42 protein-coding genes (1 of these 42 running past the window's edge) are annotated in these 57,671 nt (G+C 58.8%); 21 read left to right on the top strand and 21 right to left on the bottom strand.

What is annotated here, in order from left to right; genetic code table 11:
- On the top strand, window positions 1-2,044 hold the 3' portion of the coding sequence (locus D8U69_RS22615) for an EAL domain-containing protein (protein ID WP_130908162.1). 827 nt of this gene lie to the left of the window's left edge; 2,044 of the gene's 2,871 nt are visible here — the last part of the coding sequence; its start codon lies beyond the left edge, outside the window; it ends in the stop codon at window positions 2,042-2,044.
- Between the two features lie 69 nt (window positions 2,045-2,113).
- Here the strand turns inward: D8U69_RS22615 and D8U69_RS22610 are convergent, their stop codons facing one another.
- Window positions 2,114-2,428, bottom strand: a complete 315-nt coding sequence (locus D8U69_RS22610) for a hypothetical protein (RefSeq protein ID WP_130908161.1) — start codon at window positions 2,426-2,428, stop codon at window positions 2,114-2,116.
- 339 nt (window positions 2,429-2,767) lie between these two features.
- On the opposite strand from D8U69_RS22610, the gene hexR reads away from it, so the two are divergent.
- Both hexR and D8U69_RS22600 read left to right on the top strand, forming a co-directional pair.
- The gene (gene hexR / locus D8U69_RS22605) at window positions 2,768-3,634 is read left to right on the top strand and encodes a transcriptional regulator HexR (RefSeq protein ID WP_007954250.1); all 867 of its coding nucleotides are present in this window, start codon (window positions 2,768-2,770) and stop codon (window positions 3,632-3,634) included.
- Between the two features lie 215 nt (window positions 3,635-3,849).
- Window positions 3,850-4,062 carry a hypothetical protein gene (locus tag D8U69_RS22600; protein WP_130903495.1) on the top strand — a complete coding sequence of 71 codons (213 nt, stop codon included), beginning with the start codon at window positions 3,850-3,852 and terminating at the stop codon, window positions 4,060-4,062.
- On the opposite strand, the gene D8U69_RS22595 is transcribed toward D8U69_RS22600, so the two are convergent.
- On the bottom strand, window positions 4,004-4,966 hold the full coding sequence (locus D8U69_RS22595) for a LysR family transcriptional regulator (protein ID WP_130903496.1): 963 nt from the start codon (window positions 4,964-4,966) through the stop codon (window positions 4,004-4,006). The two genes, D8U69_RS22600 and D8U69_RS22595, sit on opposite strands and share 59 nt — an antisense overlap.
- A 190-nt stretch (window positions 4,967-5,156) precedes the next feature.
- Between D8U69_RS22595 and D8U69_RS22590 the strand changes: the two genes are divergently transcribed.
- The gene (locus D8U69_RS22590; protein ID WP_056854322.1) at window positions 5,157-6,572 is read left to right on the top strand and encodes an acetyl-CoA carboxylase biotin carboxylase subunit; all 1,416 of its coding nucleotides are present in this window, start codon (window positions 5,157-5,159) and stop codon (window positions 6,570-6,572) included.
- 11 nt (window positions 6,573-6,583) lie between these two features.
- A complete protein-coding gene (gene oadA, locus D8U69_RS22585) occupies window positions 6,584-8,392 on the top strand; it encodes a sodium-extruding oxaloacetate decarboxylase subunit alpha (RefSeq protein ID WP_056854323.1) in 1,809 nt (602 codons plus the stop codon).
- A gap of 76 nt (window positions 8,393-8,468) precedes the next feature.
- On the opposite strand, the gene D8U69_RS22580 is transcribed toward oadA, so the two are convergent.
- Together D8U69_RS22580 and D8U69_RS22575 are read right to left on the bottom strand one after the other, a co-directional pair.
- Window positions 8,469-10,805 carry an autotransporter domain-containing protein gene (locus tag D8U69_RS22580; RefSeq protein ID WP_130908160.1) on the bottom strand — a complete coding sequence of 779 codons (2,337 nt, stop codon included), beginning with the start codon at window positions 10,803-10,805 and terminating at the stop codon, window positions 8,469-8,471.
- Window positions 10,806-11,004: 199 nt separating this feature from the next.
- Window positions 11,005-13,968, bottom strand: a complete 2,964-nt coding sequence (locus tag D8U69_RS22575; RefSeq protein WP_130908159.1) for an autotransporter domain-containing protein — start codon at window positions 13,966-13,968, stop codon at window positions 11,005-11,007.
- A gap of 230 nt (window positions 13,969-14,198) precedes the next feature.
- Between D8U69_RS22575 and D8U69_RS22570 the strand changes: the two genes are divergently transcribed.
- Together D8U69_RS22570 and D8U69_RS22565 are read left to right on the top strand one after the other, a co-directional pair.
- Entirely contained in the window at window positions 14,199-15,524 is a 1,326-nt protein-coding gene (locus tag D8U69_RS22570) for a HipA domain-containing protein (RefSeq protein ID WP_130908158.1), read from the top strand.
- On the top strand, window positions 15,521-15,799 hold the full coding sequence (locus D8U69_RS22565) for a helix-turn-helix transcriptional regulator (protein ID WP_056854327.1): 279 nt from the start codon (window positions 15,521-15,523) through the stop codon (window positions 15,797-15,799). The genes D8U69_RS22570 and D8U69_RS22565 overlap by 4 nt, the downstream gene beginning before the upstream one ends.
- A gap of 145 nt (window positions 15,800-15,944) precedes the next feature.
- Here D8U69_RS22565 and D8U69_RS22560 read toward each other — a convergent pair whose 3' ends face one another.
- The 3 genes from D8U69_RS22560 to D8U69_RS22550 are packed head-to-tail and all read right to left on the bottom strand — an operon-like array spanning window position 15,945 to window position 17,714.
- Window positions 15,945-16,616, bottom strand: a complete 672-nt coding sequence (locus tag D8U69_RS22560; protein ID WP_130908157.1) for a GNAT family protein — start codon at window positions 16,614-16,616, stop codon at window positions 15,945-15,947.
- Window positions 16,617-16,633: 17 nt separating this feature from the next.
- Complete coding sequence (locus D8U69_RS22555; RefSeq protein ID WP_056854329.1) at window positions 16,634-17,080, bottom strand: GNAT family N-acetyltransferase; 447 nt, start codon at window positions 17,078-17,080, stop codon at window positions 16,634-16,636.
- Between the two features lie 10 nt (window positions 17,081-17,090).
- Window positions 17,091-17,714 (bottom strand): FMN-binding negative transcriptional regulator, encoded by a 624-nt coding sequence (locus D8U69_RS22550; RefSeq protein ID WP_056854330.1) that lies wholly within the window; start codon window positions 17,712-17,714, stop codon window positions 17,091-17,093.
- A 92-nt stretch (window positions 17,715-17,806) separates the two neighbouring features.
- Between D8U69_RS22550 and D8U69_RS22545 the strand changes: the two genes are divergently transcribed.
- A complete protein-coding gene (locus tag D8U69_RS22545) occupies window positions 17,807-19,357 on the top strand; it encodes a PLP-dependent aminotransferase family protein (protein ID WP_130903501.1) in 1,551 nt (516 codons plus the stop codon).
- 32 nt (window positions 19,358-19,389) lie between these two features.
- Here D8U69_RS22545 and D8U69_RS22540 read toward each other — a convergent pair whose 3' ends face one another.
- The 8 genes from D8U69_RS22540 to aspA form a co-directional block, all read right to left on the bottom strand.
- The gene (locus D8U69_RS22540; RefSeq protein ID WP_130908156.1) at window positions 19,390-23,967 is read right to left on the bottom strand and encodes a hypothetical protein; all 4,578 of its coding nucleotides are present in this window, start codon (window positions 23,965-23,967) and stop codon (window positions 19,390-19,392) included.
- Window positions 23,968-24,099: 132 nt separating this feature from the next.
- Window positions 24,100-28,728, bottom strand: coding sequence for a DUF6543 domain-containing protein (locus tag D8U69_RS22535; protein WP_130908155.1), 4,629 nt, complete (start codon window positions 28,726-28,728; stop codon window positions 24,100-24,102).
- A 315-nt stretch (window positions 28,729-29,043) separates the two neighbouring features.
- Window positions 29,044-30,144 (bottom strand): polyamine ABC transporter substrate-binding protein, encoded by a 1,101-nt coding sequence (locus D8U69_RS22525; protein WP_130908154.1) that lies wholly within the window; start codon window positions 30,142-30,144, stop codon window positions 29,044-29,046.
- A 12-nt stretch (window positions 30,145-30,156) separates the two neighbouring features.
- Entirely contained in the window at window positions 30,157-31,188 is a 1,032-nt protein-coding gene (locus tag D8U69_RS22520; protein ID WP_130903505.1) for a histone deacetylase family protein, read from the bottom strand.
- A 157-nt stretch (window positions 31,189-31,345) separates the two neighbouring features.
- On the bottom strand, window positions 31,346-32,338 hold the full coding sequence (locus tag D8U69_RS22515; protein ID WP_130903506.1) for an AraC family transcriptional regulator: 993 nt from the start codon (window positions 32,336-32,338) through the stop codon (window positions 31,346-31,348).
- Window positions 32,339-32,511: 173 nt separating this feature from the next.
- A complete protein-coding gene (locus D8U69_RS22510; protein WP_130908153.1) occupies window positions 32,512-33,516 on the bottom strand; it encodes an asparaginase in 1,005 nt (334 codons plus the stop codon).
- 77 nt (window positions 33,517-33,593) lie between these two features.
- Window positions 33,594-35,042 carry an alanine/glycine:cation symporter family protein gene (locus D8U69_RS22505; RefSeq protein WP_056854338.1) on the bottom strand — a complete coding sequence of 483 codons (1,449 nt, stop codon included), beginning with the start codon at window positions 35,040-35,042 and terminating at the stop codon, window positions 33,594-33,596.
- Window positions 35,043-35,469: 427 nt separating this feature from the next.
- Window positions 35,470-36,894 carry an aspartate ammonia-lyase gene (gene aspA, locus D8U69_RS22500; protein WP_130903507.1) on the bottom strand — a complete coding sequence of 475 codons (1,425 nt, stop codon included), beginning with the start codon at window positions 36,892-36,894 and terminating at the stop codon, window positions 35,470-35,472.
- Window positions 36,895-37,074: 180 nt separating this feature from the next.
- On the opposite strand from aspA, the gene D8U69_RS22495 reads away from it, so the two are divergent.
- Window positions 37,075-37,983: a LysR substrate-binding domain-containing protein gene (locus D8U69_RS22495; protein WP_056854340.1), complete on the top strand. Its 909-nt coding sequence runs from the start codon at window positions 37,075-37,077 to the stop codon at window positions 37,981-37,983.
- Window positions 37,984-38,020: 37 nt separating this feature from the next.
- Here D8U69_RS22495 and D8U69_RS22490 read toward each other — a convergent pair whose 3' ends face one another.
- Window positions 38,021-38,713, bottom strand: a complete 693-nt coding sequence (locus tag D8U69_RS22490) for a hypothetical protein (RefSeq protein ID WP_130908152.1) — start codon at window positions 38,711-38,713, stop codon at window positions 38,021-38,023.
- Window positions 38,714-39,081: 368 nt separating this feature from the next.
- Here D8U69_RS22490 and purE point away from each other — a divergent pair, with 368 nt between their 5' ends.
- The 4 genes from purE to D8U69_RS22470 all read left to right on the top strand — a co-directional run bounded on the left by purE (window position 39,082) and on the right by D8U69_RS22470 (window position 41,637).
- Window positions 39,082-39,573, top strand: coding sequence for a 5-(carboxyamino)imidazole ribonucleotide mutase (purE, locus tag D8U69_RS22485; protein ID WP_034149342.1), 492 nt, complete (start codon window positions 39,082-39,084; stop codon window positions 39,571-39,573).
- Between the two features lie 11 nt (window positions 39,574-39,584).
- Window positions 39,585-40,667: a 5-(carboxyamino)imidazole ribonucleotide synthase gene (locus D8U69_RS22480; RefSeq protein ID WP_056854341.1), complete on the top strand. Its 1,083-nt coding sequence runs from the start codon at window positions 39,585-39,587 to the stop codon at window positions 40,665-40,667.
- 105 nt (window positions 40,668-40,772) lie between these two features.
- Window positions 40,773-41,018 (top strand): GlsB/YeaQ/YmgE family stress response membrane protein, encoded by a 246-nt coding sequence (locus D8U69_RS22475; protein WP_056854342.1) that lies wholly within the window; start codon window positions 40,773-40,775, stop codon window positions 41,016-41,018.
- A gap of 82 nt (window positions 41,019-41,100) precedes the next feature.
- Window positions 41,101-41,637, top strand: a complete 537-nt coding sequence (locus D8U69_RS22470; RefSeq protein ID WP_130908151.1) for a DUF3299 domain-containing protein — start codon at window positions 41,101-41,103, stop codon at window positions 41,635-41,637.
- A gap of 125 nt (window positions 41,638-41,762) precedes the next feature.
- Here the strand turns inward: D8U69_RS22470 and D8U69_RS22465 are convergent, their stop codons facing one another.
- Together D8U69_RS22465 and D8U69_RS22460 are read right to left on the bottom strand one after the other, a co-directional pair.
- Window positions 41,763-42,662: a D-hexose-6-phosphate mutarotase gene (locus tag D8U69_RS22465; protein WP_130908150.1), complete on the bottom strand. Its 900-nt coding sequence runs from the start codon at window positions 42,660-42,662 to the stop codon at window positions 41,763-41,765.
- A gap of 74 nt (window positions 42,663-42,736) precedes the next feature.
- Complete coding sequence (locus tag D8U69_RS22460) at window positions 42,737-43,141, bottom strand: acyl-CoA thioesterase (protein ID WP_007896491.1); 405 nt, start codon at window positions 43,139-43,141, stop codon at window positions 42,737-42,739.
- 361 nt (window positions 43,142-43,502) lie between these two features.
- On the opposite strand from D8U69_RS22460, the gene D8U69_RS22455 reads away from it, so the two are divergent.
- The 8 genes from D8U69_RS22455 (at window position 43,503) to D8U69_RS22420 (ending at window position 54,299) form a co-directional block, all read left to right on the top strand.
- Complete coding sequence (locus D8U69_RS22455) at window positions 43,503-44,801, top strand: MFS transporter (protein ID WP_130903510.1); 1,299 nt, start codon at window positions 43,503-43,505, stop codon at window positions 44,799-44,801.
- A gap of 256 nt (window positions 44,802-45,057) precedes the next feature.
- Window positions 45,058-46,056 carry a phosphate ABC transporter substrate-binding protein PstS gene (locus D8U69_RS22450; RefSeq protein ID WP_056854345.1) on the top strand — a complete coding sequence of 333 codons (999 nt, stop codon included), beginning with the start codon at window positions 45,058-45,060 and terminating at the stop codon, window positions 46,054-46,056.
- A 217-nt stretch (window positions 46,057-46,273) separates the two neighbouring features.
- Window positions 46,274-48,556: an ABC transporter permease subunit gene (locus tag D8U69_RS22445; RefSeq protein ID WP_130908149.1), complete on the top strand. Its 2,283-nt coding sequence runs from the start codon at window positions 46,274-46,276 to the stop codon at window positions 48,554-48,556.
- 15 nt (window positions 48,557-48,571) lie between these two features.
- A complete protein-coding gene (pstA, locus tag D8U69_RS22440) occupies window positions 48,572-50,242 on the top strand; it encodes a phosphate ABC transporter permease PstA (protein WP_056854347.1) in 1,671 nt (556 codons plus the stop codon).
- 154 nt (window positions 50,243-50,396) lie between these two features.
- Window positions 50,397-51,230 carry a phosphate ABC transporter ATP-binding protein PstB gene (gene pstB / locus D8U69_RS22435; RefSeq protein ID WP_020797931.1) on the top strand — a complete coding sequence of 278 codons (834 nt, stop codon included), beginning with the start codon at window positions 50,397-50,399 and terminating at the stop codon, window positions 51,228-51,230.
- A 72-nt stretch (window positions 51,231-51,302) separates the two neighbouring features.
- The gene (gene phoU, locus D8U69_RS22430) at window positions 51,303-52,064 is read left to right on the top strand and encodes a phosphate signaling complex protein PhoU (protein WP_008150055.1); all 762 of its coding nucleotides are present in this window, start codon (window positions 51,303-51,305) and stop codon (window positions 52,062-52,064) included.
- A 167-nt stretch (window positions 52,065-52,231) separates the two neighbouring features.
- Entirely contained in the window at window positions 52,232-53,155 is a 924-nt protein-coding gene (locus D8U69_RS22425; RefSeq protein ID WP_130908148.1) for a response regulator, read from the top strand.
- 223 nt (window positions 53,156-53,378) lie between these two features.
- A complete protein-coding gene (locus D8U69_RS22420) occupies window positions 53,379-54,299 on the top strand; it encodes a peptidoglycan DD-metalloendopeptidase family protein (RefSeq protein ID WP_130908147.1) in 921 nt (306 codons plus the stop codon).
- 65 nt (window positions 54,300-54,364) lie between these two features.
- Here D8U69_RS22420 and D8U69_RS22415 read toward each other — a convergent pair whose 3' ends face one another.
- The 3 genes from D8U69_RS22415 to D8U69_RS22405 form a co-directional block, all read right to left on the bottom strand.
- Window positions 54,365-55,705, bottom strand: coding sequence for a hemolysin family protein (locus D8U69_RS22415; protein ID WP_056854350.1), 1,341 nt, complete (start codon window positions 55,703-55,705; stop codon window positions 54,365-54,367).
- A gap of 122 nt (window positions 55,706-55,827) precedes the next feature.
- Window positions 55,828-57,114: a phosphate regulon sensor histidine kinase PhoR gene (gene phoR / locus D8U69_RS22410; RefSeq protein WP_236708451.1), complete on the bottom strand. Its 1,287-nt coding sequence runs from the start codon at window positions 57,112-57,114 to the stop codon at window positions 55,828-55,830.
- Window positions 57,115-57,219: 105 nt separating this feature from the next.
- A partial coding sequence (locus D8U69_RS22405) for a winged helix-turn-helix domain-containing protein (protein WP_130908146.1) occupies window positions 57,220-57,671 on the bottom strand: 452 nt, incomplete at its 5' end.

Genomic DNA, 57,671 nt, shown 5'->3' with positions numbered 1-57,671 from the left:
AGCACGCCTGGCGCTGGCCCTGAAGGCCAGCGAATTGGGGCTGTGGGACTGGAACCTGCAAACCGACGAAGTTCACCACACGCAGATTCAGGAATTGTTCGGCCTGGAGCCGGAACAGGTGACGGGCATTTTGCGTCACCTCAAGCCGCGGCTGCACCCGGAGGACCTTCCCGGACTGAAAAGAGCACTGGTCGAGCATTTGAAAGGGCGCACCGAGGACTATCAGATCGAATATCGCGTGCGGCATGGCGACGGCCACTGGGTCTGGATCGAGGACCGCGGGCGGGCAGTCGAGCGTGGCGAAAACGCAAGGGTGATTCGCATGGTCGGCACCCGTCGCGACATCAGCGTCAGCAAAGGTCTGGAAGAGCAGCGGCAGCTGGCCGCGACCGTGTTCGAAGCGGCCAGCGAAGGCATTGTGATTTTCGATCCGAATTACAAGCTTATCGCGATCAATCAGGCTTTCAGTCGGGTGACCGGCTACGACATCGAGGACATGATCGGGCGCAATGTCGTTGAATTACCGTGCAGCCGCGATGCGCGTCGGCATTACGCGGCGATTCACCAGGCGCTGGAACAGCAGGGCAGTTGGCAAGGCGAACTGGTGGAAACCCGCAAGAACGGCGAGATGTATCCGCAATGGCTGCAGCTGAACGCCGTACGCGATACTCGGGGAAATGTCAGTCATATCGTGGGCTTCTTCGCTGATCTCTCGGCTCGCCGAGAGTCCGAAGAGCGCATGCGTTATCTTACGCATTACGACGAACTGACCGGCCTGGCCAACCGCTCGATGTTCCGCGAACGACTCAGCGAAGCGCATCAACGGGTGCGTCAGGGCGGTTATCGCAGCCTGGCGTTGCTCCACATCAATCTGGACCGCTTCAAACAGCTCAACGACAGCCTGGGGCATGAAATCGCTGACCAGTTGTTGCAGAAGATGGCTCGACGGTTGGTGAATGCATTGCCGGAAGCGGACACCATCGCGCGCCTGTCCGGTGACGAATTCGCGGTGCTGTTCAACGCTTACGGCAACCTGTCGAGCCTGGCGCGGGTGGCGACGCGTCTGGCGAGCAAGTTGCGGTTGCCGGTGACCATTGATGGGCATGAGCTGGTGGTCAGCGCGTCGATGGGCATCAGTTTATTGCCGGACAGCGCCCGGGATATTTCGGCATTGGTCAGTCAGTCGAACATGGCCATGCAGCACGCAAAGCATCTGGGAGGGAACAACTTCCAGTTCTATACCGACAGTTTGCAAGCCAGCACGCTGGAGCGTTTGCAAATGGAAAACCAACTGCGAAAGGCTGTCGAAGAGAAGCAGTTGAAGGTGTTTTATCAACCGAAATTGTGCCTTGCCACGGGCAAGTTGAATGCCGCCGAGGCCTTGGTGCGTTGGGATCACCCGACCATGGGCCGAGTGCCTCCTGGGGATTTCATCGGGTTGGCCGAGGAAACCGGGCTGATTGGTCCGATAGGCGAGTTCGTACTGCGTCAGGCTTGCTGGCAAGCCTGTGAATGGCAGCGGCAGGGACTTGAAGCGATTCGGGTATCTGTGAACCTGTCCGTGCACCAACTGCGACAGGGCAAGCTGGTCAGTCTGGTGCGCCAGGTCCTGGAAGAAACCGGGCTGGAGCCGCGCTACCTTGAGCTGGAACTCACCGAAAGCCAGTTGCTGGACAGCGTCGAACACATCATTGCGACGTTCCAGCAATTACGTGATCTGGGCGTGAAACTGGCGATTGATGATTTCGGCACAGGCTATTCGTCCTTGAGTTATCTGAAGCGGATTCCCGTCGATTACGTGAAGATCGATCAAGCGTTCATTCGTGGCCTGGGGGAGGGTAGCGAAGATGCGGCGATTACTCGGGCGATCATCGCCATGGCGCACGGCCTGGCATTGAAGGTCGTGGCGGAAGGCGTCGAGCGGATCGAACAGCTTGAGTTTCTGAAGGCTGAACACTGTGATGAAGTGCAGGGTTATCTGGTCAGCCGCCCGGTAGAGGCCGAAACCCTGGCCGGCTTGCTGCATGCTCAGGCCGCCAGTTGAGTAGAAGGCGTCCCGGTCTCAGCAGCTGAGACTGCGGGACGCCTGAATTGCCGGAAGCGCAATTGATGCTTAGTGGGTGATCGATACTTTATCGATATGGTGCAGCAACTTTCCTTCGTAGAAGATGCTCACGCTGCAAATATCAGAGTTCCCCGGCACTTTGTATTCTACAAACTTGTCGGTTTCGACTTGCAGTGAAATTTCATTGGAGTTTTCCAGTTTAAGTTCCAGGCGCAAGTCATAGGATTTATCTTGCTCTTCACTCACTTCCAGCTTTGGTGTAATGCCCGTATGCGCCACGGTTACGACGCCATAGGTGCGAAACGAAGCGGCGCCTGGCATGCGGTCGAGCTGTGCGGTCCAGCCTTTGGTTTTAATAGTCATGATGTGTAGCTCCTTTAGTTTTGATTCGCTTCCTGCGCAATTAATATACCCAGCTGAAGTTTGCTTTGGTTGAATTTTGTTAGTTTGATTTGTAAATCGGCGTGTGTTGTTATCGAGTGCTCATGCCGCATTGGTTTTATATATTGCCAAGTAAATAAGTAAATATTTGCCAGTTCAAAACCAGCGTTTCGGCCCCGCGTCATGAGTGCTACATGAGGCGCGGACGCCAGAAATCGAGGGATTCGGTAACGCATTGAGCAGGCAAAAAGCCGATTCATGTAGTATAACTACAAGCGTGCTACATCCCCGGCACCTGCCAATAACAAAGAGTCCAGCCCTTTGAATCTGCTGCAACACATCGCCCAGTCACGTCACCTGTTACGCAAGTCGGAGCTCAAGGTCGCCGACCACGTGCTGCTTGATCCTGCGGCGGTGATGCACAGTTCCATGGCCGACCTGGCCCACAGCGTGGGCATCAGCGAGCCGACCATCGTGCGGTTTTGCCGCGCCATCGGTTGCTCCGGATTTCAGGATTTGAAGCTGAAACTGGCGCAGAGCCTGGCGGCTGGCGCGAGCTTCGGGCAATTCGCGATCCATGAAGACGATTCGGTGGCCGACTACAGCCTGAAGATCTTCGACACCACGTTGCATACCCTGATGGAGGTTCGAGAAAAGCTCGACCCACTGGAATTGCAGCGAGCAGTGACGCTGATGTCCCAGGCGCAGCGGGTCGAGTTCTACGGTTTCGGTGCTTCGGGTGCGGTAGCGGCGGATGCGCAGCACAAGTTCTTCCGTTTGTTGCTGACCGCAGCGGCGTACTCCGATCCGCATATGCAAGCGATGTCGGCGGTGACGTTGAAACCGACAGACGTGGCGATCTGCATCTCCCAGTCCGGGCGCTCCAAGGATCTATTGATCACTGCCAATCTTGTGCGTGAGAGCGGCGCTTCGCTGATTACCCTGTGCCCGAGCCAGACACCGTTGGCCGAGTTGTCGACGGTCAACCTGGCGATCGACGTGCACGAAGACACCGAAATCTACACGCCGCTGACCTCGCGTATCGCCCATTTAGTGGTAATCGACGTATTGGCGATGGGCGTGGCAATGGCGCGCGGGCCGAGCCTGGTCAATCACCTCAAGAGCGTTAAACGCAGTTTGCGCAGCTTGCGGTTGTCGCCCAAATCGGTGAAAGCGCTGGACGACTGACTTCAAGGCCCGCGCGGCCCCCTGTGGCGAGGGAGCTCGCTCCCGCTGGGTCGCGAAGCGGCCCCAGAATTGTGCGACTGCTGCGCAGCCGAACGCGAGCAAGCTCCCTCGCCACAGGACCAAACAACATTCATCGGTCTGTAACCATCAAGCCGCCAAACCGTCATCCCCCACGCCTATCTTGAAACTCCCGTACTCGTCTTGGGAGACTTGAAATGGCCCTGCCTTACGAAGAACGCAACAGCGCTGTCAAAACCCGTCGTCAACAAGAAGATCAACGGCGCATGGAGTTTCGCCGCGCTATTGAAGATCGTTGCGAGCGCCGTCAGCTTCTGGCCGAGATTGGCGATTTTCCTGAAGATTTCGAGCTCAATTATTGGCAGGCTGCGCCGACAGCTTCCCGGCGAAGCGCTCAACCAGGCCGCTGATCTGCACCCGCTCGCTGCGCACGAACGCAAGGAAGGCGTGAGCCACTGGTGACAGCCGTTTAGCCTTGGCTTGCACCAGACACCAGCTGCGATAAAGCGGCAGTTCTTCGACCGGCAACTCGATCAACCCACCGGTCGCCAGTTCGAGGTTCAGGGCGTGGCGCGTCAACAACGCCACGCCCAGACCCGCCAGCACGCATTCGCGTTGAGCTTCGGCTGATGACACTTCCTGTGTCTGGTTGAAGTGCACGCGCTTTTCCTTGAAGTACTCTTCGCACGCCAGGCGTGTCCCCGAACCGGGCTCGCGCAGCAGCAGGGTATAAGGTTCCAGATCCTGCAGGCGCAGGGGGCCCATGTGGCACAGTGGATGATTCGGTGGCGCCACGGCGACAATCGGATTGTTCAGGAATGGCAGGAATTCCAGGCCCATGTCCTGTGGCACCATGGACATGATGACCAGGTCGTCACGGTTGTCCGAGAGGCGTCGAATCACCTGCCCCCGGTTGACCACCGTCAATTGCAGGTTGACCTCCGGATGCTGGCGCTTGAACGCGGCAAACAAGTGCGGAACGAAGTACTTGGCGCTCGATTCCACCGCCAGTTTCAATTGACCCTGGAGGGAGCCCTGCATGTCCGACAACTGCATATCGAGGTTTTCCAGGCGCCCGAAAATGTCCCGGCTGGCGCGTTGCAGTGCTTCGGCCGCTTCGGTCATGTAGAGTTTTTTACCGACGTAATCGAACAATGGCTGGCCAACCAGTTCTTCGAGTTGGCGAATCTGCAGGCTTACGGCCGGTTGTGTGAGCGACATTTCGTCGGCTGCGCGGCTGTAGGACCTCAAATCGCAGACTTCATTGAAGATCTGCAACTGACGCAACGTCATACGCATCAATGACTTACGCACTTTATTAGTCCTCTCGCCGCTGGCTGATGCAGCAACTATAAGTCTTTACTTATGCGTGACCCAATAATTATTCATTTTTGTTAATCCCTTGTGGGCGCTAGTGTGGGGCTGCGACCAAATTGAAACATTTGGTCACGCGTCGACCTGGTCTAGCGGGTCGTGGGTACCACCGGCTCAAGGGAACCTCCAAGTGATAAAAAAGATCCTGATCGCCAACCGTGGTGAGATTGCCGTACGCATCGTACGTGCCTGCGCCGAGATGGGTATTCGCTCGGTCGCGATCTATTCCGATGCCGACCGTCATGCCCTGCATGTGAAGCGTGCGGACGAGGCCCACAGCATTGGCGCCGAGCCATTGGCGGGCTACCTGAACCCGCGCAAGCTGGTGAACCTGGCCGTGGAAACCGGTTGTGATGCATTGCACCCCGGCTACGGCTTCCTCTCCGAGAACGCTGAACTGGCAGACATCTGCGCAGAACGCGGGATCAAATTCATCGGTCCATCGGCTGAAGTGATTCGCCGCATGGGCGACAAGACCGAAGCCCGCCGCAGCATGATCAAGGCTGGCGTGCCGGTTACCCCAGGTACCGAAGGCAACGTCTCGGGTATCGAAGAAGCCCTGACCGAAGGCGATCGTATCGGCTACCCGGTGATGCTCAAGGCCACTTCCGGTGGCGGCGGCCGCGGCATTCGTCGCTGCAACAGCCGCGAAGAGCTCGAACAGGCGTTCCCTCGCGTGATCTCCGAAGCCACCAAGGCGTTTGGTTCCGCTGAAGTGTTCCTGGAAAAATGCATCGTCAATCCCAAGCACATCGAAGCGCAGATCCTGGGCGACAGTTTCGGCAACGTCGTGCATCTGTTCGAGCGTGACTGCTCGATCCAGCGCCGCAACCAGAAGCTGATCGAGATCGCCCCGAGCCCGCAACTGACCCCTGAACAGCGCGCCTATATCGGTGACCTGTCGGTGCGTGCAGCCAAGGCTGTGGGTTACGAGAACGCCGGTACTGTGGAGTTCCTGCTCGCTGAAGGCGAGGTGTACTTCATGGAGATGAACACCCGGGTGCAGGTGGAACACACCATCACCGAAGAAATCACCGGCATCGACATCGTCCGCGAGCAGATCCGCATCGCTTCCGGTCTGCCGCTTTCGGTGAAACAGGAAGACATCCACCACCGTGGATTTGCCCTGCAATTCCGGATCAACGCCGAAGACCCGAAAAACAACTTCCTGCCGAGCTTCGGCAAGATCACCCGTTACTACGCGCCCGGCGGTCCCGGCGTGCGTACCGACACGGCGATTTACACCGGTTACACCATTCCGCCGTTCTACGATTCCATGTGCCTGAAACTGGTGGTGTGGGCGTTGACCTGGGAAGAGGCGATGGACCGTGGCTTGCGCGCTCTGGACGATATGCGTCTGCAAGGGGTCAAGACCACCGCCGCGTATTACCAGGAGATCCTGCGCAATCCGGAATTCCGTAGCGGCCAGTTCAACACCAGTTTCGTTGAAAGCCACCCTGAACTGACCAACTACTCGATCAAGCGCAAACCCGAAGAGCTGGCCCTGGCCATCGCCGCCGCCATCGCCGCCCACGCAGGCCTGTGAGGAATAGAACAATGTCCAAGAAGATCCATGTAACCGACACCATCCTGCGCGACGCCCACCAATCGCTGCTGGCGACCCGCATGCGCACCGAAGACATGCTGCCGATCTGCGACAAGCTCGACAAAGTCGGCTACTGGTCGCTGGAGTGCTGGGGTGGGGCGACGTTCGACGCCTGCGTACGTTTCCTGAAAGAAGACCCGTGGGAGCGTCTGCGCCAATTGCGCGCGGCACTGCCTAACACGCGTCTGCAAATGCTCCTGCGCGGTCAGAACCTGCTGGGCTATCGCCACTACAGCGACGACGTGGTCAAAGCTTTCGTTGCCAAGGCCGCGGTCAACGGCATCGACGTGTTCCGCATCTTCGACGCGATGAACGACGTGCGTAACCTGCGCGTGGCGATTGAAGCGGTGAAAGCCGCAGGCAAGCACGCTCAGGGCACCATCGCCTACACCACCAGCCCGGTGCACACGATTGATGCTTTCGTGGCGCAAGCCAAGCAAATGGAAGCCATGGGTTGCGACTCGGTGGCGATCAAGGACATGGCCGGCCTGCTGACCCCATACGCCACCGGTGAACTGGTGCGGGCGTTGAAAGCCGAACAGTCGCTTCCCGTGTTCATCCACTCTCATGACACCGCCGGTCTGGCGACGATGTGCCAGCTCAAGGCAATTGAAAACGGTGCCGACCACATCGACACCGCGATCTCCAGCTTCGCCTCGGGCACCAGCCACCCAGGCACCGAATCGATGGTGGCTGCGCTCAAAGGCAGCGAATTCGACACAGGCCTGGACCTGGAGTTGTTGCAGGAAATCGGCCTGTACTTCTACGCCGTGCGCAAGAAGTACCACCAGTTCGAAAGCGAATTCACCGCTGTCGACACTCGTGTGCAAGTCAACCAGGTGCCGGGCGGGATGATTTCCAACCTCGCCAACCAGTTGAAGGAGCAGGGCGCGCTGAACCGCATGGGCGAAGTGCTGGCCGAAATCCCGCGCGTTCGTGAAGACCTCGGCTTTCCTCCGTTGGTGACCCCGACTTCGCAGATCGTCGGCACCCAGGCGTTCTTCAACGTGCTGGCCGGTGAGCGTTACAAGACGATCACCAACGAAGTGAAGCTTTACCTGCAAGGTGGCTATGGCAAGGCACCGGGCACCGTGAACGAGAAGCTGCGTCGCCAGGCCATTGGCAGCGAAGAGGTAATCGACGTTCGTCCGGCCGATCTGCTCAAACCGGAAATGGCCAAGCTGCGCGCTGACATCGGTGCATTGGCCAAGTCCGAAGAAGACGTGCTGACCTTCGCGATGTTCCCGGATATCGGTCGCAAGTTCCTCGAGGAACGTGCTGCCGGCACCCTGACACCTGAAGTGCTGTTGCCGATTCCTGAGGCCGGTGGTGTTGCATCGGCTGGCGGCGAAGGCGTACCGACCGAGTTCGTCATCGACGTGCACGGCGAAACCTACCGCGTCGATATCACCGGTGTTGGCGTCAAGTCCGAAGGCAAGCGGCATTTCTACCTGTCCATCGACGGTATGCCGGAAGAAGTGGTGTTCGAACCGCTCAACGAATTTGTCGGCGGCGGCAGCAGCAAGCGCAAGCAAGCCACAGCTCCGGGCCACGTCAGCACCACCATGCCGGGCAACATCGTCGATGTGCTGGTCAAGGAAGGCGACTCCGTCAAGGCTGGCCAAGCGGTGCTGATCACCGAAGCGATGAAGATGGAAACCGAAGTGCAGGCGGCCATCGCCGGTAAAGTCACCGCCATTCACGTGGCCAAGGGCGACCGGGTGAACCCGGGCGAAATCCTGATCGAAATCGAAGGCTGAGTTAACAGCCTCGATCTACCGCTTTAAACCTCGGGGGAGCATGTGCTCCCCTTTTTTTCGCCTCGGGTTTGGGCTCTCAGAAACTCATTCGCCACTGACCTGTAACGCCGTGGTTGCGGCTGTCGGTGCCGATCTCACCCGTGATGCCGACGGCCAGCGTGTGTTTCGCTGAAAATCCAAGGTCCAGCCCGGCATCGACCAGCAGGCTGTCACGATCCAGTGGCACGCCGGAAACGGTGAAGTTTTTCCCACCCGTAACTATTTGTTGGCGAGTATCGCTGTAGACGTCCCCGTAGGTGTGTTTCCAGCCAGCGCTGAACCGCGGGGTCAGTTGCATGCCGTTATCCAGCGCGGTGAGCTTCGCCAGTCGCAGGCCGAATGTGCTGTTCAAATTGTTCTGCGTTTGACCGTGTACCTTCAGTGCCGCTGCACCACCTTTTTCCGTGAAGGTATCGCGCTGATAGCGTTGGTAGCCCAGGCTGGCAAACGGTTCGATGCTGACATTCGCCCGGCCCAGGTTGTAACCCAATTCCGCGAAAGCCTGCTGGGTGCTGGCATCGTAGCGGCCTTCGGGGCGGTCGCTGAAACCTTTGAAGGCAACCCGTCGTTTAGTGCTGCCATCGTGGCTGCTGTAGGTCGCACCCAGTCGCATTGACAGGGGACCGTTTTGACGCAGGGCGTAGGCGCCCACATGCCAGCTGTCGAGATTGCCGTCGAGTCCCCGACTGTTCAGGCGCGTGTCGGATTTGCCGCTGATAACACCCAGCCGCCAGTCCTCTGCGATACCCCAGTCCGCTCCGATTACCAGCCCGTGGGTGGTGTGTTTCAGAGCATCGTAATCGCGATCCAGGGTCCCACCATGACCCAATGCTTGCAGCCAGACCCGACCATTGTCTTCGCTGCCGGCAGCCAGGCGTGGTGCATTGCGCCTCGTGGCGTTGCCATAGCCACTGGCACTGTCCAGCTGACGCATGGCTGAGAGCATGGTTGCGCTGATTGGGCTGTCACTGTTCAGGGTCGCCTTCGCGAGGTTGGCGTTTTGGCTGGCGGCCAGTTGCTCGATGGCAATAGATGCGGTCTGTTTGTCAGCGCGGAGCAGGGCTGCGACCGCAGCGTTTGTGGGGATGGGTGCCTTTGGTAGTGAGGCGACGGAAGGGGTAGCTGGAGGAGTTGAAGCTGTGTCGGATTTGTCAGATGGCGTTTCAGCGGTGACGGTTTGGTTGCTGGTAACCGGCGTTGCGGCTATGGCAGGTTGTTCGGGGGGCATTGCTGTAGAGGCTGTCGACTGATTTTCATCGGCAGTGGTTGGGGTTAAGACCGGAACGGATGTACCGGTGTCTGTGGGTAGATTCGGGACTTCAGCGACGGAGGGTGCTTGAAACTCAATATCGTCAAGGCTTTCACCGAGTTCCCTGCCATTGTCCGTGATAGCGGCAACCGCGAACGGTACGTCGTTGCGGACGAAGATCAAGCCGAAAGTCTTGGCCTGGTAATCCGGCTCGGGTGTCAGGAACGCAAGATTGTTGAGAATCTTCCCGAATTTCCCTTCGATTTTGTCGGCAACCAGGATGGTTTTTTCGCTGATCAGCGGGTAATCACCCGATGCCGCCACGATGTTCAGTGTGGCGCCGCCGAGGTTGGCGGTGCCATCGACCACAATCGTTTCACTGTTGAGCCCATCATCGATCTCGTAGCTCAACTCGGCGGTTTTCGAGAGATTCAAGTCACCTTTGACCTTTGGTGCACCGTGCAAACTGTTGACAGAAAGTTTTCCATTCACGGTGAGGGAACCGGTCAAGCCGCTGCCCGCAAAAACGCCTTTTTCTTCAACCTCGACGTCGCCTTCGATAAAGCCCGGGTTGTTCAGGAAACCTCCCGGTCGCACCGTCGCGCCGCCGCCAATCTTCCCATTGTTGACCAGCGTTCCCAGGGTCAGTGCCCCACCCAGAATGTGCCCGTCGTTGATTAGCGTTGCTTTTGAACGAATCAAGACCCCAATGTTGAAATCACCGGAGCCATTCACGGTCCAGGTGCTGCGTTTGAGCTCCAGACCTGCAAAACGTCGACTGTCGTCCAATGTGCCACCGCTCGCGGTATCGAGTTGCAGGAAATTGTCCCCGCCACCACCGTCAATCAACCCGGAAAGGGCGCCTCGGCCAGATACAATGACCAGGTCATTTCCATCGCCGAATGTCCGGTTAACGCCATCCGCTGCTTTGCCAATGGTCTGTTTGTCAGTGGTGGGATCATTGATGAATGCATCGAGTGCCGCCATGAGCTGCTCCGGTGTTGCATCCGGAGCAATGGTGGTATCGATGGACACTTGCTGGGCAAGCGAAATTTCAGCGCAACCCACTGCGAGCGCAATCGCCAGCGCCAGATGTTTCGGTCGGTATTTGTGTTGAACGGGCATCGAGTACGGCCTCTTTTGACAGGAAGCCAAACTCTAAAAGGCAGTGAAAAATATCGATGTCAGGCGCATCCGCAGGTGCTGCGGCTGATGTCGGAATGGGGCGCAGAAAAAATACAGCCACCTAAAGGTGGCTGTATTTATCTGAGAAAGAAGACGATTGTTCTTACAAAAAATCAGGACGAGTGCGGCCAGCGGGCTGTCAAAAACTCATCTGCCACTGCCCGATCACTCCATGGTTGCGACTGTTGCTGCCGATTTCTCCGGAATAGCCAACACCGACGCTATGGCGTGCCGAAATGCCCACATCCAGTCCGGCTTCCAGCACCAGGCTGTCGCGATCCAGTGAGCTGCCATCCACACTGAACGCTGTGCCACCGACTACAAAGGCCTGGCGTGTCGAGTTGCTGACATCGCCGTAGGTGTGTTTCCAGCCGGCAGTCATGCGCGGGGTGAGGCTCATGCCGTTCTCGAGGCTGTTCAGGTGCGCAAGGCGCAGGCCAAAGGTTGTGCTGAAGTTGTCCTCGGTTTGACCGTCGACGTGCAGGGCCGCAGCGCCTCCTTTTTCTTCATAACTGTCGCGGTGATAGCGCTGGTAGCCAAGGTTGGCGAACGGTTCGGCGCTGAGGCGACCGCTGCCCATGGCGTACCCGAGTTCGGCGAATGCCTGTTGGCTGTCGGCGTCGTAATCACCTTTGGGCCGGTCGCTGAAACCGTTGAATGCCACGGTGCGTTTGCTTTCACCCTGATGACCGCTATATGCCGCGCCGAGGCGCAGAGCCAACGGGCCGCTTTGGCGCAACGCATAGACGCCGGCGTGCCAGCTTTCGACATTGCCATCGACGCCTGTGGCGTCCAGATCGGTCTTTGAATAACCGCCAAGCACACCCAGTTTCCATTGCCCATCAAGCGCCCAATCGGCGCCCAGTACTGTGCCTTTGCTGCGTTGTTCAAGTCCACTGCTGCCGTGTTCGCCGTCGAGTTTGCCGTAGCCGCCAATGGCTTGCAGCCAGAGTCGGCCTTGGGCATTCGGGTCATTGAGGTTGCGAGCATCACGGGGGACGCCGTTCGCGGCGAGGACCGGCGTGTCCCGTTGATCGAGGCCCACCAGCAAAGCCGAACGGCCGCCCATCTGATGCATCGCCGACAGCATGCTGGCGCCGATCTGGTTACTGACACCGAGGGTTGCGCTGGCCAGGTCAGCGTTGCTGGCACCGCTGAGCTGCTCGATGGCTGCACCCGCGGTTGCGCCGGTGGTGTTGAGCAAGGCGTTGTACAGCGTATTGTTTTTGCCGAGGGAGGTCAGGCTGTTGGCGGCGCTACTGCCATTACCGGTGACGGCGAATTCGTTGAAGGCGACATCGTTACGGGTGTAGGTCAGGTCGACGCGGGTTGGCGTATAAGCCAAGGTTGGCGTGATAAACGCGTAGTCGCTTGTGACATTGCCGAAGGTGCCGTTCACGACCGCTGCCTGCAACACGGTGTAATGGCTTTGCCACGGATAGGTGCCGCTGCCGGGGTTTACGGCCAGTGCCGCGCCGTTGAGATTGGCCGTGCCGCCGACCATGATCGGTGCGCTGCTGCCATCTGCATTTACGCCGTATGCGATTGTCGAGCCGCTACCCATGGTCAAGTCGTGGGTGACGGTCGCAGTGCCGAGTTGGCTGTTGGTCAGCAGAGTGCCATTGACCATCAAGTTGCCCACCGAACCGCCGCCGGCATACACGCCACCTGCATCGACAGTCATGCTGCCGCTGATGCCTGCCTGGTTGATCAGCGTTGCGCCACTATGTATTGCACCACCGTCACTGAAATCTGCGCTGCCGTTCAGGGTCCATACCCCTTGCTTGACCTCCAGCCATTCGAAGTGGCGACTGTTGCCGAAGCTGCCGCCCGACGCATCGTCCATCACTACACGGTCGTAACCGCTGCCGCCGTCCACAGTCCCAATGAATCGGCTGCCGTTGCGCAAGCTCAGGCTGTCGTTACCACCACCAAGGTCCAAAGCCAAGCCATTGCTGCCGCTGATGGTGCCGCCGTTGACGACGCTGTCAGCGAACTCGCCGACAAACTTCACGCCGAAACCATCGAGACCCTGGATGGTGCCGAAGTTTTCCAGCGCGGTTGCCGCGAGGCCCGAGCCGCCGCTGCCGTCGTCAACCAGAATGGCACTTGTGGCACCGCTGATCATCGCGCCTTGGGCGTTCAGCACATAACCACCGCCCAATGCGATCCCTTCGCTGCCGTTGGTGAACCCGTTCTTGTCCACACCGCCGGCACCAACACCCTGGATCGTGCCGTAGTTTTCGATGTGGGCGATGTTGTCGATGTCTACGCCATCGCCGTCGCCATTGGCTTGCAGGCCGGAATAGGCGCCGGTGATGGTGCCGTGGTTGATCACCGTACCATCGCCGTCGGAACCGAAACCGGAGCCGTTGCGCCCGGCAATATTTCCATAGTTGATGAGGGTTGCGCCCAGATCGGTGGTAATGCCGTGGCGTCCCCCCGTGATGGTGCCGTAGTTGGTCACTGTCACGCCGCTGGCCGAGTCGATGTCGATGCCGTCGAATTTCTGGTCGGCGTTGTGCGAGTCGCCGGTGGAAATCTCGCCATAGTTGGTAATGCTCGCATTGGCGCCGGTCTTCATGCCGTCGCTGGCATCACCACGAATCAGCCCGCCCGCGCGGTTGATGATGGTGGTCGTGACCCCGGTGCTGCGCAGTGCATCGAGGTCCAGGCCTTGGCCGGTTGTCGAGCGGATGATGCCGCTGTTATCGATCAACAGGCTGCCACTGACGAAGTTGCTGTCGATGCGCAACGCGTCGTTGAAGCCGAGAATCTGGCCACCGGCGCGGTTGTAAATGCTGTAGTTGCGCGCCTGGGTCAGGTCGCCGCTGCTGTCGATCGCCCGTCCACCGGTAGAAACGATCTGCCCCGCGTTATCGATCACCACGCCGACACCGGCCGTACCGTCCTTGAGGCTGACAGCCTTGCCGGCATGGGTAATGCTGCCTGGCGCGGAGATCGTCAATGTGTCTGCACCGCCGAGGGTTTGCGCAGTGGTGGTGGCCGTGTCGATCTGCAGGTTTTTGTACGGCGCGGCAATGGCGCCTGTACTGATCACCAGGCTGATGACAAGTGCCAAATGCTGGGGCGGGGAGGTCATGATGGACGGCCTTTTGTTATAAGCAGGGCGTCCTGTATAGCGGAAGGTTTTTACAAATTGATGTCGGGCTTTGCAGTTAGATCTGCATTTAAGTGCAGATTTGCCGCTATATTCTTTTCAAATCTGCATTTCCTTGCATATGAGTTCTACGTGATGTCAGAGAATCTGCACTATATTGCAATCAAGGCGCATTTGACTGGCAATAATGTGCATTAAATTGCGGGTATCCCATGTATTCAGTGACGCTTCAACTATATGCCTCGGGTCGTTGGGAAGATGCGATGACGCTTGTGTTTGCGGACCCAGAGAAAGGTTTTGAGGGGCCCTGCCGGTTTGGCTACAAGACTGGATACGTGGCGGATAATCTCGAATTTGTCGACTCGCCTTTCAACAAAGCGGTGAGTGCCAGATTGCCGCTGAGCTGGGAAAGCGCTTCGCTGAAAAAAGCCCCGGCTTTCCTGCACGATATAGCGCCGGCGGGCGCGGCCAAGCGGTTTCTCATGAGTCGGGTAGGTCAGGACAAACCTGAAGGTATCAGCGCTGATCTGTTTTTACTGGGACGCAGCACTCCCGCGCCGATAGGTAACATGCGTATCAAAGAGTCTGCTGAGGCTGTAGATGACAGACCCGCGATGGGATTTCGACGTGACGAAGTGATCGCTCGAGACAGTACGTTTCTCGAGTACGCCTATGAACAGGGTGCGGCCATTGGTGGCGCGACGGGCGCAGGAGGGGAGGCTCCCAAGCTGCTCATGTCCCGGGGGCGGGATGGATTGCTGTATCCAGACGCTGTATTGAGCGACGATCAAGTGGAGCAACACTGGTTTGTAAAGTTCGCTCGCAACCGGGCTACTCAGACCGATCAGATCATTCTCAAAAGCGAATTTCACTACTACAAGGCATTGCACGCCTTGGGAATCGACACGATCGCATTGGACGGGCTTGCGTTTGAGCAGGCGACCAAACCCAGCCTGTGGATGAAGCGATTCGATCGAAGCGTGAATGATCTGGGGGTTGAGCGCTCTGCAGTGGAGTCGATCTACTCGCTGGCGGGTGTTGTGGTGCCAGGCAGTTACATGAACCATCTGGAAGTGATCCAGCTCCTGGCCCGACTTTGGGCGCAGGCCGGGCAGGAAGAGCAAATCCCCGAGCTGCTATCTGAATATTTGCGACGAGACTTGATCAACAAGATTCTGGGCAATTCCGATAACCACGGTCGCAATACATCAATTATCCGCGGCAGCGATTCCTTCCGTCTGGCACCGATTTACGATTTGGCGCCGATGGTCATGGACGACGAAGGTGTCACACGTACGACCAAGTGGCCTAAAGGCCTTGAGGTGGCGGGGGAAGTGAAATGGCGTGAAGTGTGTGATTCATTGGCGCAGATTGGCGATCCGCAAGCACTGTATGAAGGCCTGCGGGAAGACGCTGCCCGGTTCATGGCTTTGCCCGATATGCTTGCCGCTGATGGCCTTCCCGAAGCCACAATGAACCATCCGGCCATTGCCTTGAGAAACCTTGAGCAGCGTTTGAAAAGCTGGGGGCTCAAATGACCATTACCATTGACGCCCGGGCTCTGTTGATCGAAAGCATCCAGGAAGGATTGGCGCAAGGCACTCTCGAAATCGGTGAAGCCGTCCGGCGTTTGCGCACGGAAGTCACCGGTTTGCACCAAACCCAATTTGCCAAAATGTGCAAAATTTCCGTGCGCACGTTGGTGCATATCGAGCACGGCGAAGGCAATCAGACCCTGAAGTCGCTGAACGCCGTGTTCCGCCCGTTTGGCTTGAAAATGGGAGTGGTGCGAGTTCGGCGTGATATCAGCTGAAATTGCCCAATCACAGCTAACCCCTGTAAGAGCCAGCCTGCTGGCGAAGAACGTCCAGGTACCGAGTTCAGTCAGGCTTGGCGCATTATCGTTGGCGCCCATCGCGAGCAGGCTCGCTCCTACAGCGGTGGTGCATCGAGTCGACTTACCTGCGGCACTCCACCAACGACTTCACCTGTCCCGCCCCTTTCTGGTTTTCATCACTCAACCACCGCTCGAACCCTGCACCGATTGCCGGCCATTCCGAGTCCAGGATCGAATACCACGCCGTATCCCGATTCTGCCCCTTGACCACCATGTGCTGGCGGAACACGCCTTCAAAGCTGAAACCCAGCCGCTCGGCTGCGTACTTGGAGCGGGCATTGGCGTTGTTGCACTTCCATTCCAGGCGGCGGTAACCCAGGGCAAAGGATTCCCGGGCGAGCAAATAAACCGCCTCGGTGCTTTTCGGCGAGCGCTGCATCGGCGCACCGAACGTCACGTGACCGATCTCGATCCGGCCTTGTGAAGGCACAATCGACATCAAACTGAGGATGCCTTGCACTTCACCGCTGGCACGGTCGATCACACTGAAGAAGTAGGGGTCGCTATTGGCTGCATGGTTGTTCAGCCAATCGTTGAAAGCACTGCGCTCGGGGAAGGGGCCGTAAGGCAGATAATCCCAGAGTTTCGGATCGGCACCGGGGCCTTGCAGGGCGTTGAACAAGTCATCGCCGTGGCGCGCCGGGTCAAGTTTTTCCAGGCGGATGAAACGCCCTTCGATGGTTTGAACCGACGGTGCCGGGACACCTTTCCAATCCGCGAGTGAAGTCGACATGTTGTTCTCCTTGAACCTTAAATGGCTTTGCGAAACTGGATGAAACCGGGGCGCTCGGCGATGCGCTCATAAAGCTGGATCGCGGTGGCGTTGGTTTCGTGAGTGAGCCAGTGGACCTTGCAGCAACCGTCCTGTTTGGCTGTTGCGTAAACGAATTCGATCAGTTGTCGGCCGACGCCGGTACCACGGGTTTCGGGCGCTACCAGCAGGTCTTGCAGGTAGCAGGAGTTTTCGATGCTCCAGTTCGAACGATGGTAGATGAAATGCACCATGCCCACCGCTTTGCCGTCGGCCCAGGCCAGCGCGGCGTGGGTGGGTTCGTTTGGATCGAGCATGCGTTGCCAGGTGCTTTGGCTGACGGCGTCCGGCAGTTCGGTGTTGTAGAAGCGCAGGTAGGTTTGCCACAGCGGTAGCCAAGCTGCGTGATCGCCGGCGGTGACTGGGCGAATGTCGATCTGACTCATGGTGATTTCCTTAGCGCATCAATTGAGCGAGGGTCTGGTCATTGACGTCGGAGCTGGCAGCCAGGCCTTCGCGTACGCCCGCGATGTCGGCGGGGGCGCGGTTCTGGCTGAGTTTGCGTTTGCCCTCGAGACGGTCGATGGGAATGGCGAAACCGACGATGGCCTTGAGCATGCCGTCGATGTAATCGGCGGGGGCATCGGCCACTGACCATGGCTGGGCGCGGCCAGCTTCATGACGGTCGGTGAGGGTGCTGACAATGTCGAGCAGCCGCCCGCCATCGCTGAAGGTTTCGGCACGGCCATAGGCATGTACCGCGACGTAGTTCCAGGTGGGCACGACTTTGCCGTGTTCGGCCTTGCTCGGATAGAAGCCAGGGCTGACGTAGGCATCGGGGCCGGCAAAAATCAGCAGGGCTTCAGCGCCGTCGCGCAGGTCTTTCCACTGTGGATTGGCTTTGGCCAAGTGTCCGTACAGCGTGCCGTTCGAGCCCTGTTCGCAGTGCAGCAGAACCGGTACATGACTGGCTTGCAGGCCACTTTCACCGTGGGTCACCAAAATGGCGAGCCGGCTGGCGAGCATCAGTTCATGCAGTTGGGACAACTCGTCGATGGCAAAGGCACGTGGCGTGTACATGAAGATATTTTCCTTGGCGAATGCCTGCATCCTAGGCAGTCTATTGGTCTGTTGTAAGAGCCATTAATGACCAATTTCATGGGTCCATTGTCATGACTACCGAACCACTGTCCCTTTCGTTCAACCCGGCGGGCATCGAACTTGATCGCCGCCAGGGGCTGAGTCGGCAGCTGTATCAGGCATTGCGCCTGCGGGTGCTGGATGGGCGACTGGCCAGTGGCACCCGTCTTCCCGCCAGCCGCGATCTGGCGGCGGCTCTGGCGATTTCCCGCAACAGTGTGGTGCGCGCCTACGACCAACTGTATGCCGAAGGCTTCATCGAGGGACGGGTAGGCGATGGGACCTATGTCGCGCAATTACCTCAGAATGCGTTGCCGGCAAAAAAATTATCCACAAAAGTATCCACAGGGTTGTCAACAGGCTTACCCACAACCTTATCCACAAATTGGCTGGATTTACCTGTTGATTCATCCAGCAAAGTTATCCACAGCGGTGCGTTGGGTCGCGTAGAAAAGAACCATTTACCGAGTCCACCAAGCGGGCCTCCGCGGGCATTCAGGGTTGGCGTTCCGGCCTTTGACCTTTTTCCTTTCGAAGTGTGGGCCAAGCTGAACGCGGCTTTCTGGCGAAAACCGGATTTGCAGCAGCTGTGTTACGGCGACCCCGCAGGTGATGCGCGTCTGCGTGGAATGATTGCCGCGTACTTGCGCAGTTCCCGGGGCATGCAGTGCACGGCTGAACAAATTGTGATCACCAGTGGTGCGCAGCAGGGGATCAGCCTTTGTGCACAGTTGCTGGTCGAACCTGGCGATGGTGTGGCGATTGAGAATCCCGGTTATCGCGCGGCGGGTCATGCGTTCGCCGTGGCCGGTGCCCGATTGCACGGGGTGGCGGTGGACAGTGACGGTATCGATTGCAACGAATTGAACGGCATCGTGGATTGTCGTTTGGCCTATGTCACACCATCGCATCAATACCCGACGGGGGTGGTGATGAGTCTGGCGCGGCGGCTCGAGTTATTGGCCTGGGCCGAGAAAACCCAAGGCTGGATTGTCGAGGACGATTACGATGGCGAGTACCGTTACAGCGGCGCGCCACTGGCACCGCTGGCCGCGCTGGATCGTCACGGGCGCGTGCTCTACGTTGGCACGTTCGGCAAAGTGGCTTTCCCGGCATTGCGCCTGGGTTATCTGGTGTTGCCAACGGCACTGGTGGACGCTTTCAGCCAGCGTCGCGCGGTCGATGTCCGGCACTCCGAGGTCAGCACCCAGGCCGTCATGGCCGAATTCATGGCGGCCGGGCATTTCCAGCGGCACATCCGCCGTATGCGCCGCGCCGCGTTGAGTCGTCGCAATACGCTGCTGGCCAACTGGCCCTCGGACATTCCCGGGGTGGGCAGCCTGCCGAGTGTCGCGGCAGGGTTGCACGTGACGGTGGCAGTCGATACTCAGGCCCGTGAACGTGAACTGATTGAGGCTGCCGCCGGCGTCGATGTCGAGATCAACGGTCTGAGCAGTTACTGGCTAGCGGATTCGAGCACTTCGGTGGATCAGCGGGCAGGGCTGGTGCTGGGATTTGCGGCGGTGCCGGAAGCGGCTATCGCGTCAGCGCTTGTGCGTTTGCGCAGTGCCTGGTGCCGGTAAAGGGCGGGTCCGCGGACCCGCCCCTCTATGAGTCACTGGGGCTCGAGTTGCAGGAACAATGATTGGGTGGAAGCACTGGTGATTCGACGCAGTACGTAGTCGATGGGCTGCAGCGTTGCCAATTGTTCTCGAAGCTCGGTATCCAGCGTCGCCAGGTATTTTTCCGATACTTTCAGATGCGCTGCTGTGGGTTGGGCGGCATCGCTCTCAAGTGTTTCGTAGTGGAAGTGCGCAACCCACAGTTCCTGGTCATTGTCGGTAGCGTCGAGAATCCGGTACTCCTGAAAGTAGTCCTTGCGCCCCGTGGTTCTGATCCGGCCTTGCTCGTTGCGCAGGATTTTGACCTGTCGGTTTTCGTGCAACCATTGGAAGTACTCCTGCCTTGGCTTGCGCTTCTTGAGCATTTTTGTGCGTGTCTTGATGCCCTCTTTGCGGAGTCTGTCAGCCCTGCCGCGCAATTCCAGGCTCAGGCCGGCTACGGGAGGAGGTTGTTTGCCGGCACTTCTGATGTTGCTCATGGCCTGTTCGACGCTTGTGGCGGACTCTTCCAGTTTGCGCGCCTGTTGATCGAACAGGTCCTGTACATCGGCAGGGATTCGATTTGCACGTTCGGCGTCCCGATTGATGCGCTTGGTGAATTCGTTTGCGTCCACGTTGAGGTTCAGGCCGGCAGCGATGGTGGCGAGATCATCCAGCGCGGGCTTGGCGGGCTTGGCGCTTTTGGGAACGAGCTTCTGGAACAACTCCTCTTTTTTCTCCTGCCCGGATGTTTGCGGGGCTTCGCTTTCGACGACGCGTGGGCGGGTCTTGGTGACTTTGACCTTGGGCCGCGACGGGCCTGCAACAGCAGGTCGGGAAGGTTGCTGGATGAAAGCTTCTTCGGCTTCAGGAAGCAGTTGGTTGAGCTGGTTCAGCGTCAGTGTTTGAAATTCCGAGATCAGCACTTGAAGGTGGTCGAGCGCCGATTGGTGAACCATCCCGGGGTATCGGGCTGGCAGATCCTTAATACACTGAAGTGCATCGGCATAGATGTCGGCCAGCCTGGACAGCTTTTGGATGCGCGCCTCGGGCGGCTCGGTATTGCTCGGCTGTTTCATCATTTCAGCAACTTCATGGCTGGCGTCGGCGGCGTCCTCCACCATGCTGACGATCGCCGTTCGAGCTTCGGACATGGTTTCGCCAGATGCCTCTTGGATGCACTGTTCATAGGCCATGCCCACTTCATTGGCTTTGAAGTCCAGGCGAGTGAATTTCGGCAAGAGTTTTGTCAGATCGGCGATTCTGGTAAGCCCGACATGGCCCAGTACCTGGAGACCTGTCAGGGTGGTTTGTGACTGTTCCAAGCGTTCGACGATGGCGTCTCCCAATGCGATTGCCTCTCGGATGTCGGTCAGATCCGCTCGTACCGGCTCACCCGTGTTCAAAGGCGCTTGCGCCAGCAGTTTCTGCATGATCCGGGCGTACTGGTTTTTCTTTACCGTAAACCAGAGTGAAAGGAACTTTTGCTGCACGGTGGTGAGGCGCATTAACTCGTAGGTGTACCCGGTTTCCCCGCCCAGCGAACGCCATTCGCTCAACTGTTCGAGGGCTTTTCCATAACTTGTTTTCAGCTCGTCGAGTTTGTCGGTGTAGAGCCTGGTCGCTGCTTCGAGATTCTCGGTGGAAGCCTTAGTCATGCTCGTCTGAAGGAGATTGAGTGCTTGCTGTTGGGTTTCTTCCTGGCTTCTGAACGCCTCCAATTGAGTATCAAGTTCCGCTTTGCGTTTTTCCTTGGCTAGCTTCAGGGCTTTCAAACGGCTTTTCGGGCCACCGCCGCGCAGGCGCAGCCGCGTATCGACAAACCATTTGCCATGGGGGCCACGAGTCAACAACGGCCCGGTACGTTTGGCGTCATCGGGACTGACAATCTGTACGTCTTCGTCGTCATTGACGGTGACCTGAAACCAGCGTTCACCTACCTGGGCGTAGTGTGTTTCGTTAAGTTCATACAGATGGGGCGGCTTGTTGTTCAGCGTCTTCATCTCGATATTGTTCAGGTCCGGCGCAGAGACGCTGAGCTTGTCCAGATAGGTGCCCAATGACGGGGTCGAGCGACGAGGCACCGATACACCGGTCTCCAGAGAGGAGGTATGGCTGTCGGGCAATTGATCAAAAAATACTGAAGGGGCCATGGAAATTTTCGCAGGTACAGGCTTGGGCGATTGCGGTGTTACTGGAGCTGACGGCAGGTCCCACGCCGGTTTTTTGCGTACACGCCTGGTCCATTCACTGTGACGCTGCTGGTAAGCGCGGTGAGTCAGCACAATGGCCAGCGTCACCAGCACATCACCCAATGAGCTCCATTCGATCAGCGTGTCGCCTTGTTCATGGGCGTCGAGTGCTTGCTGGATCTCGCTGATGCTTTGCCACACCCAAACGGCGGTCCCCACAGGCCCGCTCAAGAACGTCGAGGCAACGTTGAAAATCGCCCAGGCGCTGTCCTTCAAAAGTGTCCAGCGTCTTTCCTCATTGGACACTGATGACCGATCCGCCTGCTCTGCCATGGCATTGGCGTTGCTGGTGAACAATGCGGACAGCAAGTCGCCAGTGATCTCCTCGGTGTCCAGATCGATAGGTCCCGCCAGGTCCAGGCTGAATAACGTCGAGATACCGGACTGAGTCGCCAGCCAAGGTGAAGGCAAACCTACGGGAAAAACGTATTGCGCATATTCGAAGCTCAGCGCCGGTGTCGGCAGCCAGGCCAGTACGCAATCGCGCAGCTCGCCCGGTTGGTGCAGGGCGTAAACCAGGTTTGCCTGCGAGACAAATTGTATTAACGGTTGCTCGAACAGTGGCCGGTAAAGCAGGCAGGGAGCGTCTGTTTTTTGCCGCGGGCCGATGATGAACATGTTGCTGACGGTGTCACCGCCGGACAGCAGGCGATGCCGAGGCTTGAACGTGAGAGGGCGAATGACGATATCGGAATGAGGTTGTGGAGGTTTTCCCTGTGCGACGTCCATCAACTCGCTAATGTAGCGATAGCCAGTCTCGTCAACACCACCCAATTGTTGAAGCATGCATTCCAGTGCATTGAGCCGCAGCAAGTCGGGCAATTGATCGATGTAGCGCTGTTTCTGAATCGCGGCTTGCACCGAATCATCGATCAGTTTGTTCCTCAGCAACTTCGGGTAGATCTCGCCGATATTGACCTTGGCGGCGATGTCGACCAGATAATCGACAGTCAGCCAATCGGGCACCAGCGTGTTGTTTTTGAAACTCAACTCGGCCCGGTAGGGCGCGGTATTTTGCAGGGCGAAATCACCCAGGTTTTCGGTATACCGGTCTTGCGGATTGGGCAAGGTGAGCCCGCCGACGGTGAAGCTGTTGGTGACAGTGATTTGCAGATCATCAAGCGGTAGATGCGCGGCCCCTTCACTGGCCTTGTCCTTGACGATGGCTTCGCGCATGGCGGTCTGCGCATACACACTGATCAGAGGAATGTCGTTTGCGCTTGAGCTGTTGCGCAGTTTTCCAAGGCGGGCAAGGCAGTGGCTGTAGTCTTGCAAATGACTGGGCGAGGCATTGGATAACCAATCGGGAATGGCCGCCTCAAGCTGCTCGATACGGTTTTTGTCGCTAGTGCTGAAATGCTCAGCCGGGGTGGCTGCCGTACGCAAGCCCGGGGGTGTTGCGGTCCTGGCGGTCGAGACCGGAGGGACGAGTGCATTAATGGCGTCCATTTGAGAGGCTATCAGCGCCCAGGCCATATGATCGAAAACGTTGCCGTCGGGCTCGACCAGTCGCCACTTCAGCGTGCGCCCTGCCAGGTCGATGTCGATCCGGCCAGGCAGCGTCGCGCCCAGTTGCTCCAGAGAATCGAAGGCTTCGTAACCGCTTTCCACTGTGTACAGCATGATCTGTTCACGCTGTTTGTAAGTGGCCTGCAGTGCAATCGCACCGCCGAGCATTAGATGAACGCCTTCGTTGTTGTCCACGTCGATCAGGCAGGCTTTGATACCGGGAATTTCAGTATTTTTCCGGGCTCGTTCGGTTTTGTCCGGATAGTTGTACACCGCACGGGCCACCGTACATTGATCGACATTCCAGCCCTTTACCTGTTGGACATCAAATGCGTTTTTCAGCGTCTCGCAGAGTCCATGCCATCGCGGTTGGTCGCTGACTGTTTCATTCCAGAACGCCAGTGCGCGCTGTTGAAACTCGACCATTAACAGGGCGGCGTGGTCGTTGAGCAGTTGGGCAATGTCTTCGACACTGACAGCAAGATGAACGGGGTCGCTGGTCAGTGGGCTGTGCGTCAGGAAATGCTCACCCTCGATGAAATTGGCGACACCTGCGCTCCAGCTCAAACGTACCAGCGCATGGGTCAATGTTTCCACGGAGGGGGAGGCGGCACTCAGCGTTCCATTGGTCATGCGCCATTGCGGCGTCACAATCAGTGTCTGGTCGGGGTCGATGTCGAGCAGCGGATAAAGTTTTTTCAGTGCTTCGCTCAGCACCTGCGAGCTGGCATCGTCGAGGGAAGGCCCCTGATTGGTCAGGCTGACCAGCTTGCTTCTGTCCAGCAACAGTGTTGCGTTGTTTGCGGAGGTGCTTGTGGATTCTCGGGTCATGGTCATTTTCCTTTTTGACCGGCATGGGGGCGGCCGCCAGCCTGCGATACGGGCATCACAGCCCGATGAGATGGAGGCAGGCAGGCGACAGCGTTTGAAAGGACCCACCGACAGGTGAGTCTGCAGCAGCGATCAGGTGGAGGTGGATGTCTTGGCGAAGAACAGCGATCGGGCCAACTGAGGGCTGATCCTGCTGCGATAGATTTCGATTGCGTCCTGGTTGCTGGTGCTGGCCCCGATATCGACACGACCCAGCAGCCGTTGCTCGCGGGTTTTCAGATGCGCTGCAGTGTAGGACTGGACGTCGTCCTTGAGCTGGGCGTAGTGAAAGTGGGCATACCAAAGCGCATTTGCGGAGGTGGCGTCACGCACTTCGTATTCCTGCAGATAGTCCCGGCGCTGCCCTTTGAGTCGACGTCGGTCTCCCACCGGCACGATGTCGACTTCGCCTTTGCTGTGTAGCCATTCGACGCGTGCAGCGGTGGGCGGTTGCCGTTTGGTCATTTCAAGCCGCAACCGATGGCCTTCGGCATACAGTAGCGTGGTTTGCGTGGCCAGTTGCGTCAGTACCGATTGCGCCTCGTTTGTATGATCTTGCGTGGTATTGCTTTGCATGAGCGCTGCGTTGATCGCCTTGCTGGCTTCTTCAAGGCGAGAAGCTTGTTGGTGGAATGCTTCCTCTATTTCCACCGGGAGCTGCCAGGATTGTTTTGAGTCTGCTTCGGTTCGTTGAATAAAGGCGGGCAGCGCATCCAGCAATGCTTTACCCGCCTTTATGCGTGCCCCCGGATCAGGCAGGCGCGTTTTCGGCGCCTGCGGTTTCATCGTCAAACGTTCGACCCAGACCCCGGGGGTCTTTTCATGGAAGGTGGCGATCACTTTGCCGGTCACCGGCGCGGTGACATCCACAAGGACCATGTGACCGGGCGCGGTTTTGCGGGTCTGGCCGATCACCGTACCTTTGAAGCGCGTTGTGATGACCCTTTTGTTTGACGTCGATGTGGTGCGTGACGGGCCGGGTACAGGCTCCAGGAGTTGCTGTTCGCGCAGCAGGTCCGCCAGATGCCCGACGGTCTGCTGATTGAACTCGTCGATACGACCCTGCAATCGCGTAAATTGCGTTTGCACGATCTGCTCCTGGTTGGCTGTAGAGAAGCTCTTGAGGCGTTGTTCGATAGCGGCGAACTGGTCGATCAGGTTGTTCAAGGCCTCAATCCGTTCATCCGTGCGCAACAGCTGCGCATCACCCATCAACTCCATTGCACTGTTCACCGTCAGGTCGGCGTCTTCGACAATCTGCTCGAGGGATGCTTTGGCACTGGACAGTTCGGCCGTTTCGCCAGATTTGACGCACACCTCGCGAGCCAGCGTGACCTGAAGGGACTTGAGGTCCGGAAGGTCGAATTTTGGCAGTTTCTTTTGATACTCAAGGGACAGCTGCTCGGCTTTCTTGCCCAGGCGCGTCAATTCCTTGAAGCGCAACTGAGCGAACTCGACCTTCTCGATAACGCCTTGGGTCAGGTCCGACATGTTTTCAAACGTCCCGGCGGGAGGCGATTGGGCACTGTCTTCTTTGGCATCGAGATGTTCCAGGGTCAACTTCAGGGCATCGACGAACGCCGGGTATTTCTCGTCGATCCAGGTCTGGTTGAAAAACAGTTGAGTTCCCAGCATCTCGATCATCGCGTCACGATAGTTACGCACATCCTCGACCAGGTTGAGTGATTTGAGTTTCTCGATGGTGATTTCATATTCACCGATGCGCTCCTCGAGTTTGTCGAGAAATGTTTGTTTAGCTGCATCCCTTGCATCTGCGGAAGCCTTTTTCATGGTGTTGTAGGCATCGGTAATACTTTGGCGTTTGGACGCCATCTGCGCATCGAAAACCGCCAGGTGAGCCTTGATCTCGGTGACTTTGGTGGCGTTGGCTTTTTGCAATGCCTTGAGCCTGCTTTTCTTGCCACCGCCACGCAGTCGCAGCCTGATATCGATGACCCAATCGCCTCTGGAATTGTTGATCAACAAGGGGCCGGTGATGGAAGGTTGTTTGCGGGTATCAACGATTTGAACGATTTCATCGTCGTTCAGGAAGACTTCGAACCATCGTTCGCCTACCGGGGCATAGTATTTGGACTGATGTTCATAAAGGTGTTTGTGCCAGCCTTCGGTGCTGGCCGCTCCCAGCCCCGGCGGTTTGGGGATTTTGTACCGGTCCAGGGTTGGCCCCAGCCCTGCGCTGTTGCTATTGAGTACGGTCGCGGGGTGAAGTGAGGTCTGGTGTTCGGCCGGCAGATAATCATCCTCAATATCAGGTAACTGGATGCTGGCGGGGGTCTGCGGCGGAGGGTTTTTCTGTGCGCCGCCAATAACGGCTGTTTCGGTCTTCGCAGGGCGCGCGCGCGCCGGTTGGCGTCGGGCGGTCGCCTGATGAGCCAGCACCATGCCCAGGGTCAGGAACAAGTCGGTCAGGGCGGACCATTGTGCTGGCGTATCCTGGTTTTCCCGGGCATCAATGCCTTCTTGCAGATCGTCCAGAATCTGCCAGATCCACGCAGCCGTTCCGGCGGTTCGACCGAGAAAAGGCAACACGGCGCTGAAGATCATCCAGGCGCGTTGTTTGAAGCTGGCCCAGCGGCTTTCGGCGTTGGATACCGAATCCCGCTCGCTCTTCATGATCAGCGCATTGGCGTTGGCCTTGAACAGTTTCATCAGGCGGTCGTGCTCGATCACTTTTTGCCCGAGCGACACCGGTCCGCTCATCCGCAGGGAAATGGTCGGGTCGGCCAACAGTTGTGACACCGTCCAGACCGAAGGTAATTCACCCGGGAAGACATACTGCGAATAATTGAACCGAACATCGTCCGCCAACCATGCCAGGGTAGATTCGCGAAGCTCCTTGTCGTGTTTGATCGCATACAGCAGGTTGGCGGCCGAGGGGTACTGAGTCAACGCTTGTGCAAGCAGTGGGCGATAGAGAATGCAAGGCCCATTGGCCATGTCCCGCGGCCCGATCACAAACATGTTGGTGACTTCATCAGGGGTTTTGTTTTTATCCTGGCCGGTGATGAACGCCAGCGGACGGATGACGATCTCATGCCCGTCGACCCAGCGGTCGGCCTTCAGCACATTCATTGCCGCCACGATGTAGCGATAGCCCTTTTCGTCAATGCCATGTTCGCCAAGAATTTTGCTTTGCAATGCTTGTAGCGCCAGCTGAATACGCAGGTTACTGGCGTAGAGGCGTTGACGGCGCAGCGATTCAAGCGGGTCATCCAACAGCTTGCTCTTGACCTGTGCGGGGTAGGTCGCACCGATATCGACGGCGCTGATGGCCGTCTTGACATAGTCGGGCGTCATCCAGGTCGGCACTGCTGTGCCGTCCTTGTATCGCACCGACTGGTTGCCCAGCGGAAGGGCGATGAGGTTTTCGAGTGCCAGCTCGGCAAGGTCCAGGCGATTGGTCTGGTTCATGCCAGGGGCCGTGAATGCCCCCCAGACCACTTGACTCTCGATAACGATCTCAATGTTCTCAAGCTTCATGCCGGCAACGTCACTGTGGCTTTTGAGCATGTGGGCTCGAAGGGCATCCAGTGCGAATGTCTTGATCGGAGCAATATCGTCGTCGAAGGATTTTCCGCTGTTGCGCAGTTGCAGCAATGCCAGATCGAACAGGTGTCGACTGTAGCAACCCAGATCGAATGGCGAAGCGTTGTTCAGCCATTCGGGGATCAGACGCTGCACCTTTACGAAGTGCGAAACCTGTTCGGTCTGAGTTGTACCGCTCACCTGCGCAGCGGCACGGGCAGGCGTCGTGAACACCGGTTTGCTGTCCCGTTGTCCAAACTCCAGGCCGGCAATCGCATCAGTTTGCAGGGCAATCAGCGCGACGGCCTGATGATCAAAAAAATTCCCGGAGGGTTCGAACAGGCGCCATTGAAGCTTGGCTTCGGGTGGCATTTTTTCAACATACTTCGGCAAATCCTCGCCGAGTTTTTCCAGCGACTCATAGGTCCCGAACCCCGAAGCGATGGAGTGGGTCAGGATGATTGTGCGTGTCTCGACGGTGCCGATCACGACGGTCAGATCCGTACGATTGAGATGGCTGGATACGGTGCCATCGAGCCGGTCGAGGTCGATCAGGCAGACCCGAATCTTGTAGGTGTCGTGCTCAGTGCGTGTTTTCGCATCGGGATAGTCGAAAACATTGCGCGCGATCGCCAGTTGATGCGCGTCCCAGCCTTCCACCTTTTGTACATTCCAGACCTGCCGCAGTGACTGCGACAACGCTTGCCAACGCAAAGTGGAGCCTTGAGTGGTCTGGTCCCAGTATTCGAGTTGTTGTTCCTGATAGGCCACCAACAGGACGGGCGACAGTTTATTGATCAGACGCCCTATGGCATCGATCCTGACCGGTAGGTGGATGGGCGTTTTCGTTCTGGGATTCAGGCTCAGGTAATGCTCGCCGTCGAGGTAGGTCACAGACTCGCCTGAACCGGCGTGCCGCAACAGCGCATCCGTCAGTGACTCGAATCGCAGGGTTCCGGGCCGGACGGCCCCGGCGACGATTTTCCAGCTCGGTGTAACGACCATCGCCATTGCGGGGTCGATGTTCAACTGTGGATACAGCTTTTTCAGATCGTCTCGAAGAATACGGGTGGCGACCTCCCTGATAGAGGGGCCGGTGACCAGTTGGGTGAGCAGATCACTTGGGTCGCTGGAGGCCTGATCAGGCTCGACAGCATTCGTTTCGGTAGAGGCCATGTGCGTTCCTTGCTGAGGGACTGGGACGTGCGCGTCAACGCGCCGCTCAGGTTCGGAAGGTAACGTGGGGTGGGATGGGGCGTGCGGTACTTAAATATCGTCCGGAAAAAAAGACCCGCCATAAGCGTAATGCTGTTCACTTAAGGACGAACACCCGTGGCGAGGGAGCTTGCTCTCGATGCGCAGCAGTCCCTTTCAGGACCGCTCCGCGCTCCAGCGGGAGCAAGCTCCCTCGCCACAGGATGCCAGCGTTCTCTTAAGTGAACAGCATTACGCCATAAGCGGGTCTTCACTGGCGCGCAAACACTGGCTCGTTCAGGTTCCGGATTTGATCTTGGTCCACGCCCGGGTGCGCGCGCGTTCGGCATCGCGCGGCAGCGGCTGCAGGGTGTAGAGCGTGCTCATCGCCGTGTCGGTCGGATACAGATTCGGGTTGTTGCGGATGGCCGGGTCGACCATTTCCGTGGCGTCCTTGTTCGGGTTCGGGTAACCGACGAAATCGCTCACCGGCGCGATCACCTGAGGTTGCAGCAAGTAGTTGATGAAGGTGTAGGCGTCTTCCGGGTTCTTCGCGCCCTTGGGAATGGCAAGCATGTCGAACCAGATCGGCGCGCCTTCCTTCGGCAGGCGCATGTCGACGGTCACACCGTTTTTGGCTTCCTTGGCGCGGTTGGCCGCCTGGGAGAAGCTGCCGGAGTAACCGACCGCGACGCAGATGTCGCCGTTGGCGATGTCGGCCATGTACTTGGAAGAGTGGAAGTAAGTGACGTACGGACGGATTTTCATCAGCAGTGATTCAGCCTTGGCGTAGTCCGCAGGCTTTTTGCTGTTGGGATCGAGGCCGAGGTGTTGCAGGGCCAGCGGCAGGATCTCCGAGGGCGAGTCGAGCAGGGCGACGCCGCACTGCTTGAGCTTGCTGATGTTTTCTTCCTTGAAGATCAGGTCCCAGCTGTCCACGGGAGCGTTGTCACCCAGCGCGGCCTTGACCTTGTCCGGGTTGAAGCCGATCAGGATCGTGCCGTACATGTAGGGCACGGCAAATTTGTTGCCCGGGTCATTGGCTTCGATCAGCTTCATCAGCTTGGGATCGAGGTGGTTCCAGTTCGGCAATTTGCTGCGGTCCAGAGGCTGGAATACGCCCGCTTCAATTTGCTTGGCGAGGAACACATTGGACGGCACCACCACGTCGTAGCCGGAGTTGCCGGTCAGCAGTTTGGCTTCCAGCGCTTCGTTGGTATCGAAGATGTCGTAGACCAGTTTGGTCTGCGCGTTCTGTGCCTTGAAGTCTTCCAGGGCTTTGGGCGTGATGTAGTCGAACCAGTTGTAGACACGCAACGTTCGTTCTTCGGCCTGTGCGGCACCGCTCAGTACCGTGGCGCAAAGCGCAGGGACGATAAAACGCTTGAGATTCTTCATGCTTGTATTTCCTCAGCAAGCGCTTTCAAAACCTTCGAGAACGTTCACGGCGTTGATACCGATTTCTTCGACTGCGTACCCGCCTTCCATCACGAACAGCGTCGGTACGCCTAGCTTTGCGATGCGCTTGCCCATGGCCAGGTAATCCGGACTGTCGAGCTTGAACTGCGAGATCGGGTCGTCCTTGAACGTGTCGACGCCCAGGGACACGACAACGATGTCGGCGCCATAGCTTTGGATCTCTTTGCAAGCGTGTTCCAACGCTGCACTCCAGGTGTCCCAGCCGCTGCCGGCAGGCAACGGATAGTTGAAGTTGAAACCTTCACCGGCGCCTTCACCCAACTCGTCTTCATAGCCGAGGAAGAATGGAAACTCGGCTTCCGGGTGGCCGTGGATCGAAGTGAACAGCACATCGCTGCGCTCGTAGAAGATCGATTGAGTGCCGTTGCCGTGGTGGTAGTCGACGTCGAGGATCGCGACCTTTTTGTGGCCCTGATCGAGGAATGCCTGGGCGGCGATGGCGGCGTTGTTGAGGTAGCAATAACCCCCCATCAAGTCGCCGGCAGCGTGGTGTCCTGGTGGGCGGCAGAGGGCGAAGGCACTGCGGGCGCCGCGCTGGATTTCGGCTTGGGCCGTGAGCGCAACTTGCGCTGCACTGTACGCTGCCTGCCAGGTGCCGGCGGTGATCGGGGCGCCGCCATCGAAACTGTAGTAACCCAGTTCGCCATGCAGGCTCGTGGGTTTGACACGACGCAGCGTGCGCGCCGGCCAGGTGTAGGGCAGCAAGTCACCGTCGGTGTTGAACTCGGTCCAGCGTGCCCAGGCGCCTTTGAAAAAGTCGAGATAATCGCGGCTGTGGATACGCGCGATCGGTTCGAGGCCGAAATCCTTCGGCGCCTCCACTGGGCCGAGATTCTGCTTTTGCACTCTGGAAAGCACGTGGTCGGCCCGCGATGGCATTTCGAAGCAGGGCTTGAGTTGCCCGTCTATCAATTCGCAGCGGCCATGGTGCAGGTGGTGATCGTCTGAGTAGATCGTCAGCATTTGTTGTTCTCCGCAGGGCTGGTTCGGTTGAGCACAGTCTTGCGGCGCAGACGATTCAGGAGAACGGCAGGAAAGGCCAAAAGGGGATCGATGTGGCCAAAACATTTGACCGAAATTCGCCTCTCGAATAACGCTGCAAAACCCGTAGGAGCGAGTATCAGGGCCGGAACTGGCTCGGCGCCACACCGCTCCAGCGCACAAACGCATGACGAAAACTGGCGGTCTCGCTGAACCCCAGGGCCTCGGCGATTTGATAGATCGGCAGTTGATCCTCGCACAGCATTTGTTTGGCCTGCTCGAAGCGCAGTTCGTCGAGCAGTTCCTGATAACTGCATCCCAGATCTTTCAGATGCCGACGCAAGGTGCGCGCCGAACAATTCATCTGCTCGGCCAGCCCTTCAAGCCCTGGCGCGGCGTTCAATTGCGCACGGAGCAACTGCCGAATCCGCCCTAACCAGGCCTGGCGCCCCGTGAATTCGAGGTTCTGCTTGCGGCAACGTTCGGCCATGGCCTGGTGGGTGATGACATCGGCCAGCGGCAATGGCTGGTCGAGCCAGCGCTTGTCGAAGGCAAAGGCGTTGTCCCGCGCCCCAAAGAGCAGCGGGCAATTGAAATGTTCGGCGTAGGTCGATTCATAGTCGGGCGCGGCATGTTCGAAGCGTGCAGCCAGCAACGGCAGTGAATGCCCGAGCAGATCGTCGCAGGTGACTTTCAACGACACCAGGCAAAACTCCGCGTTGAACACGGCCATCGCCGGGCTCTCACGGTAGTCGGCCGCGACGAACCAGATACGCTCGCCATCGTCTTCCAGGCTCAATTCGAAAAGTGTTCCCAGCAACGCCGGATACCGCATCGCCAAACGTAAAGCGTCACCGAAGGTGGCACTGGTGAGCAGGGCGTAACCGAGCATGCCGTAGCAGGAAACGTGCATTCGCCGCCCCAGTTCCAGGCCGATGTCACGCTTGAGCGCAACGGCGTTGGCGCAGACCTGCATTTCCTGATTGGTGGTGATGCGCGTGTCGGCCCGGTGCAGGTCCGCCGCACTGATGCCGCTGCCGGCCAGCAGCGCCTCGCTGGACAAACCTTCGGCCTTGAAGACGTTGAGGATCAGCGAGACGGCATTGAGGGTGGTGAGGTGGGAGTGGAGCATGGGAGGTTCCAGCCTTGGGATGGCTGGAACGCAGCAAGTTGCATGCCTGCTTCAACGTGTTGCGTGTCGCAAATAACCAACCCGAAGGAGCGAGGCTTGCCCGCGAAGCTTTTGGCGTACTTGAGGCCGCGTTCGCGGGCAAGCTTCGCTCCTACAGATTCTTGTGGAGCGGGTCAGATCAACTCGCCGCAGAGGTCCAGTTCTGCCAGGCGGCGCACCTCGGCGGTATCGAGCCCGGCGCTCAACAGCGCATGCAACTTGCCGAACGCCGCCTCACGGGTCATGCCGCCACCCGACAGCACGCCCACACCGCGCAAGCGACTGCCAGCCTCATACACATCCAGCTCCACGCCACCTTCATGGCACTGAGTCACGGCGACAACGACAACGCCTTTATCCCGCGCCCGCTCCAGGCTGGCGAGGAACGCCGGGTTGTCGCTCGGCCCCGTGCCGCTGCCGTAGCACTCCAGCACCAGGCCTTGAATGCCGCTGTCGAGCAGGCCGTCGAGAATCCCGGCGCTGATGCCGGGAAACAATGGCAGCACCGCGACATTCGCCATTTGTCGGGGCTGGTTGTAGTTCAACGGCGCCGGGATCGAAACCGCTTTCACGCCGCCACCCTTGCGCTCCAGGCGCTTGAATGGATGCCGGCCGAAACTGCGCACCTTGGCGCAACGGGTCGGGGCCAGCAGTTCGCCGTGGAAGTACAGTTGCACGCCCGGCGCCAGGCCTTGGCCCAAGGCAACCAGCGCACCGCTGAGGTTTTCCCAGGCATCGCTGTCCTTTACGCCGGCCGGCAACATGGAACCGGTGAACACCACGCGAGCCTTCAGGCCGAGCAACTGAAAGCTCATGGCAGCGGCGCTGTAGGCCAGGGTATCGGTGCCATGCAGGATCAGCACGCTGTCGCAGCCCTGGACATCCACCGCATCGACCACCGCTTCACGCAGTTGCTGCCAATACGCGGGGGTCATGTTGGCACTGTCGATCAGCGGCGACATCTCGCGAAAGCGCCATTGCGGTACGACGAGATCAGGCTGGCTGTGCAGGTATTCGCGCATCCGCGCTTCGAAACCGGACGCCGGGGCCAGGCCGTTGGCGCTCGCCTGCATGCCGATGGTGCCGCCGGTATAGAGCACCATGACGTGCTGGGCGGCAGGATAGGTCGACGAATTCATGGAGCTGCTCCGAGAACGATGAAGTCCTGTAGGAGCCAGCAAGCCGGCTCCTACAGGGGATTTCGCACTTTAACCGATCAGCGTTGCGCTGCGGTCACACCTTGCGGCTCAGCCTGGTTCTGAACGGCGGCCGGTGGATTCGCTGGCCAGGCCTGACGATCCAGATCCAGATCCGGGAACTTGCTCGAATCGAACACCGGCGTCTTGATCCCGGCGGCGCGCTGGTCATCGTAGTCACGCAGGATGCGCATGCCGACCTTGAACAACAGGGCCAGCGCGATCAGGTTGACGAAAGCGAGCAGGGTCATGGTGATGTCGGCGAAGGCGAACACGGTGCCGAGGTTTTCGATGGCGCCCCAGAAAATCAGCACCAGTACCAGCGCTCGATAACCCATCAACGCCTTGCGGTTTTCACCGATCAAAAAGCGCAGGTTGTTTTCGCCCAGGTAGTAGTTGTAGAGGATCGAGGTGAACACGAACAACGCCAGCGCCACGGAAATGAACATCCGGCCCCAGTCACCGACCACTGCTGCCAGGGAGTTCTGGGTCAGGGCAATGCCGTCGCCTTCGAAGCCCGGGGTGTAGAAGCCCGAGAGCAGGATCAGCAACGCCGTGCAGGTGCAGATCACGAAGGTATCGAGGAACACACTGAACGCTTGAACCACGCCTTGCGCCACCGGGTGCTCGACCGCTGCCACCGCTGCCACGTTAGGCGCACTGCCCAGGCCCGCTTCGTTGGCGAACACGCCGCGTTTGACGCCCATGATAATGGCGCTGCCCACCAGTCCACCAAAGGCCTGGTCCAGACCGAAGGCGCTCTTGACGATGGTCATCAGCATGCCCGGCACCTGGTCGAATTGCAGCACGATCACGTAAATGGTCACGCCGATGTAGACCAGGGTCTTCACCGGCACCAGCAGGTCGGCGACCTTGGCGATGCGCTTGATCCCGCCGATGAACACCAGGCCCAGCAGCACGGCCAGGCCCAGGCCAGTGTAAGTCGTGTCGAGGCCGAATGCGTTGTTCAGCGAGTGAGTCACGGCGTGGGCTTGCAAGCCGTTGAAGGCGAACCCGAAGGTCACCAGCAACAGAAAAGCCATCAACATGCCGAGCCAGCGTTTTTGCAGACCGTGCTGGATGTAATAGGACGGGCCGCCACGGAACTGACCTTCCGAGTCGCAGCGCTTGTAGAGCTGGCCCAGGGAGCATTCGAAGAAGCTGCTGGACATGCCGACCAGTGCGGTCACCCACATCCAGAACACCGCGCCTGGGCCACCCAGGGTCACAGCGATACCGACACCGGCAATGTTGCCCGCACCGACGCGGCCGGCGAGGCTGAGCATCAGGGCCTGGAACGAACTGAGTTGCCCGGCGCTGCTTTTGAGGCTGTCGCGGAACACCGCGAACATGTGGAAGAAGTGACGCAATTGAACGAAACGCGAGCGGATCGTGAAGTAGCTACCGAGCCCGACAATGAGCACGATCAGTACTTTCCCTGAGAGGAAGTCGTTAATGACTTCGAGCATGGATTATTCCTCGCTGTTTTTTGTGTAGGCAACAATGCTGGCCGGACAGACACATCGAGTTACATCAGTTGGCGCTCGGCACAACAGGCGGGTCGATGTTCGTCCCGGTTTCATATCGCGGGTTTGTTATTAGTTCGGGTTTCGCATGGGTTGTGGTCTCGCTACCGACGACCGCTCACGCGAAGAGGGGCGGCACTATACCGATGACAGTGCCGTCCGTCTGCACGGTTGTGGTGCAAGCACGCAATTGCAGGCGCAAGGCTTGCCCGCGATGGCGATTGTGAGAACGCCATCGCGGGCAAGCCTTGCTCCTACAGCTGTAAAAAAATCAAAAAAAAGGGCCGGGAGAGTGATCTCCAAGCCCTCAAAAGGTGAGAGGTGTCTAGTCCCTCGACCTGGTGAGCGGTGCTACAGGTAACGCGTCGGTTCAGGCTTTAAGCGGAACCAGACGCGGAGCAATCATGTTTTCCGGGCGCAGGATGTCGGCGAGCATGGCTTCGTCGAGCAGACCTTCTTCGCGCACCAGTTCCAGCACGCCACGGCCGCTTTCGAGGGCGATACGGGCGATGCGGGTGGCGTTTTTGTAGCCGATGTACGGGTTCAGTGCGGTGACCAGGCCGATCGAGTGTTCGACCAGTTCACGGCAGCGTGCTTCGTTGGCGGTGATGCCGACGATGCAGTGCTCGCGCAGCATGTCCATGGCGCGTTGCAGCAGGCGGATCGAATCGAGGATCTTGAAAGCGATCAGCGGTTCCATCACGTTCAGTTGCAGCTGGCCGCCTTCGGCCGCCATGGTCAGCGCCAGATCGTTACCGATGACCTGGAAGGCCACCTGGTTAACGGCTTCCGGAATCACCGGGTTGACCTTGCCGGGCATGATCGAGCTGCCTGGCTGACGTGCCGGCAGGTTGATTTCGTTGATGCCGGTGCGTGGGCCGCTGGACAGCAGGCGCAAGTCGTTGCAGATCTTCGACAGCTTGACCGCGGTGCGCTTGAGCATGCCGGAGAACAGTACGAAGGCACCCATGTCGGAGGTGGCTTCGATCAGGTCGGCGGCGGGAACCAGTGGCTGACCGCTGATCAGGGCCAGGCGCTGCACAGCCAGGGCCTGATAGCGTGGGTCGGCGTTGATGCCGGTACCGATCGCGGTACCGCCCAGGTTCACTTCAGTCAGCAGTTCCGGGGCCAGCGTCTTGAGACGGGCCAGGTCTTCGCCCATGGTGGTGGCGAAAGCACGGAACTCTTGACCCAGGGTCATCGGCACAGCGTCTTGCAGCTGGGTACGACCCATCTTCAGGACGTGGTTGAATTCTTCACCTTTGGCCGCGAATGCCTGAATCAGGCTGTCGAGGCTGGCCAGCAGCGCGTCGTGACCCAGCAGCAGACCCAGGCGGATCGCGGTCGGGTAAGCGTCGTTGGTCGACTGCGCCATGTTGACGTCGTCGTTCGGGTGCAGGTACTGGTATTCGCCTTTCTCGTGACCCATCGCTTCCAGAGCAATGTTGGCGATCACTTCGTTGGCGTTCATGTTGGTGGAAGTACCGGCGCCACCTTGAATCATGTCGACCACGAATTCTTCGTGGAAATCACCGCGGATCAGTCGAGCACAGGCTTCGCTGATGGCCGCGTGCTTGGCTTCGCTCAAGTGGCCCAGCTCACGGTTGGCGTCTGCAGCGGCCTGTTTGACCATTGCCAGACCCACAACCAGTTTCGGGTAATGCGAAATCGGCACACCGGAGAGACGGAAGTTGTTCACCGCCCGCAGTGTCTGGATGCCGTAATACGCATGAGCCGGTACTTCGAGGGCGCCAAGCAGGTCGTTTTCTGTGCGGAATGATGCAGCGGAAGACATGATAGAAATCATCTCGATATTAACCCGGTCTGTGCCGGAACACTGCAAATGCTAGGCTTGTGGAGCATTTTGGGCCAATGCTGTTAAACACTGCCCTATGCATATTCGGCATAATGCCGATGTGACGTCGCGTTCGTGGCGAGCGTGTGACCTAAATTGGTGCGTGTCCGGGAGGACGTGATGAATCTGGAAAGTAAATGGCTGGAGGACTTCAGTGCTCTGGCGGCCACCCGCAGCTTCTCCCAGGCCGCGGAACGACGCTTCGTGACCCAGCCTGCCTTCAGCCGGCGCATCCGCAGCCTCGAAGCGGCATTGGGGCTGACCCTGGTCAATCGCTCGCGCACACCCGTGGAGCTGACGGCGGCGGGGCAACTGTTTCTGGTCACCGCGCGCACCGTAGTCGAACAGCTCGGCGAAGTGCTGCGCCACCTGCACCATCTGGAAGGCGGGCAGGGGGAAGTGATGCAGGTCGCGGCTGCCCACTCATTAGCGCTGGGTTTTTTCCCGCGCTGGATCGCGCAGTTGCGCAACGAAGGTTTGAATATTGCCACGCGACTGGTCGCAACCAACGTCGGCGATGCGGTGCATGCCTTGCGTGAAGGCGGCTGCGACTTGATGCTGGCGTTCTACGACCCGGACGCGGCGATGCAGATGGATCCGGAAATCTTCCCCTCGCTGCACCTTGGCCAGACCGAAATGCTCCCGGTATGCGCCGCAGATGCCGATGGCAAGCCGTTGTTCGATCTGGAAGGCGAGGCCAGCGTGCCGCTGCTGGCCTACAGTGCCGGTGCGTTCCTCGGGCGTTCAGTCAATGGTCTGTTGCGCCAGCGCCAGCTGCGGTTTACCACGATCTACGAAACCGCCATGGCCGACAGCCTCAAGAGCATGGCGCTGGAAGGGCTGGGCATTGCCTGGGTGCCGCAGCTCAGTGTGCGCGCCGAATTGGCGCGCGGTGAACTGGTGGTCTGCGGGGGACCGCAGTGGCACGTACCTCTGGAGATTCGCTTGTATCGTTGCGCTTTGGTACGCAAGGCCAACGTACGGTTGTTGTGGCGCAAACTGGAAGGCGGCGTTGCTGCCAATACTTGAAATGGCGAGACGCATCACTGATATATGATTCAAATGGTTATGGAGCATCACGCAGATAACTTCTGATGCGCTCACGATTTGGATCAGTGTATACATAGCAGTTGGAGAGTAGCGTATTGACCTTGGCTGCCATGAAAGTCTCGCACCACCATCCGTTATATCTGACTTCGGCGAGCTCATGTTGTGCATCGAGCATATGACCAAGTTCATGTCCAACAAGTTGTTTGTGGCTTAATGCTGCCAGTGCAAATTGTTGTCCTCCCCCTGCAAGGCCAAATACGTTGTTGGTCATTCCATCATTGGTAAGCAACATAAATTTTGTGGTTCTGCCTGTAGGGAGATTTTTTGCATCACGGTAGGCTGTACCCAGATCTCTCCATCCATCATAGGAGGCCTGAGTTTCGCCCTTATAGGAGTAGTTCGTGTAAGGCGGGGTGTTGCGTACGAATATGACCGAAACATCACGTCCCGTTGTAGTTCTCAGTTCTCTGATGACCGGCGCGAAGTGATCGGGATAGAGGGAAGGGATCTTATCTTCCGGTACATCATCGTGGACAAAAGCGAATACGAATATTGGTCTTTTTTCCACGGGTATACTGCTGCGCATACTTGGAGTTTCAGGTTGTGCAATCGGCCAGGGCGTTTCGTCTTTTACGACGGTGGCCGAAGCGGTTTGATTGATAATTGAAGTAAAAAGCAAAGTGGTGAAAAGTGTGTAGAGTATTTGCATATTTATACGCTCGGGATAATTGGGTTTTTATTTGGAAGATGTAATGTCATCCGCGAACATTAATATGACTTTTAAGTTAGCTTGTATCGCATAGTTATGTTTCGAACAGTGTGGAAGTCCAGTTCTAAGAAAAATGATCGAGGGGCTATTCGCTCTGACTTTCAAGTCAATAAAATCGGTTGTTGCGAGCAAAACCACTCCAGCGACACTTGGTCGTATCGGGGGCTGTTTATCTGCCGTATTGCGGTATACTGCGCGGCCTTCGGCCGGTTACGACCGGCCATAATTCGTACAATCAAGCCACGCATTCTGCGTGGCTTGTTGTTTTTTGATGCGCCTGCGGGCGCCCAGAGAGAAGAGGCACGACGATGAGTGCACTGGTTGGCGTGATCATGGGCTCCAAGTCCGATTGGTCCACCCTTAGCCACACCGCCGATATGCTGGAAAAGCTCGGCATCCCTTACGAGGTGAAAGTGGTCTCTGCCCACCGCACCCCGGACCTGCTGTTCCAGTACGCCGAAGAGGCTGAGGCTCGTGGCATCGAGGTGATCATCGCCGGTGCCGGTGGCGCGGCCCACTTGCCAGGCATGTGTGCGGCCAAGACCCACCTGCCGGTGCTGGGCGTGCCGGTGCAGTCGGCGATGCTCTCGGGCGTCGATTCGCTGCTGTCGATCGTGCAGATGCCGGCGGGCATTCCGGTTGCCACCCTGGCCATCGGCAAGGCTGGCGCGATCAACGCCGCGCTGTTGTCGGCGAGTATCCTGGGCGCCAAGCACCCGCAGTTTCATGAAGTGCTGAAAACCTTCCGTGCTGAGCAGACAGACAGCGTCCTGGAAAATCCAGACCCACGCATCGCCTGAGGTTGTTGACGATGAAGATCGGTGTAATCGGTGGCGGCCAGTTGGGTCGCATGTTGGCGCTGGCGGGCACTCCGCTGGGAATGAACTTCGCTTTCCTCGACCCGGCGCCGGACGCTTGCGCGGCAGCATTGGGCGAACACCTGCGGGCCGATTACGGCGATCAGGATCACCTGCGCCAGTTGGCCGATGAAGTCGATCTGGTGACCTTCGAATTCGAAAGCGTACCGGCGGAAACCGTCGCGTTCCTGTCGCAATTCGTTCCGGTCTATCCGAGTGCCGAAGCCCTGCGCATTGCTCGCGATCGCTGGTTCGAAAAGAGCATGTTCAAGGACCTGGGCATTCCAACCCCGGCATTCGCTGACATTCAGTCCCAGGCTGACCTGGACGCCGCCGTGGCTTCCATCGGTCTGCCGGCGGTACTGAAAACCCGCACCCTGGGCTACGACGGCAAGGGCCAGAAAGTCCTGCGCACCCCTGAAGACGTGGTTGGCACGTTCGCCGAGCTGGGCAGCGTGGCTTGCCTGCTGGAAGGTTTCGTGCCGTTCACCGGTGAGGTCTCACTGATCGCCGTACGTGCCCGCGATGGTGAAACCCGTTTTTATCCGCTGGTGCACAACACCCACGACAGCGGCATCCTCAAGCTGTCCGTGGCCAGCACCGATCACCCGTTGCAAGCCTTGGCCGAAGACTACTCCAGTCGCGTACTCAAGCAGCTGAATTATGTCGGCGTGATGGCATTCGAATTCTTTGAGGTCGACGGTGGCCTCAAGGCCAACGAAATCGCCCCGCGGGTGCACAACTCCGGGCACTGGACCACCGAAGGCGCCGAATGCAGTCAGTTCGAAAACCACTTGCGGGCCGTTGCCGGTCTGCCGCTGGGTTCGACGGCCAAGGTCGGCGAGAGCGCCATGCTCAACTTCATTGGCCAAGTGCCTGAGACCGAGAAAGTCCTGGCCATCGCCGATTGTCATCTGCATCACTACGGCAAGGCATTCAAGGTCGGCCGCAAGGTTGGCCACGCCAATCTGCGTTGTGCAGACCGCGAAACGCTCGCCGCGCAGATCCTCAAAGTCGAAGCGCTCATCGCCGAATAAACAGTTTCACGTGGCAGCGGCGGAACCATTGCGGTGCCGCCGTTCTCTCATGGCAGGATGCCAAAGTCTGGCTAGGCTAAAGCCAATCAATCAGAGGGAAATGCCATGGGAATTATCGGAACCATCTTTATCGGCTTGATCGTCGGCCTGCTGGCTCGGTTTTTGAAACCGGGCGATGACAGCATGGGCTGGATCATGACCATCCTGCTCGGTATCGGCGGTTCGCTGGCGGCTACTTATGGCGGCCAGGCGTTGGGCATTTACCAGGCGGGCGAAGCTGCCGGTTTCATCGGTGCGCTGGTGGGCGCGGTGGTGTTGCTGGTGATCTACGGCCTGATCAAAAAGAACTGATTCAAGCGACAAAGTCCTCTCGGCTGCGCAGTCCGGGAGGACTAGAATGCTCGGCGATTTCCTTTCCTTGCCGAGCATTTCCATGCGACGTCTTCTGCTTGCTGTTGTTTTAATGGGTGCGGGTCTCGCCCACGCCGGCGAACTGCCGGAAACCGACTGGCTCGAACTGATGCCCAAATCGGATCAGAAAGCCCTCGAGGCCATGCCTGAAATCGACCACGACTCCCCCGAAGCCAATGGCACCTTTACCGAAAAGGGTGGCATGAAGCAGAGCAAAGGCTTGCCGGCGGTGATGTACTCGACCAAAACCGTAGCGTCGATGAACGACAAGAACATCCGCCTCGGTGGTTATCCGGTGCCGCTGGAGTCCGACGCCAAGGGCAACAGCACGCTGTTTTTCCTTGTGCCATACCCGGGCGCCTGCATTCATGTGCCCCCACCGCCACCCAATCAATTGGTGCTGGTGCGCTATCCCAAGGGCTTGAAGCTCAATGATATCTACACGCCGCTGTGGGTCACCGGCACGCTGAAAGTCGAGAAGGTCAGCAATGAGCTGGCGGATGCGGCGTATGCGCTGGATGCGTCAAAAGTCAGAGTGGTGAAAGAGGCCGATCTCTAACAGCAACCCGAAACAACTGTGGGAGCCAGCCTGCTGGCGATAGCGGTCTGTCAGATACTTATAAGTTGACTGACACCACGCCATCGCCAGCAGGCTGGCTCCCACATTTTTTATTGCGATGTTGCCTAGAGCGGTTTGCTGCTGATGCTCACGCCCAGGGTATGGCTCGCACCTGGCGCCAGGTTCACCACATCACCCATCACGTTCGCCGTTTCGATGCACAACATGCGTTGCCAGCCATCGTCGGCCATGTCGCTGAACGCCGCGGCGCGCTCGGTCCACGGGTTCCAGATCACCGCCGTGCGCGAACCGGTACTGCTCAGTTCGATACGTCGTTCCCAGGTCGGGTCGACGATGCTCAGCAATGGCGGGGTGTCGAGGTAGATGCGGTCGGTTTCGCCGGTAAAGCGCAGGTCGCCGGACTGTTGCCGGGTTGCCCAGTCTTCCAGGGTTTCGATGTAGCTCAAGCCGTCCACGCCTTCGACTTGCACATTGCGCACATCACTGACGGCGAAATAGCTGTGCAGGGCCTGGCTGATGGTGACGGTTTCATCGCCCACGTTGTGGCTGGTCAGGCTGATGTGCAGTTGCTCGTCCAGGCGAATGCTCAGCTTCAGGTTCACCCGATGTGGCCAGCCTGGCAATCCACCTTCGGGGCAGGGCAGGAGGAATTCGATTTTCAGGCTTTCGCCTTCGGCCTCGATGCCGCCCAATTCCCAGTCCATTGCTCGCACCAGGCCATGAGCCGTTGGCGCCTCGTCGCTCACGCGCATCGCCTTCACGCTCTGCGGATTGCGCTCGAAGTTACCGAACCACGGCCAGCACACTGGCACGCCGGCGCGAATGCTTTTGCCCGTCTTGAACACCGCCTCATCGTTGAGCCAGATCAGCGGCGGCTGCCCCGCCAGTTGATAACTGAGGATGTGCGCGCCTTGCTGGGCCACCAGTAATTCGGCCTGGCCGTGACGGATGCGCCAGCAGTTCAGTTCATCCAGTTTGACGGCTTCAACGTTGGGCGTGTTCATGGGACAGCTCTCGATCGGTAACAGGACTGCAATGGACCGTGAATCGGTCGTCGGGTTTAACGCTTCCCGGTTTTTTAGCGAGCTCTGGGCGGAACCGAGCGGGTGCGGCCGCTGCCATCGATGGCAACGAACACGAATACCGCCTCAGTGACTTTGCGCCATTCGCTGGAGAGCGGATCGTCGCTCCAGACCTCGACCATCATCTGGATCGAGCTGCGGCCGATTTCCAGTGCCTGGGTATAGAAGGAGAGCTGGGCGCCCACCGCCACGGGTACCAGAAACGCCATGCGGTCGATGGCGACTGTAGCGACGCGCCCGCCAGCCACCTTGCTGGCCATCGCGGTGCCGGCCAAATCCATCTGCGCCACCAGCCAGCCGCCAAAAATATCGCCAAAGCCGTTGGTTTCGCGGGGAAGTGCGGTGATTTGCAAGGCCAGGTCGCCTTGCGGGATCGGATCTTCTTGTTCGAGCTCTATCATGCCGGGGGTGCCTCTGACCCGTGACTCTTCGTTGGTGCTGCTGGTGGTAGCCGTCTTCGGGAAAAACGATTCAGCACCGAACATACTACGTTCGTCACGTTTTCCATAAGGCGCCTAAAGGGAAACTCTGCGAAATCGCCTATGACCCTGAAGGCGCTTTCGCACAGCAACCCTTGCAAGCCGTTGCACAGTTGCGAGTATATCGGTCGGTAGACTCCGAGACGACCGTCCGGTTCTCATTTTGACCGTCAATTACGCACCTCTATGTGCTTTTTCGAACAATTTGCTATCGTGCCGGTCCTGCCCGAGCCTTGCCAGCGTTGTTGGGGCGGCAGACCTGACTATAAGAGAAGCCCTTGCCATGACTACAGCGCCCTCGAGTATCGCGCAGCCATCCCAATCCGCACGTCCGCTGACCCGCAACGACTACAAGACGCTTTCGTTGTCAGCCCTGGGCGGGGCGCTGGAGTTTTACGATTTCATTATTTTCGTGTTCTTCGCGACGGTGGTGGGCAAGCTGTTCTTCCCGGCGGACATGCCTGAATGGCTGCGTTTGATGCAGACCTTCGGCATTTTTGCTGCCGGGTATCTGGCGCGGCCGCTGGGCGGCATCGTGATGGCGCACTTCGGCGATCTGCTGGGGCGCAAGAAGATGTTCACCCTGAGCATTTTCATGATGGCCGTGCCGACCCTGATCATGGGCCTGCTGCCGACTTACGCGCAGATCGGCATGTGGGCGCCGATTCTGTTGCTGCTGATGCGGGTCATCCAGGGCGCGGCGATTGGTGGTGAAGTGCCCGGCGCCTGGGTCTTCGTTTCCGAACACGTGCCGCAAAAACATATCGGCTACGCCTGCGGGACCCTGACCAGTGGCCTGACGGCTGGCATTCTCTTGGGTTCTCTGGTCGCTACGGCGATCAACAGTCTCTACACCCCGGGGGAAGTGGCGGATTACGCCTGGCGGATTCCGTTCCTGCTGGGCGGCGTGTTCGGCCTGTTCTCGGTGTACCTGCGCCGCTGGCTGCACGAAACCCCGGTGTTTGCCGAACTGCAACAACGCAAGGCCCTGGCCGAAGAAGTGCCGTTGCGTGCGGTGTTGCGTGACCATCGCGGCGCCATCGCCATTTCGATGCTGCTGACCTGGCTGCTGTCCGCCGCCATCGTGGTCTTGATCCTGATGACTCCGACCGTGCTGCAGACGGTCTACCACTTCGCGCCGACCACCTCCCTGCAGGCGAACAGTCTGGCGATCGTGTTCCTGAGCGTTGGCTGCATCATTGCCGGCGCATTGGCCGATCGCTTTGGAGCGGGGCGGGTCTTCGTCTTTGGCTGCACCGCATTGCTGGCCAGTTCCTGGACCTTCTATCACAGCCTGGTCGATCATCCTGACTGGTTGTTCCCGTTGTATGCGCTGACCGGCCTGCTGGTCGGCACCATCGGTGCGGTGCCGTACGTGATGGTCAAGGCGTTCCCGCCGGTGGTTCGTTTCAGCGGTTTGTCGTTTTCCTACAACGTGGCTTACGCGATTTTCGGTGGTTTGACGCCGATGATCGTCAGCCTGTTGCTCAAGGAGAGTGCGATGGGGCCTGCCTATTATGTGGCGGTGCTGTGCGGGGTGGGGATTGTGGTGGGTGCGTATCTCTGGAAGAAGGGGCGTTAGTTCTGGCCTCATCGTCAGCAAGCCGGCTCCAGTCCTGTGCAGGAGCCGGCTTGTAACCGATCGTTCCCACGCTCTGCGTCCGCTTTTGAGTGGGACGCAGAGCGTCCCGAGATGCATTCCCACGCGGAGCGCGGGAACGATCTAGAAGCCCAATACTGGCCTTTCATCCAATTGTCATATTTCAGCCATAGAGTGTTCACACGGCCTGCTGATACTTGGCCCCGACTTAACACACCCTATCTGCTAGGAGTAAGGCATGAAACTGAAGCGTTTGATGGCGGCAATGACTTTTGTCGCTGCTGGCGTTGCGACTGCCAACGCGGTTGCCGCTGTTGACCCTGCTATCCCGAGCTACACCAAGACCACTGGTGTGTCGGGCAACCTGTCCAGCGTCGGCTCCGATACCCTGGCCAACCTCATGACCCTCTGGGCTGAGAACTACAAGAAAGAATACCCGAACGTAAACATCCAGATTCAGGCCGCCGGTTCGTCTACCGCGCCACCTGCGCTGACTGAAGGCACCGCTAACCTGGGCCCGATGAGCCGCAAGATGAAGGATAACGAACTGCAAGCCTTCGAAACCAAATACGGTTACAAGCCAACCGCTATTCCGGTGGCTGTGGATGCCTTGGCCGTGTTCGTGCACAAGGACAACCCGATCAAGGGCCTGACCATGGCTCAGGTCGATGCCATTTTCTCCTCGACCCGTCTGTGCGGCGCTAAAAGCGACGTTAAAACCTGGGGTGACCTGGGGGTGACCGGTGACCTGGCCAACAAGCCGGTACAACTGTTCGGCCGCAACTCGGTATCCGGCACCTACGGCTACTTCAAGGAAGAGGCCCTGTGCAAAGGCGACTTCAAGCCAAACGTCAACGAACAGCCAGGTTCGGCTTCGGTTGTGCAGTCGATCAGCAGCTCGCTGAACGGCGTCGGTTATTCGGGCATTGGCTACAAGACCGCCAGCGTGAAAACCGTTGCCCTGGCCAAGAAAGATGGCGGTGAATTCATCGAAGACACAGAAGAAAACGCCCTGAATGGCAAGTACCCGCTGTCGCGCTTCCTGTACGTGTATGTCAACAAGGCCCCGAACAAGCCTCTGGCCCCGCTGGAAGCCGAGTTCGTGAAGCTGGTTCTGTCCAAGCAAGGCCAGGAAGTTGTGGTGAAAGACGGTTACATCCCTCTGCCAGCCAAGGTTGCTGCAAAAGCACTGGCTGACCTGGGTTTGCAAGAAGGTAGCAGCGTAGCAAAGAAGTAAAACCCTAGGCCCGGGGTAACCCTGGCCTGTGTAGGAGCCGGCTTGCTGGCGATGGTCATCCATCCGCAGAAGATGTGTCGGATGCACCATTTTTCGCCAGCAAGCCGGCTCCTACAACCCCCAAATTCTCGCTCCGCTGCCGGTTCCACCGGGCGGCGGATTTGTCGCGTCACTGCACTGTCATCTTTCTGTCATACAGGATCGCTAGGGTGTGCGAATGAATGATCTGGCCAATTCCAACATGACTACTAATCCCCCCAAGCGAATTGATTTCAATACGCCTGAGTTGCAACGCAAGCGCCGCATTCGCGCGCTCAAAGATCGCTTCACGCGCTGGTACGTCCTGATCGGCGGCCTGGCGGTGCTGGCAGCCATCACCCTGATTTTCTTCTTCCTTGCCTACGTCGTTGCGCCCCTGTTCCAGGGTGCCAGCCTGACGTCCAAGGACGTGATCACGCCGGCCTGGATGCAAGACGCCGGCAAGCCGTTGATGTTTTCCCTGGAAGAGCAGAACCAGGTGGCCATGCGGGTTTCCGACAAAGGCCAGGCATTGTTCTTCGATATCGACAGTGGCGCCGAACTCAAGCGCGTCGATTTGCCTGTTCCGGCCGGTACTAGCGTGACCTCCATCGGTAAAGACCAGCCAGGTCACCCGCTGGTGGCGGTAGGCCTGTCCAATGGTCAGGCCCTGGTGTTCCGTCACACGTACAAGGTCAGCTATCCGGACGGCAAGAAAACCATCTCGCCAGCCATCGAGTATCCGTATGGCGAAGCGCCGATCGCGGTGAACGAAGCGGGCGGTGTGCTGGAGCACGTCAGCCTCAACGCGACTGATTCGACCCTGATGCTGGTGGGTTCCACCGGTTCGCAACTCAATGTTTTGTCGCTGACCAGCGAAGAAAACATGATGACCGGTGAAATCACCAACGAGCAGACGCGCATCGATTTGCCGCAAATGACCGAACCGGTGAAGAACATCTTCGTCGACCCGCGTCAGCAGTGGTTATACGTGATCAACGGTCGTGCCCAGGCCGACGTATTCAGCCTGCGCGACAAGAGCCTGAACGGTCGCTACAAATTGCTGGAAAACGGCGACGCTGAAATCACCGCCAGTACGCAGCTGGTCGGTGGTATCTCGCTGATTCTTGGCGATTCCAAAGGTGGCCTGGCCCAGTGGTTCATGGCCCGCGACCCGGATGGCGAACAGCGCCTGAAGCAGATCCGCACCTTCCAGATGGGCACCACGCCTATCGTTGAAATCACCGCCGAAGAGCGCCGCAAGGGCTTCGTCGCCCTCGACGCCTCCGGCAAGCTCGGCGTGTTCCACAGCACCGCGCACCGCACCTTGCTGGTTGACCAGGTGGTTGAAGGCGAGGGCCTGTTCGGTCTGTCGCCGCGGGCCAACCGCGTCATCGTGGAAGCCGGCGGCAAGCTGCAACCGTTGCTGCTCGATAACCCGCACCCGGAAGTGTCGTGGAGCGCGTTGTGGAGCAAGGTCTGGTACGAGAACTACGACGAGCCTAAATACGTCTGGCAATCGACCGCCGCCAACACGGACTTCGAACCGAAACTGAGCCTGTCGCCGCTGACCTTCGGTACCTTGAAAGCCGCTTTCTACGCCATGCTGCTGGCAGCGCCGCTGGCCGTCGCCGCCGCAATCTACACCGCGTACTTCATGGCCCCGGGCATGCGCCGCAAGGTCAAGCCGGTGATCGAGCTGATGGAAGCGATGCCGACGGTGATCCTCGGTTTCTTCGCCGGTCTGTTCCTCGCACCCTATGTCGAAGGGCACTTGCCGGGCATCTTCAGCCTGTTGATGTTGCTACCGATCGGCATTCTGGTGGCGGGTTTTGCCTTCAGTCGCCTGCCTGAATCGATCCGCCTGAAAGTCCCGGACGGCTGGGAAAGTGCGCTGTTGATCCCGGTGATCCTGTTCGTGGGCTGGCTGTCGCTGTACATGAGTCCGTTCATGGAGAACTGGTTCTTCGGCGGCGACATGCGCATGTGGATCTCCCACGACTTAGGGATTACCTACGACCAGCGCAACGCACTGGTGGTCGGCCTGGCTATGGGCTTTGCGGTGATCCCGAACATCTACTCCATCGCTGAAGATGCCGTGTTCAGTGTGCCGCGTGGCTTGACTCTCGGTTCGTTGGCCCTCGGTGCCACGCCTTGGCAGACCATGACCCGCGTGGTGATCCTGACCGCCAGCCCGGGCATCTTCTCGGCACTGATGATCGGCATGGGCCGTGCGGTCGGTGAAACCATGATTGTGCTGATGGCCACCGGTAACACCCCGGTCATGGAAATGAACCTGTTCGAAGGCCTGCGCACCCTGGCCGCCAACGTCGCGGTGGAAATGCCCGAGTCGGAAGTCGGCGGCAGCCACTACCGCGTGCTGTTCCTTTCGGCGCTGGTGTTGCTGTTGTTCACCTTCGTCATGAACACCCTCGCGGAACTGATTCGTCAGCGTCTGCGCAAGAAATACTCGTCGCTTTAAGAAAGGTAGAAGTCTGTGAAACAGAACTCCCTGAAAGGATGGTTCAAGAGCGGCGCCCCCGGCGTCTGGATCAGCGGTGGCGCGGTGTCCATCGCGGTCATCATGACCATTGGCCTGCTGGCAGTGATTGCCGTGCGCGGTCTGGGTCACTTCTGGCCGGCGGACCTGGTGCATGCCAGCTACGACGTGCCGGGCCAGGCTAATCACTTGGTGATCGGCGAAATCGTACAGAAGGAAGAAGTGCCGCGAGCGCGTCTGAAGAGCGCCGGTTTGCCGGTGCCTGACGAAGGCCCGGAATTCATGACCCGCGAGCTGATCAAGGTCGGCAACCGTGACTTGAATGGCACCGACTTCACCTGGATCGTCGGCGAGTGGCTGACCAACCAGAAGACTCCGGTCGAATTGATGGCGCTGGAGCGCCGTGAATGGGGCAACTTCTACGGTTACCTGGTCAACGTCAAACAGGATGGCAAGATCATTGCCGAGGGTGAAGCTGCCTGGCCTGAGCTGCAAGCGCGAATCAACCGCGTGAATCAGCTGGCCGCGCAACTCAAGACCCTGGAAAAAGTCGACATCGGTGCGATCAACGCCGGTCTGGAACGCATCCGTCTGCACGGCCGCAAACTGGAACTCGATGGCAAGCTCGACGCCACCGCACAAGCGGACATGGAGTCCGAACGTGCTGAGCTGAACGCCCGTTACCAGGATGTTGAAGCGCGCCTGAATGATCTGCACGCGCAGTTCAATCGCGACAGCCTCACCGCCCGTGATGCCAACGGCAAGGAAATCGAGATTGGTCTGGGCAAGGTGGTTCACGCTTACCAGCCCAATGGCATGGGCACCCTCACCAAGATCGGCTTCTACTTCAGCAAGATCTGGGAATTCCTGAGCGACGATCCGCGTGAAGCGAACACCGAAGGCGGGATTTTCCCGGCGATCTTCGGCACCGTGATGATGACGTTGATCATGGCGATGATCGTCACCCCGTTCGGCGTGCTGGCGGCGGTGTACCTGCGCGAATACGCCAAGCAGAACACCCTGACCCGGGTGATCCGCATCGCGGTGAACAACCTCGCGGGTGTACCGGCCATTGTCTACGGCGTGTTCGGTCTGGGCTTCTTCGTTTATGTACTGGGTGGCTCGCTCGACCGCTTGTTCTTCCCTGAAGCGTTGCCGGCGCCAACCTTCGGTACGCCGGGTCTGCTTTGGGCTTCGTTGACCCTGGCACTGCTGGCGGTGCCGGTGGTGATCGTCGCCACCGAAGAAGGCCTGGCGCGGATTCCTCGCACCGTGCGTGAAGGCTCGTTGGCTCTCGGCGCGACCAAGGCTGAAACCTTGTGGAAGATCGTGCTGCCGATGGCCAGCCCGGCGATGATGACCGGCATGATCCTCGCCGTGGCCCGAGCCGCCGGTGAAGTGGCGCCGCTGATGCTGGTGGGTGTGGTGAAACTGGCGCCGTCGCTTCCGGTGGACGGCAACTACCCGTACCTGCACCTGGACCAGAAGATCATGCACCTGGGCTTCCACATCTATGACGTCGGCTTCCAGAGCCCGAACGTCGAAGCGGCGCGACCACTGGTATACGCCACGGCGTTGTTGCTGGTGCTGGTGATCGCGACGTTGAACCTGTCGGCCGTCTATATCCGTAACCACCTGCGCGAAAAATACAAAGCGCTGGATAGCTGATTACTGCCGCTCCCTGTAGGAGCAAGGCTTGCCCGCGATGGCGTTTTCGAAATCGCCATCGCCAGCAAGCTGTGCTCCTACAGGGGGTGCTACCGCCAGGCTTTATGCCTGCAGCGGCCAATTGAACCGAATTTGTTAGCACAGGGAGCCTCCCATGCAGCACGAAGCACATACCCACGGCATCAACATGTCGGCCCTGGGTCGCGACAAACAGAGCCTGAGCCTCGAGCAGGAAACCGTAGCCATCGAAGTGCCGGGCCTGAGCCTGTTCTACGGCGACAAACAAGCCTTGTTCGACGTCAGCATGAACATCCCGAAACAGCGCGTGACCGCCTTCATCGGCCCGTCCGGCTGCGGCAAATCCACGCTGCTGCGGACCTTCAACCGCATGAATGACCTGGTCGATGGCTGCCGTGTCGAGGGCGCGATCAACCTTTACGGCAACAACATCTACCGCAAGGGCGAAGACGTCGCCGAACTGCGTCGCCGGGTCGGCATGGTGTTCCAGAAGCCGAATCCGTTCCCGAAAACCATCTACGAGAACGTGGTTTACGGCTTGCGTATCCAGGGTATCAACAAGAAGCGCGTACTCGACGAAGCCGTCGAGTGGGCGTTGAAAGGTGCGGCGCTGTGGGATGAGGTCAAGGACCGCCTGCACGAGTCGGCATTGGGCCTGTCCGGTGGTCAGCAGCAACGTCTGGTCATTGCGCGCACCATCGCCGTGGAGCCAGAAGTGCTGTTGCTCGACGAACCGTGCTCGGCGCTCGACCCGATCTCGACGCTGAAAGTCGAAGAGCTGATTTACGAACTGAAATCGAAGTTCACCATCGTTATCGTCACCCACAACATGCAACAGGCCGCGCGGGTTTCCGACTACACGGCGTTCATGTACATGGGCAAACTGGTGGAATTCGGCGACACCGACACCCTGTTCACCAATCCGGCGAAGAAGCAGACCGAAGACTACATCACCGGTCGTTACGGCTAGCAAGCGGTTGGTTGCTCACTGAACTGACGCTGCGGCCCACCGCACCTTACCGGACGCTCCAAGGACGCCAACATGATTAGTAAAGAAGGCCTTACCCACCACATTTCCGCGCAGTTCAACGCCGAACTGGAGGAAGTACGCAGCCACCTCCTGGCCATGGGCGGGCTGGTCGAGAAGCAGGTCAACGACGCGGTGACCGCGCTGATCGAGGCCGACTCCGGCCTGGCCCAGCAGGTTCGCGAGATCGACGACCAGATCAACCAGATGGAACGCAACATCGACGAAGAATGCCTGCGCATTCTGGCCCGTCGCCAGCCGGCGGCCTCGGACTTGCGCCTGATCATCAGCATTTCCAAATCGGTGATCGACCTGGAGCGCATCGGCGACGAAGCGACCAAAATCGCCCGCCGTGCGATTCAGCTGTGCGAAGAAGGTGAAGCGCCGCGCGGTTATGTCGAGGTTCGTCACATCGGCGACCAAGTGCGCAACATGGTGCGTGATGCGCTGGACGCGTTTGCCCGTTTCGACGCCGACCTGGCGTTGTCGGTAGCGCAGTACGACAAGATCATCGACCGCGAATACAAGACCGCCCTGCGTGAACTGGCGACCTACATGATGGAAGACCCGCGCTCTATCTCGCGGGTCTTGAGCATTATCTGGGTGCTGCGTTCGCTGGAGCGGATCGGCGACCACGCGCGCAATATCTCGGAACTGGTGATTTACCTGGTGCGCGGTACCGACGTGCGTCACCTGGGCCTCAAGCGCATGAAAGAAGAAGTTGAAGGAACAAGCGGTGAAACCGCTAATGTTCCGGGCAAAGCTGACGATAAGTAAGGTTGCCCAAGTAAAGCGCCCGGCCTTTTGGCCGGGCGTTTTTGTTTGCGGCCGACGAATTCGAAAAGCAGCACCCGCGAACGAAAAGTGCCGGCGTGACTGAAGGTTTTGGCAATGTGCCATCAGCAAAGCGGTATGCTTGCCGGGATTTTTTAAAGGGGTTATGGATGAGTAAGGTCAGTGTGTTGGTCGTGGACGATGCCTCGTTCATTCGTGACCTGGTGAAGAAATGCCTGCGTAACTATTTCCCGGGCATGCGAATCGAAGACGCGGTCAACGGCAAAAAGGCTCAGGCCATGCTGGCGAAGGAAGCGTTCGACCTGGTCCTGTGCGACTGGGAAATGCCGGAAATGTCCGGCCTGGAACTGCTGACCTGGTGCCGTGAGCAGGACAGCCTCAAAAGCATGCCGTTCGTGATGGTGACCAGTCGCGGTGACAAAGAGAACGTGGTCCAGGCAATCCAGGCCGGCGTGTCCGGATACGTCAGCAAACCGTTCACCAACGAGCAACTGATCACCAAGGTCAAGCAGGCGCTGCACAAGGTCGGCAAGCTCGATGCCTTGATCAACGTTGCAGCGACTAAAACCAGCCCGGCATTCGGCAATGACTCGCTCAGTGCATTGACTGGCGGCAAACCCGCCGTGGTCGCTCCGGCTGCCGTTGCACCCGCACCTGCGGCCCCGGCACCGTCGCGGGGTGGCTTGCTCAACAGCCCGCCAGTCAAGGCTCCTGTAGCAGCGGCCACCGTGGGTGGAGGACGTGGCCAGGGTCAATTGCGCTTGCCGAACGGCATCCAGCAATGCGTGATCAAGGCCCTGAGCCTCAAGGAAGCGTTGTTGGTGGTCAAGCGCGCCGAAACCCTGCCGCAAGTCCTCGATAGCGCTGTGCTCGACCTGGAGCAGGGTGACAACGCCGAAACGGCGCGTCTCAATGGCTATCTGCATGCCATCGTCGCTCACGAACAGAAGCCCGACAGCGAATGGTTGCAATTGACCTTTCGCTTCGTCGACCAGGATGCGCAGAAACTCGACTACATCTCCCGCCTGATTGCCCGTGGCACGGCGCAGAAGCATTTCATTCCCGGCGCTTAAAACTGCGTCGCCCGTGAGATTGCCATCGCGAGCAAGTCGAATCGTCGCACCGTCGCTCCCACAGGGACATTGAATACCTTGTGGGAGCGGGCCGCCCGCGATGGGGCCAGAACTGTCACTGCTCATCCTCCCATAACATCCTTTTCGAAACATCTGTCGACCACGCGGGTCAATTCCGGCTGCTAGGCTCAATCCCAAGCCTTACTCGACAGAACTCCTTCCCATGTTCGCGCGCCTGTTGTTTCTTTGTGGTTTGTCCATGGCCTGCGCTTCATCCATGGCCATGACTATCTACAAGTCCACCGATGCCAATGGCGTGGTCTCTTACAGCGATCGCCCCACGAAAGGCTCAAAGGTGTTCGTTTTTCGAGATCGGATGGTCGAGCGCCTGGAGCGTCAGGTGTACTACGTGATCATGAAAAAGGATGGCGTGGACAGCGTGTATGTGCGCAATGACCTGTATGCACCGGTGGAGATCGAATTGAGTTTTGCCGGCGTGAAGAACGTCAGCGGAATTCCAGGTCGATCGATCCGCCGAGTCATACCGCTGCGTACCAGCGTGCGGCTGGCGCAGCTCACGGCGACTCGGGCCGGGAAGCCACTCGCCTATGTCCCCAAGCTCAAATATTCGCTCGGTGACCCGACAGGCACCGCTGTGGGCTATCGGTATCCCTTGCCTTGGCGTGGCGGTCCGTTCCGGATCAGTCAGGGCGCCAACGGCCCCTACAGCCACATCGGCCCTAAAAGCCGCTACGCCATCGACATTGCCATGCCGGAGGGCACGCCGATCATCGCCGCACGGGGCGGGGTGGTGGTGAAAACCGAGAATGGCCAGAGCGGGCGTGGCACTGATGCTTCCGGCAATTTCGTGCGGGTGCTGCACGATGACGGGACCATGGGTGTGTACCTGCACCTCAAGCAAGGCTCGGTCAGGGTACGAGAGGGGCAGAAGGTGGCGGTAGGTAGTGCACTGGCCCTGTCGGGCAACACCGGCAACAGCACCGGGCCACATTTGCACTTCGTGGTGCAGCGCAATACCGGGATGGGGCTGGTGTCGATTCCGTACCGGTTCAATCAACCGGTGGGGGCGATGCCCAACTTTGCGTTGGGCAGTAGGAGCCGGCTTGCTGGCGATGAACGATAACGCGGTATCACAGGGGCACCGCGGCGTACCCATCGCCAGCAAGCCGGCTCCTACAGGGGCGTGACTTAATCCAGCATCAACACCTTGGCCAGCACGATCTTCGGCCCTTTCATCTTCTTGATGATGATCCGCAAACCTTCGACTTCCAGCACTTCTTCCTCTTCCGGCACCCGCTTCAGGCTTTCGTAGACCAGCCCGGCAAGGGTTTCGGCTTCGACGTGGTCCAGATCGATACCCAACAGACGCTCGACCTTGAACAGCGGTGTATCACCGCGCACCAGCAGCTTGCCCGGTTGGTACGCGAGGATGCCGCGCTCGGCCTTGCGGTGTTCGTCCTGAATGTCGCCCACCAGCACTTCCAGCACGTCTTCCATGGTCAGGTAGCCGATGATGTTGCCATCGGCCTCTTCGACCACGGCGAAGTGCGAGCCGCCCTTGCGAAACTGTTCCAGCAATTGCGACAGCGGCATGTGCCGGGAAACGCGTTCCAGAGGGCGGGTCAATTCGGCAAGGTTGAACGACTCGGGAATGTGGTCCAGCGCCGCCAGTTCCAGCAGCAGGTCCTTGATGTGCAGCAGGCCGACGAATTCCTGGCGCTCGCTGTCGTACACCGGGTAGCGGCTGAACTTGTGGCGACGGAACATCGCCAGGATTTCCTTGAGCGGTGCGTTGAACTCCAGGGTCACCAGGTCTTCGCGGGAGTTGGCCCAGTCGACCACTTCCAGCTCGCCCATTTCCACCGCCGAGGCCAATACGCGCATGCCTTGGTCGCTCGGGTCCTGGCCACGGCTGGAGTGCAGGATCAATTTCAGTTCTTCGCGGCTGTAATGGTGCTCGTGATGCGGGCCGGGTTCGCCTTGGCCGGCGATGCGCAGGATCTGGTTGGCGCTGGCATTGAGCAGGTAGATCGCCGGGTACATCGCCCAGTAGAACAGGTACAACGGCACGGCCGTCCACAACGACAGCAGCTCGGGTTTGCGGATGGCCCAGGATTTCGGGGCGAGTTCGCCGACCACAATGTGCAGGTACGAAATGATGAAGAACGCGGTGAAGAACGACACGCCTTTGATGATCTCGGCCGACTCGACGCCCACGGCGCTCAGCAACGGCTCGAGAATGTGCGCGAACGCCGGCTCGCCCACCCAGCCAAGGCCCAGCGAGGCCAGGGTAATACCCAACTGGCAGGCCGACAGGTAAGCATCGAGCTGACTGTGTACGGTACGCAGAATGTGACCGCGCCAGCCGTGTTGTTCGGCAATGGCCTCGACACGGGTCGAGCGCAATTTGACCATGGCAAATTCCGCCGCAACGAAAAAGCCGTTGAGCAAAACCAGGATCAGAGCAAAAAGAATCATGCCGAAGTCGGCGAAAATTGTAGCGAGGGTCAAGCCAGGGGAAGGGTCCATGATGGAGTTTTGCGGTTTCCGTGAATTCGAAAGGAAAGAAAATGTGTACCTGAATGGCAGGCACAAGTCAGCCAATGTAGCGGCTGACTGGGCGATTGCCTAGTGGCGCGTGCTGGCCGGTATCAGTCGGCGGTGCTGATGACCAGGGATTTGCTGACCTGGGCGGGAGCGAAATGGCAGGTAAAGGTGCTGCCATGGCCCGGCACGCTGCTGATTTCCATGCGCGCCCGATGGCGCAACAGCACGTGCTTGACGATCGCCAGGCCCAACCCGGTGCCACCGGTATTGGAGTTGCGACTGGAGTCGACGCGATAGAAGCGTTCGGTCAGTCGCGGCAGGTGTTTGCTGTCGATGCCGATCCCTGAATCCTGCACGCTCAAATGCGCGCCCTGTTCATCGCCCCACCAGCGAATGCGGATATTGCCTTCGGCCGGGGTGTACTTCACCGCGTTGAACACCAGATTGGAAAACGCGCTGCGCAATTCCGCTTCACTGCCCTTGAGCAGGATGGTCGGGTCGGCCTCCAGAGTGATGTGCTGGTTTTTCTGGCCGGACAGTTGCTGCGCATCGCCCTTGATCGATTGCAGCAAGCCGTCGATGGCCACGGGCTGGTTGTCCGATGGGTAATCGGTGGCTTCCAGTTTGGCCAGCAACAGCAAGTCGTTGAGCAGGGTCTGCATGCGCCCGCCTTGCTGCTGCATCTGCTGCAAGGCGCGGGTCCAGCGCGGGTTCACCTCTTCGGCATTATCGAGCAGGGTTTCCAGATAGCCACAGATCACCGTCAGCGGCGTACGCAGCTCGTGGGATACGTTGGCGATGAAGTCTTTGCGCATCTGTTCCAGCTGATGGATGCGCGTCACGTCGCGCACCAGCATCAAGTGCTCGTTGTTGCCGTAGCGGGTGATGTACAGCTGGATGCGCACGCGGTCATTGGTCGGCGAGGGGATTTCCAGCGGTTCGCTGTAGTTGTCCTGCTCGAAGTATTCCTTGAAGCGCGGATGGCGCACCAGGTTGGTCACCGGCTGGCCGCTGTCCTGCGGGGTCTTGAGGCCCAGCAGGGTTTCGGCGGCGCGGTTCCACCATTCCAGGTTGCCGTCGGTGTCGAGCATGATCACCGCGTCTTTCAGCGCGGCGGTGGATTCCTGGACGCGATCGATCACCGCTTGCAGACGCCCGCGTACCCGTTGGTCACGACGTTGCAGGTGGTAGATGCTGTCGAACACTTCGCCCCACAGGCCATAGCCATCGGGCGGCGCCTCATCGGGTTTGTGCAGGCGCAGCCATTCGTGCAGGCGCAGCAGTTGCTTGAGGGTCCAGGCCAGGTAGATGCCCAGGCCTGCGGCGAGGCTCCAGCCGTAGTAGCCGGTGATCAGGCCGATCACCAGGCAGGCGGTGACCAGCAGCAGCATGTGGCGAATCAGGGTGCCATGCCAGTTTTGGTTCACGTGACGCGCGTCCTTGTCAGAAAAGCAGCTTTTAGCTTGTCGCTTGAAGCTTGCAGCTCGTAGCTACCTTCATGCTTTGGTAGAAAAGCGGTATCCGGTGCCGCGCACGGTTTGTACCAGATTTTCGTAGGCATCGCCGAGGGCTTTGCGCAGGCGACGGATGTGCACGTCGACGGTGCGTTCCTCGACATAGACGTTGCCGCCCCAAACCTGATCCAGCAACTGGCCCCGGGTATAGGCGCGTTCCTGGTGGGTCATGAAAAATTGCAGCAGACGGTATTCGGTCGGGCCCATTTCCGCCGGTTTTCCATCGATGGTCACACGGTGGCCGATCGGGTCGAGCAGCAAGCCGCCGACTTCGATCGGCGCTTCGCCATCGGTAGGGCCGGCGCGGCGCAACACGGCTTTGAGTCGCGCGACGAGCTCACGGGGGGAAAACGGTTTGGTGATGTAATCGTCGGCGCCCACTTCCAGGCCCTGGATCTTGTTGTCCTCTTCGCCCTTGGCGGTGAGCATGATGA

Origin of the sequence: Pseudomonas sp. Sample_16 (genome assembly GCF_004307665.1) — a bacterium.
Taxonomy (GTDB): domain Bacteria; phylum Pseudomonadota; class Gammaproteobacteria; order Pseudomonadales; family Pseudomonadaceae; genus Aquipseudomonas.
The sequence above is the reverse complement of the archived record's forward strand: the minus strand, read 5'-3'. Positions and strand labels throughout refer to the sequence as shown.

What these genes read in the sequence shown, in the direction of transcription:
- D8U69_RS22610 (WP_130908161.1), bottom strand. Translation starts at nt 2,428, where the DNA reads ATGACTATTAAAACCAAAGGCTGGACCGCACAGCTCGACCGCATGCCA.
- D8U69_RS22600 (WP_130903495.1), top strand. Translation starts at nt 3,850, where the DNA reads ATGGCCCTGCCTTACGAAGAACGCAACAGCGCTGTCAAAACCCGTCGT.
- oadA (WP_056854323.1), top strand. Translation starts at nt 6,584, where the DNA reads ATGTCCAAGAAGATCCATGTAACCGACACCATCCTGCGCGACGCCCAC.
- D8U69_RS22580 (WP_130908160.1), bottom strand. Translation starts at nt 10,805, where the DNA reads ATGCCCGTTCAACACAAATACCGACCGAAACATCTGGCGCTGGCGATT.
- D8U69_RS22575 (WP_130908159.1), bottom strand. Translation starts at nt 13,968, where the DNA reads ATGACCTCCCCGCCCCAGCATTTGGCACTTGTCATCAGCCTGGTGATC.
- D8U69_RS22570 (WP_130908158.1), top strand. Translation starts at nt 14,199, where the DNA reads ATGTATTCAGTGACGCTTCAACTATATGCCTCGGGTCGTTGGGAAGAT.
- D8U69_RS22565 (WP_056854327.1), top strand. Translation starts at nt 15,521, where the DNA reads ATGACCATTACCATTGACGCCCGGGCTCTGTTGATCGAAAGCATCCAG.
- D8U69_RS22560 (WP_130908157.1), bottom strand. Translation starts at nt 16,616, where the DNA reads ATGTCGACTTCACTCGCGGATTGGAAAGGTGTCCCGGCACCGTCGGTT.
- D8U69_RS22555 (WP_056854329.1), bottom strand. Translation starts at nt 17,080, where the DNA reads ATGAGTCAGATCGACATTCGCCCAGTCACCGCCGGCGATCACGCAGCT.
- D8U69_RS22550 (WP_056854330.1), bottom strand. Translation starts at nt 17,714, where the DNA reads ATGTACACGCCACGTGCCTTTGCCATCGACGAGTTGTCCCAACTGCAT.
- D8U69_RS22545 (WP_130903501.1), top strand. Translation starts at nt 17,807, where the DNA reads ATGACTACCGAACCACTGTCCCTTTCGTTCAACCCGGCGGGCATCGAA.
- D8U69_RS22540 (WP_130908156.1), bottom strand. Translation starts at nt 23,967, where the DNA reads ATGACCCGAGAATCCACAAGCACCTCCGCAAACAACGCAACACTGTTG.
- D8U69_RS22535 (WP_130908155.1), bottom strand. Translation starts at nt 28,728, where the DNA reads ATGGCCTCTACCGAAACGAATGCTGTCGAGCCTGATCAGGCCTCCAGC.
- D8U69_RS22525 (WP_130908154.1), bottom strand. Translation starts at nt 30,144, where the DNA reads ATGAAGAATCTCAAGCGTTTTATCGTCCCTGCGCTTTGCGCCACGGTA.
- D8U69_RS22520 (WP_130903505.1), bottom strand. Translation starts at nt 31,188, where the DNA reads ATGCTGACGATCTACTCAGACGATCACCACCTGCACCATGGCCGCTGC.
- D8U69_RS22515 (WP_130903506.1), bottom strand. Translation starts at nt 32,338, where the DNA reads ATGCTCCACTCCCACCTCACCACCCTCAATGCCGTCTCGCTGATCCTC.
- D8U69_RS22510 (WP_130908153.1), bottom strand. Translation starts at nt 33,516, where the DNA reads ATGAATTCGTCGACCTATCCTGCCGCCCAGCACGTCATGGTGCTCTAT.
- D8U69_RS22505 (WP_056854338.1), bottom strand. Translation starts at nt 35,042, where the DNA reads ATGCTCGAAGTCATTAACGACTTCCTCTCAGGGAAAGTACTGATCGTG.
- aspA (WP_130903507.1), bottom strand. Translation starts at nt 36,894, where the DNA reads ATGTCTTCCGCTGCATCATTCCGCACAGAAAACGACCTGCTTGGCGCC.
- D8U69_RS22495 (WP_056854340.1), top strand. Translation starts at nt 37,075, where the DNA reads ATGAATCTGGAAAGTAAATGGCTGGAGGACTTCAGTGCTCTGGCGGCC.
- D8U69_RS22490 (WP_130908152.1), bottom strand. Translation starts at nt 38,713, where the DNA reads ATGCAAATACTCTACACACTTTTCACCACTTTGCTTTTTACTTCAATT.
- purE (WP_034149342.1), top strand. Translation starts at nt 39,082, where the DNA reads ATGAGTGCACTGGTTGGCGTGATCATGGGCTCCAAGTCCGATTGGTCC.
- D8U69_RS22480 (WP_056854341.1), top strand. Translation starts at nt 39,585, where the DNA reads ATGAAGATCGGTGTAATCGGTGGCGGCCAGTTGGGTCGCATGTTGGCG.
- D8U69_RS22475 (WP_056854342.1), top strand. Translation starts at nt 40,773, where the DNA reads ATGGGAATTATCGGAACCATCTTTATCGGCTTGATCGTCGGCCTGCTG.
- D8U69_RS22470 (WP_130908151.1), top strand. Translation starts at nt 41,101, where the DNA reads ATGCGACGTCTTCTGCTTGCTGTTGTTTTAATGGGTGCGGGTCTCGCC.
- D8U69_RS22465 (WP_130908150.1), bottom strand. Translation starts at nt 42,662, where the DNA reads ATGAACACGCCCAACGTTGAAGCCGTCAAACTGGATGAACTGAACTGC.
- D8U69_RS22460 (WP_007896491.1), bottom strand. Translation starts at nt 43,141, where the DNA reads ATGATAGAGCTCGAACAAGAAGATCCGATCCCGCAAGGCGACCTGGCC.
- D8U69_RS22455 (WP_130903510.1), top strand. Translation starts at nt 43,503, where the DNA reads ATGACTACAGCGCCCTCGAGTATCGCGCAGCCATCCCAATCCGCACGT.
- D8U69_RS22450 (WP_056854345.1), top strand. Translation starts at nt 45,058, where the DNA reads ATGAAACTGAAGCGTTTGATGGCGGCAATGACTTTTGTCGCTGCTGGC.
- D8U69_RS22445 (WP_130908149.1), top strand. Translation starts at nt 46,274, where the DNA reads ATGAATGATCTGGCCAATTCCAACATGACTACTAATCCCCCCAAGCGA.
- pstB (WP_020797931.1), top strand. Translation starts at nt 50,397, where the DNA reads ATGCAGCACGAAGCACATACCCACGGCATCAACATGTCGGCCCTGGGT.
- phoU (WP_008150055.1), top strand. Translation starts at nt 51,303, where the DNA reads ATGATTAGTAAAGAAGGCCTTACCCACCACATTTCCGCGCAGTTCAAC.
- D8U69_RS22425 (WP_130908148.1), top strand. Translation starts at nt 52,232, where the DNA reads ATGAGTAAGGTCAGTGTGTTGGTCGTGGACGATGCCTCGTTCATTCGT.
- D8U69_RS22420 (WP_130908147.1), top strand. Translation starts at nt 53,379, where the DNA reads ATGTTCGCGCGCCTGTTGTTTCTTTGTGGTTTGTCCATGGCCTGCGCT.
- D8U69_RS22415 (WP_056854350.1), bottom strand. Translation starts at nt 55,705, where the DNA reads ATGGACCCTTCCCCTGGCTTGACCCTCGCTACAATTTTCGCCGACTTC.
- phoR (WP_236708451.1), bottom strand. Translation starts at nt 57,114, where the DNA reads ATGCTGCTGCTGGTCACCGCCTGCCTGGTGATCGGCCTGATCACCGGC.